Source organism: Acinetobacter rudis (assembly GCF_000829675.1).
Classification (GTDB): Bacteria; Pseudomonadota; Gammaproteobacteria; order Pseudomonadales; family Moraxellaceae; genus Acinetobacter; species Acinetobacter rudis.
The window spans coordinates 57,672-115,342 of sequence record NZ_BBRX01000017.1 but is presented as its reverse complement, the minus strand read 5'-3'; the positions used below and the strand labels follow the sequence as shown (position 1 = coordinate 115,342).

At 40.2% G+C, this 57,671-nt stretch carries 54 protein-coding genes and 4 tRNA genes (2 of these 58 cut by a window edge); 40 read left to right on the top strand and 18 right to left on the bottom strand.

Annotated elements, in window-relative coordinates; translation table 11 throughout:
- Nucleotides 1–2,066: the 3' portion of a type I restriction endonuclease subunit R gene (locus Aru01_RS03120; protein ID WP_016657755.1), read on the top strand. Its footprint begins 820 nt before the window's first position; the window shows 2,066 of its 2,886 coding nt (coding positions 821–2,886); its start codon lies off the left edge, out of view; it ends in the stop codon at nucleotides 2,064–2,066.
- A 435-nt stretch (nucleotides 2,067–2,501) separates the two neighbouring features.
- On the opposite strand, the gene Aru01_RS03115 is transcribed toward Aru01_RS03120, so the two are convergent.
- A tRNA-Thr gene (locus Aru01_RS03115) sits at nucleotides 2,502–2,577 on the bottom strand.
- Nucleotides 2,578–2,837: 260 nt separating this feature from the next.
- Nucleotides 2,838–3,068, bottom strand: coding sequence for a hypothetical protein (locus tag Aru01_RS03110; RefSeq protein ID WP_016657754.1), 231 nt, complete (start codon nucleotides 3,066–3,068; stop codon nucleotides 2,838–2,840).
- A gap of 833 nt (nucleotides 3,069–3,901) precedes the next feature.
- Here Aru01_RS03110 and hemA point away from each other — a divergent pair.
- From hemA to Aru01_RS03055, 12 genes are all read left to right on the top strand, one after another.
- The gene (gene hemA / locus Aru01_RS03105; RefSeq protein ID WP_016657753.1) at nucleotides 3,902–4,906 is read left to right on the top strand and encodes a 5-aminolevulinate synthase; all 1,005 of its coding nucleotides are present in this window, start codon (nucleotides 3,902–3,904) and stop codon (nucleotides 4,904–4,906) included.
- Nucleotides 4,863–5,123 carry an aminotransferase class I/II-fold pyridoxal phosphate-dependent enzyme gene (locus Aru01_RS18595; protein ID WP_016657752.1) on the top strand — a complete coding sequence of 87 codons (261 nt, stop codon included), beginning with the start codon at nucleotides 4,863–4,865 and terminating at the stop codon, nucleotides 5,121–5,123. The genes hemA and Aru01_RS18595 overlap by 44 nt, the downstream gene beginning before the upstream one ends.
- Nucleotides 5,124–5,158: 35 nt before the next feature.
- Nucleotides 5,159–5,659, top strand: a complete 501-nt coding sequence (locus Aru01_RS03100; protein WP_016657751.1) for a GNAT family N-acetyltransferase — start codon at nucleotides 5,159–5,161, stop codon at nucleotides 5,657–5,659.
- Nucleotides 5,656–6,741, top strand: a complete 1,086-nt coding sequence (locus Aru01_RS03095; RefSeq protein ID WP_016657750.1) for a Gfo/Idh/MocA family oxidoreductase — start codon at nucleotides 5,656–5,658, stop codon at nucleotides 6,739–6,741. The genes Aru01_RS03100 and Aru01_RS03095 overlap by 4 nt, the downstream gene beginning before the upstream one ends.
- A gap of 28 nt (nucleotides 6,742–6,769) precedes the next feature.
- Complete coding sequence (locus tag Aru01_RS03090; RefSeq protein WP_016657749.1) at nucleotides 6,770–7,918, top strand: MFS transporter; 1,149 nt, start codon at nucleotides 6,770–6,772, stop codon at nucleotides 7,916–7,918.
- 76 nt (nucleotides 7,919–7,994) lie between these two features.
- Nucleotides 7,995–8,570 carry a TetR/AcrR family transcriptional regulator gene (locus Aru01_RS03085; RefSeq protein ID WP_016657748.1) on the top strand — a complete coding sequence of 192 codons (576 nt, stop codon included), beginning with the start codon at nucleotides 7,995–7,997 and terminating at the stop codon, nucleotides 8,568–8,570.
- A gap of 11 nt (nucleotides 8,571–8,581) precedes the next feature.
- Nucleotides 8,582–10,396: an ABC transporter ATP-binding protein gene (locus Aru01_RS03080; RefSeq protein ID WP_016657747.1), complete on the top strand. Its 1,815-nt coding sequence runs from the start codon at nucleotides 8,582–8,584 to the stop codon at nucleotides 10,394–10,396.
- 286 nt (nucleotides 10,397–10,682) lie between these two features.
- The gene (locus Aru01_RS03075; protein WP_016657746.1) at nucleotides 10,683–11,714 is read left to right on the top strand and encodes an alpha/beta hydrolase family protein; all 1,032 of its coding nucleotides are present in this window, start codon (nucleotides 10,683–10,685) and stop codon (nucleotides 11,712–11,714) included.
- Nucleotides 11,715–11,752: 38 nt separating this feature from the next.
- Nucleotides 11,753–12,322: a sigma-70 family RNA polymerase sigma factor gene (locus Aru01_RS03070; RefSeq protein ID WP_016657745.1), complete on the top strand. Its 570-nt coding sequence runs from the start codon at nucleotides 11,753–11,755 to the stop codon at nucleotides 12,320–12,322.
- The gene (locus Aru01_RS03065; RefSeq protein WP_016657744.1) at nucleotides 12,323–13,336 is read left to right on the top strand and encodes a FecR family protein; all 1,014 of its coding nucleotides are present in this window, start codon (nucleotides 12,323–12,325) and stop codon (nucleotides 13,334–13,336) included. It begins immediately after the preceding gene.
- A gap of 145 nt (nucleotides 13,337–13,481) precedes the next feature.
- Entirely contained in the window at nucleotides 13,482–16,613 is a 3,132-nt protein-coding gene (locus Aru01_RS03060) for a TonB-dependent receptor (protein ID WP_016657743.1), read from the top strand.
- Nucleotides 16,614–16,854: 241 nt separating this feature from the next.
- The gene (locus tag Aru01_RS03055) at nucleotides 16,855–17,277 is read left to right on the top strand and encodes a VOC family protein (RefSeq protein WP_016657742.1); all 423 of its coding nucleotides are present in this window, start codon (nucleotides 16,855–16,857) and stop codon (nucleotides 17,275–17,277) included.
- 173 nt (nucleotides 17,278–17,450) lie between these two features.
- On the opposite strand, the gene Aru01_RS03050 is transcribed toward Aru01_RS03055, so the two are convergent.
- Nucleotides 17,451–17,540, bottom strand: a tRNA-Ser gene (locus tag Aru01_RS03050).
- 121 nt (nucleotides 17,541–17,661) lie between these two features.
- Between Aru01_RS03050 and Aru01_RS03045 the strand changes: the two genes are divergently transcribed.
- A complete protein-coding gene (locus Aru01_RS03045) occupies nucleotides 17,662–19,542 on the top strand; it encodes a potassium transporter Kup (RefSeq protein WP_016657741.1) in 1,881 nt (626 codons plus the stop codon).
- A gap of 66 nt (nucleotides 19,543–19,608) precedes the next feature.
- On the opposite strand, the gene Aru01_RS03040 is transcribed toward Aru01_RS03045, so the two are convergent.
- Nucleotides 19,609–20,061: a hypothetical protein gene (locus Aru01_RS03040; RefSeq protein ID WP_016657740.1), complete on the bottom strand. Its 453-nt coding sequence runs from the start codon at nucleotides 20,059–20,061 to the stop codon at nucleotides 19,609–19,611.
- 327 nt (nucleotides 20,062–20,388) lie between these two features.
- Here Aru01_RS03040 and Aru01_RS03035 point away from each other — a divergent pair, with 327 nt between their 5' ends.
- On the top strand, nucleotides 20,389–21,447 hold the full coding sequence (locus Aru01_RS03035; protein ID WP_016657739.1) for a DNA/RNA non-specific endonuclease: 1,059 nt from the start codon (nucleotides 20,389–20,391) through the stop codon (nucleotides 21,445–21,447).
- Between the two features lie 85 nt (nucleotides 21,448–21,532).
- Entirely contained in the window at nucleotides 21,533–21,778 is a 246-nt protein-coding gene (locus Aru01_RS03030) for a hypothetical protein (RefSeq protein WP_016657738.1), read from the top strand.
- On the opposite strand, the gene Aru01_RS03025 is transcribed toward Aru01_RS03030, so the two are convergent.
- Nucleotides 21,773–22,780, bottom strand: coding sequence for an AraC family transcriptional regulator (locus Aru01_RS03025; RefSeq protein WP_016657737.1), 1,008 nt, complete (start codon nucleotides 22,778–22,780; stop codon nucleotides 21,773–21,775). The genes Aru01_RS03030 and Aru01_RS03025 overlap by 6 nt on opposite strands.
- A gap of 242 nt (nucleotides 22,781–23,022) precedes the next feature.
- On the opposite strand from Aru01_RS03025, the gene Aru01_RS03020 reads away from it, so the two are divergent.
- Nucleotides 23,023–23,661, top strand: a complete 639-nt coding sequence (locus Aru01_RS03020; RefSeq protein WP_016657736.1) for a sterol desaturase family protein — start codon at nucleotides 23,023–23,025, stop codon at nucleotides 23,659–23,661.
- A gap of 101 nt (nucleotides 23,662–23,762) precedes the next feature.
- On the opposite strand, the gene hisF is transcribed toward Aru01_RS03020, so the two are convergent.
- A complete protein-coding gene (gene hisF / locus Aru01_RS03015) occupies nucleotides 23,763–24,521 on the bottom strand; it encodes an imidazole glycerol phosphate synthase subunit HisF (protein ID WP_016657735.1) in 759 nt (252 codons plus the stop codon).
- A 113-nt stretch (nucleotides 24,522–24,634) separates the two neighbouring features.
- Between hisF and Aru01_RS03010 the strand changes: the two genes are divergently transcribed.
- From Aru01_RS03010 to Aru01_RS02995, 4 genes are read left to right on the top strand one after another with little or no spacing between them, the layout of a single operon-like run.
- On the top strand, nucleotides 24,635–25,579 hold the full coding sequence (locus Aru01_RS03010) for a homoserine kinase (RefSeq protein WP_016657734.1): 945 nt from the start codon (nucleotides 24,635–24,637) through the stop codon (nucleotides 25,577–25,579).
- A 41-nt stretch (nucleotides 25,580–25,620) separates the two neighbouring features.
- Nucleotides 25,621–26,250, top strand: a complete 630-nt coding sequence (locus Aru01_RS03005; protein WP_016657733.1) for a DUF1294 domain-containing protein — start codon at nucleotides 25,621–25,623, stop codon at nucleotides 26,248–26,250.
- A 19-nt stretch (nucleotides 26,251–26,269) separates the two neighbouring features.
- Nucleotides 26,270–26,668 carry a DUF4870 family protein gene (locus Aru01_RS03000; protein WP_016657732.1) on the top strand — a complete coding sequence of 133 codons (399 nt, stop codon included), beginning with the start codon at nucleotides 26,270–26,272 and terminating at the stop codon, nucleotides 26,666–26,668.
- Nucleotides 26,669–26,684: 16 nt separating this feature from the next.
- Complete coding sequence (locus tag Aru01_RS02995) at nucleotides 26,685–26,990, top strand: antibiotic biosynthesis monooxygenase family protein (protein WP_016657731.1); 306 nt, start codon at nucleotides 26,685–26,687, stop codon at nucleotides 26,988–26,990.
- A gap of 20 nt (nucleotides 26,991–27,010) precedes the next feature.
- On the opposite strand, the gene Aru01_RS02990 is transcribed toward Aru01_RS02995, so the two are convergent.
- The 4 genes from Aru01_RS02990 to hisB form a co-directional block, all read right to left on the bottom strand.
- A complete protein-coding gene (locus Aru01_RS02990) occupies nucleotides 27,011–27,916 on the bottom strand; it encodes a DMT family transporter (RefSeq protein WP_370736876.1) in 906 nt (301 codons plus the stop codon).
- Between the two features lie 147 nt (nucleotides 27,917–28,063).
- Entirely contained in the window at nucleotides 28,064–28,795 is a 732-nt protein-coding gene (gene hisA / locus Aru01_RS02985; protein ID WP_016657729.1) for a 1-(5-phosphoribosyl)-5-[(5-phosphoribosylamino)methylideneamino]imidazole-4-carboxamide isomerase, read from the bottom strand.
- Between the two features lie 168 nt (nucleotides 28,796–28,963).
- Nucleotides 28,964–29,581 (bottom strand): imidazole glycerol phosphate synthase subunit HisH, encoded by a 618-nt coding sequence (gene hisH / locus Aru01_RS02980; RefSeq protein ID WP_016657728.1) that lies wholly within the window; start codon nucleotides 29,579–29,581, stop codon nucleotides 28,964–28,966.
- Nucleotides 29,581–30,174 (bottom strand): imidazoleglycerol-phosphate dehydratase HisB, encoded by a 594-nt coding sequence (gene hisB / locus Aru01_RS02975; protein WP_016657727.1) that lies wholly within the window; start codon nucleotides 30,172–30,174, stop codon nucleotides 29,581–29,583. The genes hisH and hisB overlap by 1 nt, the downstream gene beginning before the upstream one ends.
- Before the next feature lie 87 nt (nucleotides 30,175–30,261).
- On the opposite strand from hisB, the gene Aru01_RS02970 reads away from it, so the two are divergent.
- The 4 genes from Aru01_RS02970 (at nucleotide 30,262) to Aru01_RS02955 (ending at nucleotide 31,922) form a co-directional block, all read left to right on the top strand.
- Nucleotides 30,262–30,639, top strand: a complete 378-nt coding sequence (locus Aru01_RS02970; protein ID WP_016657726.1) for an acetyl-CoA sensor PanZ family protein — start codon at nucleotides 30,262–30,264, stop codon at nucleotides 30,637–30,639.
- A 111-nt stretch (nucleotides 30,640–30,750) separates the two neighbouring features.
- A tRNA-Phe gene (locus Aru01_RS02965) sits at nucleotides 30,751–30,826 on the top strand.
- A 137-nt stretch (nucleotides 30,827–30,963) separates the two neighbouring features.
- Nucleotides 30,964–31,039: transfer RNA gene (locus Aru01_RS02960), tRNA-Phe, on the top strand.
- 130 nt (nucleotides 31,040–31,169) lie between these two features.
- A complete protein-coding gene (locus Aru01_RS02955; RefSeq protein ID WP_016657725.1) occupies nucleotides 31,170–31,922 on the top strand; it encodes a class I SAM-dependent methyltransferase in 753 nt (250 codons plus the stop codon).
- 87 nt (nucleotides 31,923–32,009) lie between these two features.
- Here Aru01_RS02955 and scpC read toward each other — a convergent pair whose 3' ends face one another.
- From scpC to ompR, 3 genes are all read right to left on the bottom strand, one after another.
- Nucleotides 32,010–33,524 (bottom strand): succinyl-CoA:acetate CoA-transferase ScpC, encoded by a 1,515-nt coding sequence (scpC, locus tag Aru01_RS02950; RefSeq protein ID WP_016657724.1) that lies wholly within the window; start codon nucleotides 33,522–33,524, stop codon nucleotides 32,010–32,012.
- Nucleotides 33,525–33,742: 218 nt separating this feature from the next.
- On the bottom strand, nucleotides 33,743–35,203 hold the full coding sequence (locus Aru01_RS02945) for an ATP-binding protein (protein ID WP_016657723.1): 1,461 nt from the start codon (nucleotides 35,201–35,203) through the stop codon (nucleotides 33,743–33,745).
- A 36-nt stretch (nucleotides 35,204–35,239) separates the two neighbouring features.
- Nucleotides 35,240–36,004, bottom strand: coding sequence for an osmolarity response regulator transcription factor OmpR (gene ompR, locus Aru01_RS02940; RefSeq protein WP_016657722.1), 765 nt, complete (start codon nucleotides 36,002–36,004; stop codon nucleotides 35,240–35,242).
- A gap of 572 nt (nucleotides 36,005–36,576) precedes the next feature.
- Here ompR and Aru01_RS02935 point away from each other — a divergent pair.
- Nucleotides 36,577–38,937 (top strand): Tex family protein, encoded by a 2,361-nt coding sequence (locus tag Aru01_RS02935; RefSeq protein ID WP_016657721.1) that lies wholly within the window; start codon nucleotides 36,577–36,579, stop codon nucleotides 38,935–38,937.
- 357 nt (nucleotides 38,938–39,294) lie between these two features.
- On the opposite strand, the gene Aru01_RS02930 is transcribed toward Aru01_RS02935, so the two are convergent.
- The gene (locus Aru01_RS02930) at nucleotides 39,295–40,182 is read right to left on the bottom strand and encodes an SDR family NAD(P)-dependent oxidoreductase (RefSeq protein WP_016657720.1); all 888 of its coding nucleotides are present in this window, start codon (nucleotides 40,180–40,182) and stop codon (nucleotides 39,295–39,297) included.
- Nucleotides 40,183–40,470: 288 nt separating this feature from the next.
- Nucleotides 40,471–41,748 carry an O-acetylhomoserine aminocarboxypropyltransferase/cysteine synthase family protein gene (locus Aru01_RS02925; RefSeq protein ID WP_040331421.1) on the bottom strand — a complete coding sequence of 426 codons (1,278 nt, stop codon included), beginning with the start codon at nucleotides 41,746–41,748 and terminating at the stop codon, nucleotides 40,471–40,473.
- Nucleotides 41,749–42,057: 309 nt separating this feature from the next.
- Between Aru01_RS02925 and ettA the strand changes: the two genes are divergently transcribed.
- From ettA to Aru01_RS02855, 14 genes are all read left to right on the top strand, one after another.
- Nucleotides 42,058–43,719 carry an energy-dependent translational throttle protein EttA gene (gene ettA, locus Aru01_RS02920; RefSeq protein WP_016657718.1) on the top strand — a complete coding sequence of 554 codons (1,662 nt, stop codon included), beginning with the start codon at nucleotides 42,058–42,060 and terminating at the stop codon, nucleotides 43,717–43,719.
- 221 nt (nucleotides 43,720–43,940) lie between these two features.
- Nucleotides 43,941–44,465, top strand: coding sequence for a type IV pilus modification protein PilV (gene pilV, locus Aru01_RS02915; protein ID WP_016657717.1), 525 nt, complete (start codon nucleotides 43,941–43,943; stop codon nucleotides 44,463–44,465).
- The gene (locus tag Aru01_RS02910) at nucleotides 44,455–45,444 is read left to right on the top strand and encodes a PilW family protein (protein ID WP_016657716.1); all 990 of its coding nucleotides are present in this window, start codon (nucleotides 44,455–44,457) and stop codon (nucleotides 45,442–45,444) included. The genes pilV and Aru01_RS02910 overlap by 11 nt, the downstream gene beginning before the upstream one ends.
- Nucleotides 45,437–46,114, top strand: a complete 678-nt coding sequence (locus Aru01_RS02905) for a hypothetical protein (protein ID WP_016657715.1) — start codon at nucleotides 45,437–45,439, stop codon at nucleotides 46,112–46,114. Before Aru01_RS02910 ends, Aru01_RS02905 begins: the two co-directional genes overlap by 8 nt.
- A gap of 26 nt (nucleotides 46,115–46,140) precedes the next feature.
- Nucleotides 46,141–47,673, top strand: coding sequence for a pilus assembly protein (locus tag Aru01_RS02900; protein ID WP_016657714.1), 1,533 nt, complete (start codon nucleotides 46,141–46,143; stop codon nucleotides 47,671–47,673).
- Between the two features lie 238 nt (nucleotides 47,674–47,911).
- Entirely contained in the window at nucleotides 47,912–48,169 is a 258-nt protein-coding gene (rpsP, locus tag Aru01_RS02895; protein WP_016657713.1) for a 30S ribosomal protein S16, read from the top strand.
- Nucleotides 48,170–48,182: 13 nt separating this feature from the next.
- On the top strand, nucleotides 48,183–48,731 hold the full coding sequence (gene rimM, locus Aru01_RS02890; protein WP_016657712.1) for a ribosome maturation factor RimM: 549 nt from the start codon (nucleotides 48,183–48,185) through the stop codon (nucleotides 48,729–48,731).
- Nucleotides 48,732–48,773: 42 nt separating this feature from the next.
- Entirely contained in the window at nucleotides 48,774–49,514 is a 741-nt protein-coding gene (trmD, locus tag Aru01_RS02885) for a tRNA (guanosine(37)-N1)-methyltransferase TrmD (RefSeq protein WP_016657711.1), read from the top strand.
- A gap of 145 nt (nucleotides 49,515–49,659) precedes the next feature.
- A complete protein-coding gene (rplS, locus tag Aru01_RS02880; RefSeq protein ID WP_016657710.1) occupies nucleotides 49,660–50,031 on the top strand; it encodes a 50S ribosomal protein L19 in 372 nt (123 codons plus the stop codon).
- 178 nt (nucleotides 50,032–50,209) lie between these two features.
- Nucleotides 50,210–51,115 (top strand): tRNA pseudouridine(55) synthase TruB, encoded by a 906-nt coding sequence (truB, locus tag Aru01_RS02875; protein WP_016657709.1) that lies wholly within the window; start codon nucleotides 50,210–50,212, stop codon nucleotides 51,113–51,115.
- A gap of 66 nt (nucleotides 51,116–51,181) precedes the next feature.
- Nucleotides 51,182–51,949, top strand: a complete 768-nt coding sequence (locus Aru01_RS02870; protein WP_016657708.1) for a sulfite exporter TauE/SafE family protein — start codon at nucleotides 51,182–51,184, stop codon at nucleotides 51,947–51,949.
- A 90-nt stretch (nucleotides 51,950–52,039) separates the two neighbouring features.
- Nucleotides 52,040–52,360, top strand: coding sequence for a hypothetical protein (locus Aru01_RS02865; protein WP_016657707.1), 321 nt, complete (start codon nucleotides 52,040–52,042; stop codon nucleotides 52,358–52,360).
- 445 nt (nucleotides 52,361–52,805) lie between these two features.
- Nucleotides 52,806–53,720, top strand: a complete 915-nt coding sequence (locus Aru01_RS02860) for a LysR family transcriptional regulator (RefSeq protein ID WP_016657705.1) — start codon at nucleotides 52,806–52,808, stop codon at nucleotides 53,718–53,720.
- Nucleotides 53,721–53,751: 31 nt separating this feature from the next.
- Complete coding sequence (locus Aru01_RS02855; RefSeq protein WP_016657704.1) at nucleotides 53,752–54,303, top strand: DUF2867 domain-containing protein; 552 nt, start codon at nucleotides 53,752–53,754, stop codon at nucleotides 54,301–54,303.
- Nucleotides 54,304–54,383: 80 nt separating this feature from the next.
- On the opposite strand, the gene Aru01_RS02850 is transcribed toward Aru01_RS02855, so the two are convergent.
- The 3 genes from Aru01_RS02850 to serA all read right to left on the bottom strand — a co-directional run.
- Complete coding sequence (locus Aru01_RS02850) at nucleotides 54,384–55,289, bottom strand: EamA family transporter (protein ID WP_042111128.1); 906 nt, start codon at nucleotides 55,287–55,289, stop codon at nucleotides 54,384–54,386.
- Nucleotides 55,290–55,375: 86 nt separating this feature from the next.
- Nucleotides 55,376–56,290, bottom strand: coding sequence for an EamA family transporter (locus Aru01_RS02845; RefSeq protein WP_040331459.1), 915 nt, complete (start codon nucleotides 56,288–56,290; stop codon nucleotides 55,376–55,378).
- Between the two features lie 194 nt (nucleotides 56,291–56,484).
- Nucleotides 56,485–57,671, bottom strand: partial view of a phosphoglycerate dehydrogenase gene (serA, locus tag Aru01_RS02840; protein WP_016657701.1) — the 3' portion only. 46 nt of this gene lie beyond the right edge of the window; the window shows 1,187 of its 1,233 coding nt (coding positions 47–1,233); the start codon falls outside the window, past its right edge — the gene reads right to left on this strand; its stop codon occupies nucleotides 56,485–56,487.

Below are 57,671 nucleotides of genomic sequence, written 5' to 3'. Positions count from 1 at the left end.
CGCTGACTTCATTTAAAGCCAGTCAGTTGATTATGCGCTTGCCCGAAGTCGAAAAAGTCCTATTTGTAGTAGATCGGAGTGACCTCGATACGCAAACAGTACGTGAGTTCAATGCCTTCAAAGAAAATAGCGTTGATACCACCAAGAACACCAGTACCTTGGTTGATCAATTGGGGCAAACACATGATAAACTCATTGTTACCACTCTACAAAAACTCAATATTGCCATTAGTTCTAATCGCTATGCGGATCAGATTGCTTATCTCAAAGACAAAAAAGTCGTGATCATTTTTGATGAATGCCATCGTAGTCAATTTGGCGATACCCATCGGAATATCAAACGTTTCTTTGATCAGGCACAGATGTTTGGCTTCACTGGAACCCCTATTTTTGAAACCAACAGTCAGGTCAAAATTGATGCCAAAGCGGTAACGACCAATGCACTATTCGATGAGTGTCTACATAAGTATGTCATCACCGATGCAATTCGTGACGGTAATGTCTTACCCTTTCAGATTGCCTATTTGGGTAAATACACAAGTAATGGCATCGAAAAAAGTGACAGCTATGAAGATGATGTAGAGGGCATCGACACCAAAGAACTTTTTGACAATCCTGCTCGTCTAGAGATGATTACTCGTTATATTGTTGATAATCACCACATTAAAACTAAGAATAGAACCTTTACAGCAATGTTCTGTGTTAGCTCTGTAGAAGTCCTCACGCAGTACTATGAATTATTTAAGCAGGTACAACAAGAGAAACAACAACAGGCAGAAGAGCAGGGTCAAATTTATAATCCATTGAGCATTGCCACGATTTTTTCTTTTGCGGCGAATGAAGAGCGTACAGTCGAAGAATTCACGGGATTGATCGAAGAAGAGTCGGCAGATATTCCCACAAAGATCAGTCAGTCCAATCGGGATAAACTTGATCAATACATCACAGAGTACAATGCCAAGTTTGGGCAGAACTTCAATTCAGGTGAAGAGTTCTATCCCTACTATCGAGACATAGCCAATCGAGTGCGCAAAAAAGAAATTGATATTTTGCTGGTTGTGAATATGTTTTTGACAGGCTTCGACTCAAAACCGCTCAATACGCTGTATGTAGACAAAAACCTCAAATATCATGGGTTAATCCAAGCTTTTTCACGTACCAACCGTATTTTAAATGCTGATAAGCCATTCGGAAATATCGTGTGTTTCCGTAATCTCAAACAAGCAACAGATCAAGCACTCACATTATTTTCTAATCGTGCAGAAGCAGAAAAGATTGTGCTTATTCCTAGCTTTGAGAGTATTAAAGAAAAATATAATGCTGCGGTAGAGAATTTACTCTGTATTGTCCCTGATCCCGATCAAGTTTCAAATACACTTGTGACAGAACAAGAGCAATTGGCGTATGTCAAAGCCTTCCGTGAAGTCATGCGTATCAATGCACAATTGGAAAACTTTGTAGAGTACGATCAGGACGATACCTTACTCAACAAGGCAGACTTCCAAAAGCATACCTCACAGTACAAGTATCTTTATAATAATGTGCGTATTGTGCAGCCTAAGGATAAGGTCTCTGTACTGAATGATGTTAATTTTCAGTTGGAACTCATTCATAGAGATACTGTGAATGTTGGATACATCCTGAATCTGCTGCAAGCAGTGGTAAATAACAAGGATGAAGAGAAGAAACGACAATATCGCTCACAGGTTCAAGAGATTATCTCAACCAATCATAATTTATACGATAAACAAGTACTGATTCAAAAATTTCTGGATGAAAATATCCCACGTATGGCGAATGGGCAAAGCGTACATGATGCATTTGCAACATTTTGGGATGTGGAGAAAGAGAAAGCGCTGGGGGAGTTATGTCAGCAAGAAGCACTCAAGCCTGAGGTCTTTAAAGCCGTTTTAGGTCAGTACGAATACACAAAACGTTTACCAAGTCGGGAAGATGTCAAAGATCTTCCGATCACACGACCTAAGATTTCAGAGCGTAAAACGCTGATGAATACATTGGTACTCAAGACACGTGCTTTTATTGAGAAGTTTTATACTGGTCTGTAAGCCTAAACAGAAGGGCTGGTTGCATAAAGCGATAAGTTCTATGGCTGACTTTTAACGATCAGCACTAGATCGAATCTACAGAATCCATCATCTTCTAGCAGAACTCCCCACGACTTCCACGGATCGAGCCTGAATCTCCTGAGCGAATCAGCTAATCCAACAAATATGAAAAATCCCCCAAGCTTTCCATTTCGCACTCGTCAACACATCGATGGGATACTCAGTGCAGCATCGCTTGTGTAGCCCGATTGCAAAAGTGGAGTGCATGGAAATGATTCACGGGAGTAAAAAAGCTGAGTTTGGTTGGACCCTTGTTGTGTCTAGACCACAGGACTATTGAGCGAATGGACCACAAAATGGACCGAAAAAAGCAGACAAAGAAAAATCGCAGACAATAAAAAACCTCATAAATCTTAGACTTACGAGGTTTAATAATGGTGCCGACACACGGATTCGAACTGTGGACCTACTGATTACAAGTCAGTTGCTCTACCAACTGAGCTATGTCGGCGACGTGGCGTAATTCTATCGAAATTAGCTTAGATTGCAAGAAAAAATATTAAATTATTTGGATGAATTAGCCAGATATTGTGTGTTTGTTTGATTAATGTACAACACTGGGTAGGCTTGATTGTTTTTGATAGACATGATGCATGTTTTATAGTCAAAACAGCTCACTAATGTGAGCTGTGCGTGGGTAAAAAGTGGATTGCGGTCTAGCTAAAAGTGTATGAGCTAATTTAAAAAAGTTACTCTTATGATGTAATGCTACTAAGATTTCCCTCTTAAGATTTGGTCTAGAGCTTGAGCGCATTCTTCTAACGTAAGTGCCATATCGATTTGCATCTGTGGTTTTAATTCATTAGCGAGAGATCGCCATTCTTCTATTAAACGTGAGACTTTCTGAATCTTATGTTTGTTTATATCCTTCGCAATGGTTGGTGTATATCCGCCACGTTTAGCATTTTTGATCTGTTTTACATAATTCATGCTGTTATTCATTCCGACTCCCGAATAGCAGTGTTCTATGTTTTCATTACGCTTTTAGCTTTTTGGATACCGCATTTACAGTGTAGTGCTTACACATTTCATTTATATGATGTGTTTGCTCAGTTTGGCAAGTCCTTAACTGTATCAATTTAATTTTTATACATTAATAAGAAGAAATTGAGCATAGTACAGACTTGCGCAGTATTTTTTAAAAGCATACTGAATTTAAGCTTTGAAAAAAGTTATCAATACATGGATTATATTTTACGATGCTGTTTGTTTTGTACCGCTGAGGTCGTTGGTATTAAAAAAAACAGTGATGGAATGTTTTTGCACACGTTTTAGCTGTGCATGGAGTAACGAATAGTGAGTTTTAAATTCTTTTATATTTTAATATGATCGGTTAATTTTTATAGTGGTCAATATGTTATTCAAGGAATGAGGCTCAGAGATAGACCATGAATAATCTATAAAATGTTACGTTTCATGTTTTAAGAGTATGTGTAATGTGATTAATAAATAAAAGTAAAATTAAATATATTTTATGCAAATACCATGGTTTTAATTAAAAAACTTAAGCTTAGATTTAATATTTATTTAATCATAACTAAAGCTTTCTTATCATATTTTTATTTTAATTTATTGATAAATAATAAATATTTTTAAGTTGCTTTATCTTTTAAAAAATAATATTTATTAAATAGATGGCTACATTCAACACACAAATTTTTATTGCAACTTTGTTATTAATTAATAATTCATTTTAATTTAAGTTTATTAATCAATTGATTGATCAACTACTAAAAAAATACAAGTAAATACACATAGTCAGGTTGGTAATAAGAATGGATTATGAAGCTTTTTTAGCAGAAAAAATCTCTGAGTTGAAAGTAAACGGTCAATATCGCACATTTCAAACAATCAATAGAATTAAAGGAGCTTATCCTGAGGCCTACACGGAAGGCTTTAAAAAGAAAGTGGTCGTTTGGTGTAGTAATGATTATTTAAATATGTCTCAACATCCCGATGTAATTTATGCCATGCATGAGGCAATTGAAAATTATGGTGCTGGTTCTGGTGGTTCAAGAAATATTGGCGGTACGCATTCTTACTTTGAAAAACTAGAAAGTAGTATTGCAGACTGGCATGGAAAAGAGGCTGCGCTAGTATTTCCTACTGGATACAGTTCAAACGATGCCACGATTCAATGCTTATTAACACTGTTTAAAGATTGTATTGTATTTTCTGATGCATTAAATCATGCATCAATCATTAATGGGCTTCGTAGCCCAGCGATAGAAAAAAGAATTTTTAGACACAATGATATTGTCGATTTAGAAAGACTGCTTTCAAAAGAGCCATTTGAGCGCGCTAAAATGATTATTTTTGAATCGGTCTATTCAATGGATGGTGATATCGCACCAGTGAAGGAAATCGTTGAGATTGCAAAAAAATATAATGCACTTGTCTATCTTGATGAGGTGCATGCGATTGGAATGTATGGACCAAAAGGAGCAGGTATTTCTGCACAGCTTGGTATTGCTGATCAAATAGATATTATTCAGGGAACAATGGCAAAAGCGATCGGTATTATTGGAGGGTATATTGCTGGAAATTCGTTAATGATTGATGCTATTCGCTCTTTTGCTTCGGGTTTTATATTTACAACATCCTTACCACCAGTAATTACAGCCGCCTGTTATACCAGTATTCAACATTTAAAAAAATCGAGTGTTGAGCGTGAGAAGCTTCATCAAAAAACATTTCTTTTAAGAACAGTTTTGAGAAAAAAAAAGAATCAATGTCATGTCAGCAAGTACAACACATATTTTGCCTGTACTTATTGGTGATGCTAAAAAATGCAAAGCTGCGGCTCAATATCTTTTAAATCATAAAGCAATTTATCTTCAACCAATTAATTACCCAACTGTACCTATTGGAACAGAAAGATTTCGTGTAAATGTGACTCCCCATCATTCTGAAGCCCAAATTTATGCGTTAGCTGATGCACTTGAAGAGGTTTTTTATAAATTTGATGTGCCCTTCTTAAAAGAAGCAGCATTTTAGTTTGAAATCTTCATATGGACTTCATGGAGTAAGTGATGCCAGTGATTCAAAAATGTGTAACAGCTGAATACCAAGATATAGATGGCCTTATTGGCTTACGTGGTCTTTTATTGAGTGGAGGAGCTGCACATTATTCTTCAATATCTGCTGAAGAAGACGACATTTGGAAAGCATATTATCGTAAGTGGCTTATTAATCAATTTTATAATAGAAAATCTAATATTCAAATTAGCGTTATTCGAGATGAAAATAATAATGTTATTGGGTGTGCAACCGGAATCATTGATGAAAGGGCTCCTGTTATAGGGGCTTTAAATGGTTTACAAGGATGGGTTCAGTCTGTTGTAGTCGCTCCCGAGTGGCGGGGGCAAGGTCTTGCGATACTTTTGATGAAATCATTATTTCTATGGTTTGAAAGTCAAGGTATCGGAAAAATAGCATTACAAACTACACCGATAGCAAATGCGATGTATATAAAAATGGGCTTTGACAGAACGGGTGAAGATCTTTTAATAAAAAATGAGAATAACCTATGAATACAATCAAGATACTAATTATTGGGCTTGGCTATGCTGGAAATAGATATGTCAAAACATTTGATTCTTTAGAAAATGAATTTCCGGATATAGCATTTCGATATGCATATGTTTCACCTTCAAAGAAAAACACCTTACTAAATTACTTTTCTACAGTTGCTCAAGCACTTAAGTATTATTCTCCAGATATTGTGGTGGTGTCTGTATCAGATGGTAGACATGCTGAGGTGCTTTTAGAGCTCGATGGTTATGATGGTTTTATCATTTGCGAAAAACCTTTAGTAAATAGTATAGATGATTTGTCATATATTTATTCAGCTATGCAAAATACTGGTGGGTTTTGTATGGATATGGTCGAAAGGTACTCAAAGATAACAGACGATCTTAAAAAATTCATTCGAGAAAATCAGTTGAAATTAATACGGGCTAATTTTATTTGGGGAAAAGATCGAATACATGATCATAGAAGTACGTGTGGAGCATTGAGTGAAATTATTCACCCGCTAGATTTAATTGAATGGGTCTTAGGAGGCAAGGAACACCTGGTTTTAAGCGCAGTAATTGGTACAGACTCTGATTTTTCAATCTCTGGAAAACATGTTATTGACAGTTTGGCTATTACGGCACAGCTTGGAGAGTCATTCATTTCTGGATATAGCAGTTTCGTCAATATCATTCGCCAACGGACAATCGATTTTATTTTCTCCTCACAAGATCAAGAGCTTATATATGCTCGAATGACTTTTGATACCCCGGAATGGGATGTAGATCATTTGAAATTATGGAAACATACAAAAAAAGGTGATGAAATAATAAAAGATTTTACCACTTCCTTTGATGGCGCATCGCCAGCATTTAAGACAATTCAAAAACTGAGAACGCAGGTCCGTGAGATCCTTCTTTTCCTTATAGATGGTCTACAACCCCAACACGAATTTGTTGATGTAAATACCTCTATTCGATTACAAAGCATGCTGAATAACATAGCGCATAAGGCACAGTGTATTGGTGCTGCTAAATATACTGTGAAAAAGCACCGAGAGTACTTTAGCGAAAATGGCAGTTTAGAACAGTTGGGTTAACTAACTTATTTAATAGATTGACAATAAAATGAAAAAAATTATTTTTTTATCAGTAGGCATGTTTGCTTTAGGTCTTGATGCCTATGTGATCGCAGGAATACTACCAGCAATTGGACTAAGTTATGGCACGACTGAAGCTGAAAATGCCCAGACGGTTACAGCATTTACCCTCTGTTATGCAATTGCTGCCCCAGTTTTTGCAACGCTACTTGCGGGTAAGCCTATACGTAAAATTTTGAGTATCGCACTTGTTCTCTTTTCTCTAGCAAACATTGGCAGTGCATTAAGTCCTAATTTGCAGGCCTTACTGATTTTCCGTGCTTTTGCTGGTATTGGTGCGGGGCTATTTTCCCCTGTTGCGGCTGCCGCTGCGACAGCCTTGGTACCCCCTGAGTTTAAAGGTCGGGCATTGAGCATGATTTTGGGTGGGATGAGTACAGGAACAGTCGTAGGCGTACCGCTGGGATTGATGCTGTCTTCTTATTATGGTTGGCAGAGTGTTCTTTGGTTGGTGACACTTATTGGTGCTGCTGCATTGCTGGGTATAGTGGTAGGTTTTCCCAATATTACAGTTTCTACACCGCCATCATTAAAAATGCGTTTAAAAATGTTGAGTGATCATAAGGTTGCAGCGACTGTTTTTGTGACTTTTTTGGTTGCCTTAGCAAGTTTGGGCCTCTATACATTTGTGGCTCCTGTTTTAAAAGACCTCGCCAATATCATCAATGTTACATCTTATTTATGGGCATGGGGGATTGGAGGTATGCTTGCAAGTTTTAGCATAGGTTATCTTATTGATTGGTTGCAAAAGCCACAATTATTGTTGGCAGGTATTCTTTTACTGATGAGCATAACTTTATTGAGTTTACCCACAGTGCTCATACATGGACTGACTTTCGCATGGCTGCCTTTTGTATTATGGGGGGCAACAGGATGGTCGTCGTTGGCTCCACAACAACATAGCTTGTTAGAGTTACAGCCAGAACATGGTGCTACAGTCGTTGCCTTAAATAGTTCATGTAATTATTTAGGTGGTGCAGTGGGTACCATTTGTGGTGGGCTCTTAATTAGCCATGGTTTTAACGCTGGTAGCTTAGTTTATTTTGCTGCATTTATTACAACTTTGGCGCTACTGTGTCAGTTAATTATTTTATTCAAAGCAAGAAAAAAGATTTAAAAATTATTTTTTTATTCCATTTTGAGCGCTTGCTCAATATAATGCATTGAGCGAGCGCTCAATCAAAGGGGTAATTATGGTGGATGAAACTAAAAAAGGTGCAGAACGGATCTTACAAGCCACAATAGATGTTCTATTAACGAATGGTTTGCAAGCTGCAACAACACGACAGGTTACAGAGCAAGCTGGTGTTGGACGTGGCTTACTTAATCATTATTACAACTGGCAAGAACTGCGTGTACTTGCATGGGAAGTGATATTTGAAGAGGTGATCCATGATCAGTTTGCTCAGTTCACTGCAGCTGATCAGGCTATAGAATATTATTTGGCAAGTGCATTTACCACTGATGCGCCGATCTACTGGAAACTATGGTTGGAGGCAACCGATCTTGCAATTCATGACCAAGTTATGGCGCAAGCATTAGAAAAAGTACAGCAGCGGATGTTGACTCACCTTACAGAGTCTTTAGCGAAAGGGCATGCACAGGGACTGTGGCGACTACCTGATGCAAGTGCAACAGCACTGCGTTTGTCTGCATTATATGATGGCTTAGTTGGATTATTACTTTCAGGTGCAACACGTTTGACAGCGGAAGAAGCAGAGAAGCATCTAAGACAACAGTTCAGTTTGGAAACAGCGCAGCTAACTTAGGAGCTAGGTTTGTGGAAAATAAAATTGATGATTTAGAGGATGACTATGAAGCGCTTTCTGCACGCCATGTTTCATTAAAACGCATTGTCGCGCTATTTAAACCTTGGCGACATCGCTTTTTAGTGGTGGGGATATTGATTTTGATTGGAGCGGGTATTGGTATTATTGCCCCGTTCCTATTAAGAGAAATTATTGATCAAGCATTACCCCAACAAGATCTAACATTATTGATGTATTTGGTTGTTGGTTTGGTTGCGATTACTGTCGGCGTCGCGGTAATTAATGTATTGCAAACTATTTTGTCCACCAAAATTGGGCAAGCCATTATGCATGAGTTAAGGGTTCGTCTTTATAGTCATTTGCAAACATTGTCCTTGAGCTTTTTTATAAGGACTCGTACTGGTGAAATCCAGTCACGTATCGCGAATGATATTGGTGGTTTACAGTCAGTTGTGAGCAATACCATTACAGAAATGGCACGTAATATGACCATCGTTGTGACTACTGCGATCGCAATGCTATTGCTTGATTGGCGCTTGGCATTATTTTCTTTTGTGGTCTTACCTCCATCACTGTGGTTAAGTCATTATGTGGGACAAAAGCGAGAGCGATTAACCAATCAGCAGCAAAATGGTCATGCTGATATGTCTGCGATTGTACAAGAGACCTTGTCCGCACCAGGCATCATCTTGTCACGGACTTTGGCACGTGGAAAATTTTTAACTCATCGCTTTGAACAAGCCTCAAATAAGACCTTGCATCTAGAAGTACGTGCGCATACCGCTGGCGAATGGCAATGGTCTATGATTGAGATATTGTTAGGTGCCTTGCCTGCAATGACTTTATTATTAGGTGGACTATTAATTGGTCAAGGACTACCTGTCACAATCGGTACTTTGGTTGCCTTGATTGCGCTACAAGAGCAGTTGTTATGGCCTTTAGAAAATCTGCTTGAAAGTGGTGTCAAACTACGGACAACTCGTGCGCTTTTTGCACGTATTTTTAAATACTTAGATACAGTACCTGAAATTATTGAGCCAATAAAACGTCAAGAAATTAGCAGCAGTGGATCACGTGGTCATATTCGATTTGAAAATGTCAGCTATCACTATGATGCTGAAAATACGCCAAATTTGAGAGGCTTAAATCTAGATATTCCTATAGGTAGTCATATTGCCGTTGTTGGGCCTACTGGTGCTGGGAAAAGTACGTTTGGCTATCTGCTGGCACGTTTAGTTGACCCTACGGCAGGGCGAATTTGTATTGATGGTATCGACTTGCGAGAGATGCATTTTGAGCAATTGGCTGATGTGCTGGGTGTTGTTATGCAAGAACCATTTTTACTCAATACCACTATTGCTGAAAATTTACGTTTTGCTCAACCAGAAGCAACTGATGAAGAACTGATTGAAGCCGCTAAAACAGCTCAGATTCATGAACACATTGCATCGCTTCCAGAAGGCTATCAAACCGTTGTTGGAGAACGAGGTTATCGATTTTCTGGTGGAGAAAAGCAACGCTTAGCACTGGCACGGACTATTTTACGTAACCCTCCGATCTTACTTTTAGATGAAGCTACAAGTGCACTAGATAACGTGACTGAAAGTGCAATATCAGCAGCATTGGCACAGATTGCTCCTGACCGTACAGTTATTTCAATCGCACATCGTTTGTCGACTGTTCGACATGCTGATCGAATCTTGGTTCTTAAGGCAGGTCAATTGGTTGAGTCGGGAACGCATGATCAATTGGTAGCATTGGATGGCGTCTACGCAGAATTATTACGCCAAGGTCAAAAAGATCGATCACAGAAAGATTCAGTTTGAATCTCGTTCAATAGATGATCCATATAAATGAAATCTGAGGCATTGATAAAGATCATTTACGGGGGAGCTCGAAAGTGAACTTCAAATGCGCATACGATGATCGATAGATCAGCATTTTTATGTTGGGTTTTTAATTTATTAATCGGGATTTGAACAACTCTTTCTTATGTGATTTTGGGATATGCCAAAGCATGGGGGATACCACCATGATTTATGGCTAAGTTCGAGAAAATAGGTTTTAAATGCTTAATCACATCTTTGGGATTTATATTGGGGCAGCCAGTTCATGATGAAACGAAAGCTATTTGATGTATTGTTGGCCGCATTTTTAGCGACATTAGTTTTACTGGTTATACTTTTTTTAAGTAGCCGTATTAGCGATTTTGAGTTTAAAAATATTGAGCAGATCCCCTTAAGTTTTAAAAGTGAAGGCAATACTTTGTCTGGAACGCTTTTACTTCCTAAGGGAGGGCAACCTGAAGCTGTGGTGATTTTAATTCATGGTGATGGTCCTATGGATCGCTTCGCTAATCAAGGTTATAACCCACTGTTTAATATGTTATTAACTGAGAATGTAGCAATTTTTAGTTGGGATAAGGCTGGTATTGGTAAAAGTAGTGGAAACTGGTTGTTACAGTCGATGTCTGATCGTGCTGATGAGGCTATTGCTGCAAAAGAAATGATTACGCGACATTTGAAGCAGCCAAAGTATCCCATCGGTTTTCTCGGATATTCACAAGCAGGTTGGGTAATTCCGATTGCAGCGAGTCACGTAGATGCCGACTTTTCAGTGATTATTGGTGGGGCTGTAAATTGGCGTGACCAAGGTCAGTACTATCAAAAAATTCGTTATCAAAATCAAAATAAATCTGCTTCAGAAATCAAAGCATTATTGCATCAGGAAAGACAAGACAATGACCGTATTTTTGGTGAGCATTCACCTAAAAATAGTGGATTGATGCGGCACGATATGTCCGCAGACCGTTTTACTTTTGTAGGGAAAAACTATCTAAATGATTCAATGAAGGATTTAACAACTATGCGTGGCCCTGTATGGGTGGTATTGGGAAGCGATGATCTCAATGTTGATGCACGAACTGATGTAGATCGTTTTCGAACGGGGTTGGCAGGGAATCCTCAAGCAAAAGTATCATTGATAGAAAATGTCACGCATACGTTAATGAAAGCACCAACATTTAATTATCAATTAGAACAAGATTGGCCATGGTGGAAAAAGGTTTATTTTCTTTATCTGGGGCGTGATGCTTATTTAGTAGATAGCTATCGTCAAATTACACAGTGGATCAAAGAGCAGTAGTCAAAATTAGGGATCTAAAATAGCAACTTGACTTTCAAATGGTAATCATTATCATTTGTGTAAATATCAATAGAGTTGATTTTATTGTGAGTGAGAATTCTGCACTTATCGATCAATTGTACCGCGATCATCAGTCATGGCTGCATCAATGGTTGAGAAAGAAAATAGGGAGCAACGAGCATGCCGCTGATCTAGTGCAGGATACTTTTATTAAAATTTTGCAAACGCGTGATGAGCTTTTTGGTGTAAAAGAACCACGGGCTTATCTTGCTGTAATCGCAAGAAATTTAATGATTGATCAGGTGCGCCGTAAACGCATAGAGCAAGCTTACCTCAATGAATTAAGCCAAATGGAGTATATTTTAGATACTGTGCCTTCTCCAGAAGATCAGTTGCAAATTATTCAGGCCATAGATCAAATTTGTCAGGCATTATCTGCTGTATCTACGAAAGCGCAGCGTGCATTTGTCTTGCATTATTTTGAAGGTTTAACGCATAAAGAAATTGCTGAACAGATTGGTGTTTCCACTAAAATGATTCAAAAATATCTCGCAGCATGTTTAGTACAATGTTATCGGATGAAGCAACATCAGGATTTTTTAGAATAAATGATTGATGAGCAAAAAAATACAGAGCAATTAATAGAAGAAGCTGCGCACTGGATTGTACTACTGAGTGCTGATGATGAAGCGGAAAAAACAGCAGCAAGGGCTGAGTTTGAAGCTTGGAAAAGTGTCAGTCCACAGCGTAAAAAAATTGCACAGGAGATTGAACAATCACTTGAATCATTGCAAAAACTAACACAAACCCCGCAGCATCAGAAGATGACACAATCTGTGTTGAAAGCTGGTTTGCAAAGTTCGAGTCAGAAGAAAACTATGCGTTATGGCAGTTTTTTTGCTGTGACTTTGTGTTGTTTAGGGGGGATTTATAGTTATCTTTCTTATCACCCGATAGCGTATTTAGTTGCTGATCTTAAAAGCCAAGCAGGGGAATGGAAAACACAGGTTTTGGCAGATGGTTCAGAAATTAAATTGAGAGCTAAAAGTGCTGTTAATTTACATTTCACGGAAAATCAGCGTGTTGTAGAACTGGTACAAGGTGAAATATATGTAGATGTCGCCAAAGATAAAAATCGTCCTTTCATCGTTAAAACAGAACATGGCCAAATTGAGGCCTTGGGCACAGCTTTTAGTGTGAGTTATCAGTCTGATGCAACTGAACTGAAGATGTTACATTCTAAGGTAAGAGTCGATTCCTACCATCAAACAGTGAATTTAGCGACTAAGCACCCTGTTATTGTGAAGGAAGGGCAAGAGCTTAGGTTAGATCGACAAGGTATACATCCTATACATGGCTTTGATATCAATCGTGAACAACAAAAATGGAATCAACGACATCTGATTGTAGAAAATATGTCTTTAGATAACGTATTGGCAGAGCTTGATCGGAGTAGTCAGAGCAAGATTGTATTTAGTGGTCGAGGCCTTGATAAAATAAAGGTGAATGCAGTTTTACCATTAGACAATACTGAAAATGCCTTGCAATTACTGACCAGTGTTTTCCCAGAGTTGAATGTTTATCAGGTGACGCCTTATTTAACTATTGTTACTTTAAAGTAGATTAGATTTAGATGAACAAACTATTTTTACTCATTTGGTTCCACATTTTTCAGCGTTATTCGTCATAGAGAATAGAAACAAAAATTAGGATTCATTTATCTATCAATATTGAATGATTCTTATTTCTATTTAATCGGGGCGTACTATGAGCAAAGCTGTGTGTGAGAAAGAGCAACCAAGATATTCTTTTCGGGTTTCATCATTGGCTTTGGCCATTCATGTTGCTTGTGTTGGTGTGATAACAACGGCAATGACACAGCAAAGCTATGCACAGACTTTGCAAGCACGTTCATACAATATACCCGCAGGGTCACTTGCAACGGTATTAAATACTTTTGCGCAGCAATCAGATACCACGATAGCCATTGATGCGAACCAATTAAAAGGCATGTCAAGTTCAGGGTTGGCGGGGCAATATGATTTAGAGGATGGTTTCCAAACGATCTTGGTTGCAACAGCATTTAGAGCAGTCAAAGTCGGTAATGGTTATATCCTTAAACCAGCCGAACAGTCAGATCATACCGCTGCATTTAGTCAGTCTCAGCCTATTCATTCCCCAATCAATGAAAATATTATTCGACTGGAACCGATTACTTTATATGGCACAGTAAGTCGAGATGTCAAAGGGCAAAATGAAGTTTACGATGCCGATATATCCAGCGTCTATGCTGGTAAAGAGCAGATCGAACGCTATAAAGGTGCTCAGCCAGCAGATTTATTTAAAGGTATGGTCAGCGTATATAGTGGTGATGCGCGTAATAGTGGCGCACTTGATCCAAGTATTCGTGGGATCCAAGGCCCCGGGCGGGTGCCTGTCACAATCGATGGCACCGAGCAAGCCTTGACGGTATGGCGTGGTTATAATGGTGTCAATAACCGTAATTATATTGACCCTAACTTAATTGGTGGGCTGCAAGTAATTAAAGGTCCGTCATTAACACGTAATGTCAACTCTGGAGTAGGTGGTGCTGTTGTTATTAGTACCCTTGCTGTCGATGATGTATTAAAAGACGGTAAAAACTTTGGTGGTGAAATTAAAGTTGAGACCAGTAATAATGCGGTAAAAGCCAGAAAGCCTCAGTTACTCACAGGTCAAAGTATTTACGACAACCCAAACTATCCATCTATAGGGACGGACTTTTGGGGTAATCCTATGTTCGAGCCATACTATGATCCATCATTATTTAAAGAGGCACGACAGCATAAAGAAAATAATATTTTTTCAGGCGATGACGTTGCAACAAGGATTGCATTGGCTGGTCGTACAGATAAATTTGAATTATTAGCAGCTTATGCCTATCGAAATAAAGGCAACCACTTTGCAGGCAGTAGAGGTACTGAATACTATAATAACCCCTCACAAGAGCGATTTAATTATGTACCTTATCTCGCCAAGGTTTATCCTGGTGGTACAGAAGTTCCAAATACTTCACTGAGAACAGAATCATATCTAGTTAAAGCAGCATGGAAGCCAACAGATGATCAACGTTTAGAGTTTGGTTATCGCGATACTTCGGTGATTAATGGGGAAATATTACCTTCACGTATTGCTTGGGATTCATTAGTTCAGGATAAAACAGGGGTACCACAGTGGCCTTTAAGTGAAATTGCTTCAAAGGCATATAATCTCGAATATAAATATCAACCTGAGCGTAGTAATCTGATCGATTTTTATGGCAATGTCTGGCGTACAGATACTAAGAGTCATACCTATAGCTCAGGTGGTTTCCCAAATGACACTAACTCCAATCTGGGTGTTTTTATCAATAGTGCCGCTGCAAATTCGGATAATACTCGTGAGGGTCTTACGCTCAGTAATAAATTTAAACTGCATCCAACACTCGGTTTAACTGTTGGTGCAAGCTGGCAGAAGGAAAAACTAGAATCAGATGATATTTATAAAGACCCATATACCACAGGAACTTTTATGAGTTTCAAAATGGCGCCAAGGGCAGGTCGCCGTGAAGAGAAGGAGTTTAATTTTAATTTCGATTATAAACCTGTGTCATGGCTCAGTTTAAATGCAGGGGCTAGATATCAAAACTATTGGGCATTTGATGATTTTCTCAATGATCGAGTGCATGCTGGAGATACGCAGTATAGTCAATTTAAAAAAGCCACAGAGTTGACCATGGCCTACTTTACTAAAAGGCCCAATATGACGCCAGAGGCTGAAGCGAATCTACGAAACAATCTGAATGAATTAGCGATTGCTCAACAATGGAGTGAAGAGCGGAAGCAGCATGAAATTAATAAAGCTGTTTATAAGAAAAGAAACGAAATCGGATATAAAATGGATGACCGTGGCAAGCTAACGAAAGATAACAATCCATTTTTAAATGGCACATTGGTCGAAGGGCGTGATTATGGATATTATGCCCTGCAAGGGCCAGGAGGCTATGAAGATATTGATTTAGCTGAAACTGGTGTTCAGAAAAATAAAGATCATGGTTGGACGCCGACACTTTCAGCGACAGTGAACTTCAGTCCAAATAGCCGTATGTATATGCGTTATAGCGAAGCCTATAGAATGCCAAGTTTATTTGAAACGACCATTGGTTTTTCAGGAACACAAAGTGGTTTTAAACTAGAGCCAGAACATGCGCATAACTACGAGGTTGCTTATGTCCATGACCTCTCACAATTCTTTAATAGCAGTTATGCAGATATTAAATTGGCTTATTATTACAATGAAACTAAAAATGCGATTGAACGTAGCCCACGTTTAGTTTTCAGTAATGTCGATAGTCATACCACTTCAGGATTAGAGCTCCAAAGCCGATTTGATAATGGCCGTTTCTTTACTGACTTCAGCGCCAACTATAATTTAAAGAATGAAGTTTGTGATGAAACCTCAGCGATGCTTTTAGGTGCAGGCACGGGCTTCTCAATTGATTCATGTGTTGATGATGGTTTTGTCGGAGGCTATTTAGTGAGTATGGCAACACCTAAATACTCAGCAAACTTAACACTTGGTGGGCGTTTCCTCGATCAAAAACTCGAAGTTGGTACACGTGCCAATTATTATCATAAGTATGAGAACCCTGAGGTCAAAAACTATAGTGGTATAGAAATGACCTATTACTCAAACACACCTTTGTCATGGAACTCGATTACCACTGTAGATGCTTATGTGAACTATAAACTAAAAGAAGATACGCTATTTGAGTTAGTCGGAACCAACTTAACCGATGAGTTCTATATTGACCCATTAACACGTTCTGCAATTGCAGCACCAGGTCGAACAGTGAAATTAAGCGTGACGCATAAATTTTAATCATAGAGTGTAAGATATAACAAGCCTAGCACTGATGGAGCTAGGCTTTTTTGTGAACAATGACTGGGGTTTATTTTGGATCATGGCTTCCCTTATTTTCTTAGTTTAATATTTTCAAAAATTAGAATTAAAAATGGCCTTATTATTTAAAATTTACATTACTGACTTTAAGTTGTTATAAGTATCTTAAAGTAGAGAACCTCGCACTATTTAATACAAGTATAAATTTGGAGATCATGGTATGAGAAATGACATTGGTTTAACCCATGTTGCATTAGCTGCTAAGAATATTGATTCAAGTATTGATTTTTATCGTCGCTATGCAAATATGCACATCATGCATGAACGAATAGATAAAGAAATTGATAAGCGTGTCGTTTGGCTGTCTGATAAAACCCGCCCTTTTGTTTTAGTTTTGGTACAAAGTCAGAATCCGACACCGATACTCGGTCCTTTTGCACACCTTGGTGTGGGTTGCAAAGATAAGGCAGAAGTAGATCAATTATGTATGCAAGCGAAGCAGGAAGGCATCCTTGCAAAGGATGCCACGGACTCGGGTTACCCTGTCGGATACTGGGCATTCATTCACGATCCAGATGGACATGTGCTAGAAGTTTCTTATGGTCAAGAAATCGGATTGACGGTGCAAAATACTGAGATTTAATCGTAATCAATTGACCGAGCTATTTTTATGGCTCGGATTTTCATTATAGAAAAATAGTCCAATGATTCATTTAGAGAATGACCATTATGAGACTATGCAAAACCAATAAAAAAGACCTAAACCCTTTAGATTTAAGCCTTTAATACATCATGAGATCTCATGATAAATATCTTTGGCGGTGAGAGAGGGATTCGAACCCTCGATACGCGCAAACGTATACACACTTTCCAGGCGTGCTCCTTCAGCCACTCGGACACCTCACCACTGCGCGAGGGATGATAACGAAAAACAATGCAGATGCCAAGCTGAAACATTGATTTCAAGCAAAACTTTTAGCTCAGTGATATTATTGCGAAAAATTAGTGTTCTAATTGATGAATTCATATGCAAAGTTCTGCAAAAAAAGTGGCCATGCCTGCGATTACACTCGCAGCTTTAGGGGTGGTGTTTGGTGATATTGGTACCAGCCCACTTTATGCCTTACGTCAATGTTTTCTCACTGCACATATAGCAATTAGTGAAGCGACGGTGCTTGGCATATTGTCGTTGATCTTCTGGTGTATGATGCTGAGCATTAGCTTTAAATATGTCACGATTATCATGCGTGCGGATAACAATGGTGAAGGCGGTATTATGTCTTTATTGGCATTAAATCTGCGAACCACACGTATTGCTGAAAATAAGAAGATTTATTTAATTGCTTTAGGCTTTATTGGTGCCTCGTTATTTTTTGGCGATGGCATTATTACACCCGCAATTTCGGTACTTTCTGCGATTGAAGGTCTGAGTATTGCAACACCTGTATTTAATAAATGGTTGTTGCCTCTGGCAATTGGTATTTTAACAGGTCTATTTCTCGCACAGCGTCACGGTACGGGGACGATGGGTAAATTATTTGGCCCTGTCACTTTACTTTGGTTTGTCTCAATTGGTCTGATTGGGATTTATAGTATTGCTAAAACACCTTATGTGTTGAGCATGATGAATCCGTATTGGGCGATTAATTTTATCGTGCATCAGCCTTATGTCGCATTTTTGACGATGGGGGCGGTGATCTTGACCATGACAGGTGGTGAAGCACTCTATGCCGATATGGGGCATTTTGGTCGTATGCCGATTCGCTTGGCTTGGTTTATTATCGTTTTACCTAGTTTATTGTTGAACTATGCGGGTCAGGGTGCGCTGTTATTGCGTGATCCGTCTGCGATTGCTAACCCGTTTTATCTGCTGGTTCCCGAAGAAATCTTATATCCGATGATTATACTTGCGACAGCTGCTGCTGTGATTGCATCACAAGCGGTGATTACGGGTGTATTTTCTATGGCAAATCAGGCAATTCAATTACGTTATTTGCCACGTCTAAGCGTACGCCACACTTCGGATGTAGAACAAGGGCAAATCTATTTGCCCTTTATTAATTGGGTACTTTTTGTCTCTGTAGTGGTCTTGATCTTATTGTTCCAAAGTAGTGAAAAACTGGCCAGTGCTTACGGTGTTGCTGTGACCATGACCATGCTATGTGGCACGATTTTAATCTCAGTATTAAGTTATGGATACTGGCGTTGGCCGCTGTGGAAAGTGGCATTATTTGCTGTACCTCTTTTAACAATCGATTTTATATTTGTGGCTTCGACATCACTCAAAATCGCATCGGGTGGTTGGGTGCCGATCTTGATTGGGGCTGTGGCCTTTACGATCTTGATGACTTGGAAAGATGGTCGAGCGCTAGTGCTCAAACGGTTAGGCAAAGATGCTTTACCTATTGATTTATTTATAAAGAGTGTGAGCTTAAGCAGTGAAACAATTTTTGTACCAGGTGATGCAGTCTTCCTAACAGGTACGCCAAATATTGTTCCGCATGCCATGCTGCATAATATTAAGCACAATAAGGTTTTGCATGAACGCAATATTATGGTGACGGTAATTACTCGTGATGTGCCTTATGTCCCAAGAATTGAGCGTGTCTGTGTAGAAAAGTTAGATGACCATTTTTATCGAATCTTTGTTTACTATGGCTTTAAGGATGTGCCAAATATTCCAATGGCACTTGAATATGCCTATGAACAGTTAGGTTTCCAGTTAGATATGATGCACGTGAGTTTCTTTATTTCACGTGACCGTCTGATTCACACTGTGGGCGATGGTATGGCGCCGTGGCGAGAGAAGTTATTTATTTCGATGCAACGTAATACCAGTCCTGTGAGTGACTTTTACCAGATCCCACCTAACCGTGTCGTGGAAATGGGAAGCCAGATTGAGATTTAACTGTAGTGATTGATAAAAAGACCAAGGCTCAAGTCCTTGGTTTTTTTATGCAGATAAGCTGTGAAATTAAGGTTGGGGCGAGGAAAGATCGGGTTGCTCTAGATTGGGGGTGTTAAGAGGGTCTGTCTGAGTTGCTGGTTGGTTATTGGGCGTTGCTGGAGTATCGGGCGAAGGTAATGTACTGTTTTCTGGTGATGGGGAGGGTTTTACATCGGGTACTGGAATCGTGTTATTCGGTGTTGCTGGGTCAGTAGGTGGTGTAGACGATTGTTGTTGAGAGTTGAGTGGATCAAGTGGTTCTGCAACGGATGATTGATCTTGATGGTTACCTTGTACAATTTGAATCTGTCCAGAGTCGACTAAGTCTTGAATAGAGCCTGATTGACCATTCACACTGGTTTGAATATGGACCTTACTTAGACTTTCTAATGTATCACCTGCTTGTACAGGAGGTTCTGCATAAACTGCCACGCTAAATAAAGATAGGCTTAAAAAATAAGGTATGAATTTCAATTGCATAATATGTGCCTTTAGTATGAATAAAATGATCACGCTACGCATGTTCGTGATTTAGCTTGGCACAGCTTTGAGTAATACAGCACTTTCTTATACGCAAAGACAGCGTATCTACAGTGAATTGAAAAAGAAGAACGACAAGTTGTTACGCACAAAGCTGTATTAATCAGCTTATTTTGACTAAGCTTTGTCCGCTTAGTAATTGTGTTGATATACATCATAGTGGTGAGTTGCTAAGCTAATTTTTTGCCGTACACATTGAAATATCGAGTTTCTCCATAAATCTGTGTCGGTGTCTTAGATATTATTTTTTAGATCGAGAAGCATCAATTGAAGACTTCAGGCATTAAAATTTTGCTCGGGGGCATCGTTTCTATTGTAGTCGCGTTTGTCTTTGGCCAAGATAAAATTGCACAGTATATTCCAGCGGTTCAGAGTAAAAGTAGCACCTGTTTAGGTGAGTTTTATCAACAACAACCACCTTATTTAAATCGTGAAAGTTTGCAAAAGCATACTTATCCCTTATGTTTTGACGGTTTTAATGTCATGTACTCTGGCGTATCAAAAACGCCACTGTGGGTGGCTGAACATTTGTATCCAGCACGTTTAAGTCAAAAAATTAAACGTGAAGACAGCTTTCATGAAGAACTGAAGGTTAGTTCACAGCACAGAGCCCTGTTATCAGATTATCGTGGTTCTGGTTATGATCGTGGGCATATGGCACCTAATGGTGATATGAGTACCAAATCATCACAGGCAGATAGTTTTTCATTGGCCAATATGGTGCCTCAAGCACCTAAAAATAACCAACAAGTTTGGCGCGAACTAGAAGAAGCAACACGTGCGATTGTCACTAAACAAAAGCAAGATGTTTATGTGGTGACAGGGCCAGTCTTTGCAAGCAAAAAGCTTAAAACTATTGGCAAGGGGGTGTTGGTTCCTACGGCAGTATATAAAGCAATTTATATCCCTAACAATAAGAGTGGTTCGCATAAGGGGGCAATCGGTGTTTATTATGCGCCAAACAATAACTCGCTACAGGTTCAAGTGATTAGTGTATGTAAACTCGAAGAGTTGACGGGCATTAACATTTTTTCGACACTCAGCGAAGATGTGAAACGTAATGTCTATCAATTGCCGCTGAATGCTCGTCAAGTTAAAGTTAATCAATCTATTGATTATGCATTTTGGGATGGTGAAAGCCAATGTGCTCAGCCTGTAGCATCTGATGATCTACAAGCACTACAACGTAAGTTTCAACCCAAAGGATCAGGTACTAACTCAAGTTCAGCAACAACTGAGTCTTCAAGTGGCCAGCAGAGCAGTGAACAGCCTCCAGAGGTTATCCAAAGCTTATTACGCTATCTACTTAAATATTTAGCCGGTTAGGTGAATGCTAAAATTGGGTCTGTTATGATGTGACTGCATAGAATAGATCCAATAAACAAGTAAAAATAAAAGCAGGGGTATCAGCATGTTTAAACCATTTGCAACAGAAACAGATTCATCTGCCGTGCATGATTTGACGTTTGAAAACCAGTTTGATCATATTAATATTTATGGCAACTTACAGATCAGTAAGGACCAACAGGGCTTAGCTGTTGCACGAAAGCTTGCTGCATTTTTCAATGATATGGTGAAAGAGCTGGAACAGCAAACGGATTTGGCGGAGAAAATTGAAATAAAAGATGCAGATGAAGTAGAAAATCCATTTCTATAACATTCGCTTACGCCATATTTGTGGTGTTTCACCTGTCCACTGTTTAAAAGCCCGTTGAAATGAACTCTGTTCCGAATAGCTAAGTAACAGGGCGATTTCATGCAAACTTAAATGTGGATCTTGTAAATATTGCAAAGCCAATACATGGCGAATTTGCTGAACACGTTGCTGATAACTGCTATTTTGCGCTTGTAAATAGCGCTGTAACTGTCGTACAGACATGCACAGTTGATCCGCAACATGTTCAATCTGATAATTGTTTTTTTGTAGTCCGATGAGGATGCTCTGTTGCAGTCGTTCATCGAGTTGTGTGCTGTGCGGAAGTTGTTGTAAGAGTGCTTGAGCCTGTTGCATTAACAGTTTCTGCAAGGTTTGATCAGCATGCACAATATGCTGTTCTAACATGTGCTTTGATAAGCGTAATGCAGAGTGCGCTTGGTTAAATAATACAGGGCAGGAAAAAAACTGTTGATAAGCCTGAACTTGTTTAGGCTTGCTATGACTAAAATGAACCTGATGGAGTTTGAGGCTGTCTGAGCTAAATAGCTGCTTTAAAAATTGTGTCAAAATCGCGATGGCAATTTCATCGGTAAGTGGAGTCGCCAAGTGGGGAGGGAGTTCCCGCCAGCGAATTTGAATATAGTCCTCTTCGACCTCAACCAGCAGCGGGCTACCATCGTAGATTAGACGATGTAAATCATAGTATCTGTGTATTGCTTCAGCGATGTTCTCACAAGACATAGCGATATAAGCAATAATCCCTAAATGTTTGGCTTCAACACAACTTGCGATTTCAAGGCCTAATGTAGGACTGGGGATATGCGTAAAAATTTCATCGAGTAATTCGCGCCATAAGCCAAAGTCAAAGCGTTCAAGTTGTTGCACACTCAGTAGTTTGGCTGAAATTGGAATATTTTTACTTAGACTAAATACATAGAGTAACTGGCCTAAGCCACCATATACCGAGCCAGAATAGTCATTGATCTGTGGTCTTTGCGGCATGTGAATGTACGGTCTGTGCGCCTATTAAGTGATTAAAAATAGCTTTGCATATATAAACGTTATAGATTCAATTGTATGTAAAATTCTTATGAAAACAATAGCCAGCAACTAGGTGTTGTACTTTCGAGCTATACCTGATTGCGTTGTATCTGTCGTGATTTGTCAATGAAATAGTGATTTTGCGTCAATATATCCGGCAGTCAGAGCGCTATAGTGATGCAATGAATACAGGAGTTTAGGCTATGCTCAAAGGATTTGTTGTTGGATTGGTGGTTGCCAATGGCTTCGAATGGGTTGCACATAAATATTTATTACATGGTACACATAGCGCTGGAAAACCACGATATAGCCCTGTTCCACAGAGTATGAAGTCACATTGGGAACATCATCGTTATGTACGTAAACAACAATTTCATGATGAGGGTTATGTCGAAGGACTCAGTAACTGGCGGACGAAGAATGAAGTGGTTTCTTTGGCTGTCGTTGCCGGTGTTGCCAGTTTGATCTTTTACCCTGTGTCTAAGGGAATGGTGGCGGCAGCTGTGTATAGTGCGGGAAATTATTATTATATTCACCGCCGTTCACACCTTGACCCTGTTTGGGCTAAGAAAACCATTCCATGGCACTATGACCATCACATGAATAGTAATCAGGATGCCAATTGGTGTGTGACTAAACCTTGGTTTGACTATCTATTGGGTACACGGGTGATTTCATCTGAAGACCTACAAGAACAAAACCCTCTTGGGATTGCGTTGCCGCGGATGATTTCGAATTGGTTAAACCGACAGGCCGCACAGTACTTTCCAGCCAAATGGGTGGAGAAAGTAGAAGCTTTGCCTGAGCTAGAGCCCAAATTATTACATCGACAGGTTCAGTAGATGTTGTGCAGTCGTGATTTGTTGTTTGGTCGAAGTTGAATACTTAAAAAGGAGTCTAAAACTAGACTCCTTTTTACAATTTGTGGAAAGCTAGATGTGTCTTAAAGACGCATTTCGATCCCTTGTGCAGCAAGGTATTGTTTTGCTTCAGGAATAGTATGTTGGCCAAAGTGGAAAATACTGGCTGCCAATACAGCATCTGCTCCGCCTTTTAAGATACCATCTGCTAAGTGTTGTAGATTACCTACACCGCCAGATGCAATTGTTGGAATCGTTACTCGGTCATTGATTTGACGCATAAGGGCCAAGTCATAACCAGCTTTAGTACCATCAGCATCCATTGAGGTGACTAGGAGTTCGCCTGCACCGTATTCAGCCATTTTAACTGCCCATTCAATCGCATCAATCCCTGTTGGTTTTCGGCCACCGTGAGTAAAGATTTCCCATTTGTTTTCAGCAGTTTTCTTAGCATCAATCGCAACAACAATACATTGTGCACCAAAGCGTTGAGATGCTTCTTGGACAAATTCTGGTTGGAATACTGCAGCAGAGTTAATGCTGACTTTATCTGCACCTGCATTGAGCAATAAGCGAATATCATCAACTTTACGTACACCACCACCGACGGTCAGAGGTACAAATACGCTTTCAGCCATGCGCTCAACGGTGCGATAAGTTGTATCACGGCCACTTGAAGTCGCTGTAATGTCTAGAAAAGTAATTTCGTCTGCGCCTTGTTCATTATAACGACGCGCCACTTCAACAGGATCGCCTGCATCTCGGATATCTAAAAACTGTACACCTTTAACCACACGACCATTGTCCACATCCAGACAAGGGATAATTCTTTTGGCAAGCATAATTTTTTCCAACAATTACAGACGATTATTAAACTTTGCTACCAAGATGCTACACCTTGATAGTGTGAACGAGTATTCTATCAAACTTATGTTGATTTTTTTGCAGGAATTCTATGTCGGTCTACACCACTTTAAGTTTAGCGCAGGTTCAGAACTTTGCAGCGCCCTATGGGCTTGAGGTGATTGAATTAATTCCGATACAAGCGGGTATTCAAAATACCAATTATTTTTTAAGAAGTGCTGATCATCAACAATATGTATTGACTGTTTTTGAAGACATGGATGAAGTTCAAGCAGGTGAGATTGTACCTGTGCTAGATCGTCTACAGCAATATCAGATTCCTGTTGCGGTGCCACTTAAACATCAGCAACGTGCTATTCATCATATTGTTGGTAAAGCTGCACAGATTGCACCACGTTTACAGGGTAAGCATCCAGAGCAGGCCAGTCTACAACAGATCCAAGCGATTGCTCGTGCGCAGGCGGGTATGCATGTCGCTCTAATGGATTTTTCATTGCAACGTCAGTTTAGTCGTGATCATCAGTATTGGAAAAATGTTGCTTACACTTTGCAAAAAGATATGAATGATGAAGATGCTGCTTTATTACAATTGGTTTTAGATCTATTTCAACAAACTCGTGAACGCTATCCAGAGCGCCCGAAAGGATTTATCCACTCTGATTTATTTCGAGATAATACTTTGTTTCAAGGTGATGAATTAGTGGGTATTTTAGATTTTTATGAATTGAACTATGATGAGTTATTGTTTGATTTAGCCATTAGTATCAATGACTTCTGTACGGAGTATCCAGCTCCAGATTTGAATGCTGAAAAGTTTGATCATTATGTCAGTGCTTATAATCAAGTTCGTGCGCTCACTACAGATGAGCAGGCGTGTCTACATATATATTTGGCTGTAGTGGCTTGTCGTTTTTGGTTAATGCGATTATCCGTCGCTCAAAAAAACCATGCACAAGGACGTAGTGGTGACGATATTCTATTTAAAAATCCGTTAGAAATGCGAGCCATAGTGGTAGATCGATTACAGCGCATCTAAGGTTTGATCTTGCGTATACAGTAAGTAAAGAGGAAAAATATATGCGTGATCAAGGGCGTTTGGTCGAATGGCATGATGAAAAAGGCTATGGTTTTATTCAACCTAATGACACAAATAAAGCACGTGTATTTTTACACATCAAAGAGTTTTCTCGACCAGGCCCACGCCCGATCGTGGGTTGTGCCTTGGATTATCAAGTGGCTCTAGATGGGCAGGGGCGTTATCGGGCAACCCAAGTTGTTTACTTAAAAGCATCTCAAACACAAAAAAATGTTGTCAATAACGTCAAGGTATTCAAGACCAAGGATATCCAAGTCAAGTCACCAATGGTCATTGTGATCGTGATTTATATTGTGGTTTTAGGTGTCTTGGCGGCTATAGGGCGTTTACCTGCACTACTACCGATGTTTTTGATTCTGATGAATGTAGTTTGTTATTGGTTTTATAGTCAGGATAAAGAGGCTGCACAGTTGGGTAATCGACGTGTTCCGGAACAAACTTTACATGTTTTGTCGTTCTTAGGAGGCTGGCCTGCAGCTTGGCTAGCTCAACAAAGACTACGGCATAAGACACAAAAAGCTTCTTTTTTACGGATTTATCGTCTGACTATTATCTTTCATGTTTTGTTATTACTTTGGTTAATTTCACCATTCAATGCTATGTTAGTTTGATGGTTCAAAGGAGCTTAATATGCAACAGAATTTAAATGAACAAGCAGATCGAAGCTTAACTTTCGCCTTATATATTCTTTATATCCTTGCTATTTTTACAGCAGGTATTTTGGCGATTATTGCACTTATTATTAATTATGTTCGATTGGATCGGGTAAAGGGCACGATATTTGAAAGTCATTTTCGCTGGCAGATTCGTAGTTTTTGGTGGTATTTAATTTGGAACGTGATTGCATTTATTCCATTTTTATTTTTACTCTTCACTGGAGAGAATCCTGACGCTTTCTTTGGCGTGGCTTTAGGCGCAAGTAGTTTTTGTTTTGCCGTTATTGGTTTGTCATGGGTTTGGATTGTCTATCGTGCTATTCGAGGCATGATTAATTTGAGTGATGGCAAGGCCATGTATACTGAGCAGTAATTATAGGAGTAATTTGATGATTGTAGAGCGTGTGGAACTCAATATTTTAGCGCATCAGTCAGAGGCATTTGAACAAGCAATGCAGCAAGCAAAATTATTGATTGCTCAGATGCCTGGCTTTTTGGGGTTAGAACTGCTCAAACATCATCAGTTACCAGATCGTTATTTATTGCTGATCCAGTGGGAGCGTCTTGAGGATCATCAGCAAGGATTTAGAAAATCGGTGCAATATCAAGAATGGAAGGCATTATTGCACCACTTTTATAGTCCATTTCCTATTGTTGAATATTACACACCGTGTATTTCTATATCATCAAATTGATGGCTGAGTCTGAACTTGTGCTAAGAGGTTTTTTGCTGTTTTTTGAGTTTTTTGAGCAAAAATCTTGGCTTGATTTGACTAACTATCACCGCTAAAACCACAAGCATGCCTCCTGCTAGGGCACTAAAGGGTAGACGCTCTCCAGCAAGACGACCAATGATGCCTGCCCATACGGGTTCTGCTGCGTAGATGATGGCAGCTTGAGTTGGATCAACGAATCGCTGTGCCCAGTTCATTACCAGTTGGATAAAGGCACTTGCACCACCCAGTCCTGCTGCGATCAGCAGTAGTGGCCATGAAAATGCAGGGATCGCCAGTTCACCAATGAAGGGCATACTGACGAAACTCACAATCGAGGCAAAAGCAAGTTGTAATACAGTGACTCTTGCTAGATTGACATGCTTAGAGAAATAGCCAATAAAAATGATTTCTAGCGCAATGGAAATAGAGCCAATGATTGTAATCATTTGCCCAAAATTGAAATGCAGTTGATTTAACCCATTCCCCGTGAGTAAGAGCAAACCAATAAAAGCCATGACGACCCCAATCCACGTCATGATATGTGGTGCTTTACGAAAAATAATCCATAATAAGATTGGCACTAAAGGCACATAAAGTGCAGTAAGAAAAGCGGATTCACTGCTGCTAATACTTTGTAGGCCAACAGTTTGCATACCATAACCGCCAGCAATTGCCGCACCAATCATAAAGCCTGCTATCAAGTCTTTTCGTGTCATACCACGCAATTCACGCCAGTAAAGTAGACTGACAAAAAAAGCAGCAGCGGCAAAGCGACAGCCCACAAAAAACATCGGTGTACTGTAATTGAGGGCATATTGCACCACAATAAAAGTGCCTCCCCAAATTACGGTCATAAACAACAGAGAGAGCTGAGGGGCTTTGGATTGAATCCAATTCGGGGAGATATTTGACATGAAAAAGAAGATCATCACACAGGATAAAACGGCACACAGATTATATCGTGAAGCTGTAGGTACAGGGGGAATTCACCATATAAAAAAGAGATCATATAGATCTCTTTTTAAATGAATCGTGTTGAGCTGTTTAGCGTCTTAGAGAGATTGTTCATCCAAGATTAACTGAGCTTCACGTAGGTTCAAGGTACCTTCGTAAATCGCACGACCTGTAATCGCACCTAAAATGCCTGGTTGACCTTTGAGGTTGTGAACGTCATCGAGGTTAGTTACACCACCAGAAGCAATCACAGGTAAACCTGAATATTGAGCAAGATGAACAGTTTGTTCAACGTTTACACCTTGCATCATGCCATCACGTGCGATGTCGGTATAAACAATGCTTGATACACCAGCATCAGCAAAACGTTTTGCTAAATCAGTTGCTTTAACATCGGTAACGTTAGCCCAACCATCGGTTGCAACCATGCCATTCATGGCATCAATACCTACGATAATATGACCTGCAAAACGTTTACACGCTTCTTCAACGAATTCTGGCTCTTTTACTGCTTTAGTGCCAATGATGACAAAGCTTACGCCAGCTTCGAGATAGTGCTCAATTGTTTCAAAGGAGCGAATACCACCGCCAATTTGAATAGGTAATTCAGGTTGTGCTCTTGCAATGGCTTCAACTACAGGTTTATGGATTGGAGTACCAGCAAAGGCACCGTTTAAGTCCACAAGATGTAAGCGTCGTGCACCTTGATCTACCCAATGTTGTGCTGTTGCCACTGGATCGTCGGAAAATACGGTATCATCTTCCATACGACCTTGTTTTAAACGAACACATTTACCATCTTTAAGGTCAATTGCTGGGATGATCAGCATGCTTACGCTCCTTGCCTGTAACATTTAAACAAATTAATTCGCCGCCATCTTAGCAAAGTATTGATCATTCGCTAAGTACTCAATGCTGCTTTTTATTTATTCATTTAAAAAATATGAAGTTGTGACAAATCAAAGAGAAGCATCATCAAGTGATGCTTCAATCCTGACTTAGATATTCCACTCGACAAAGTTCTTGAGCAATTGTAAACCTGCTGTATGACTTTTTTCAGGGTGGAACTGAGTCGCAAATAAATTGTCTTGATGAATTGCAGCACAGAACGGTAGGCCGTAGTCACATTGTGCTGCCACTAAATCTGCATTTTCAGGTTGCACATAGTAGCTATGGACAAAGTAAAAGCGACTGTCTTGGGCAATATCGCGCCACATGGGGTGAGATGGATCACGTTGCTGTACTTGGTTCCAACCCATATGTGGAACTTTTAATTCTGCTGAATCTGGGAAGCGTTTGACTGTGCCTGGAAATATACCCAAAGCTTCACTACCACCATTTTCTTCTGAGTGTGTCATCAACGCTTGCATACCCACACAGATCGCCAGTACAGGTTTATTAAATACAGCATTTTTGATAACTTCATCAATCCCTGCTTGTTGCATACCATGGATACAATCACGCATTGCACCTACACCAGGAAAGACGATTTTGTCTGCTTGGGTGATTAACTTCGGATCGTTGGTAATATCAACACGAGCGCCGACATGCTCTAAAGCTTTGCCAGCAGAGTGTAGATTACCCATACCATAATCAAGAAGTGCAATACGGGTCATTAAAGTGTTCCTTTGGTTGAAGCAATGGTATTCGCAGCACGTGGATCAACTTCACAAGCCATACGTAAAGCACGTGCAAAGGCTTTAAATACACTTTCAATTTGGTGATGGCTGTTTTTACCTTTGAGGTTGTCGATATGAATAGTGATTAGGGCATGGTTTACAAAGCCTTGGAAGAACTCTGAAAACAGATCCACGTCAAAACGACCAATCATTGCACGTGTAAATGGAATGTCCATAAATAAGCCTGGGCGACCAGATAAATCTACCACAGCACGGCTGAGTGATTCATCTAATGGTGCATAGAAGTGGCCATAACGACGTAAGCCTTTTTTATCACCAAGTGCTTGAGCAAAAGCTTGACCGAGTGTGATACCACAGTCTTCTACAGTATGATGATCATCAATCTCAAGGTCACCATCACATTCAATATCAATATCAAACAGTCCATGACGTTTGATTTGATCGATCATATGGTCTAAAAAGGGAATACCAGTATTGAGGGTGCCTTGCCCTGTACCATCAAGATTCACGCGAACGCGAATTTTGGTTTCGTTGGTGTTGCGAACGACTTCACTGATACGTTGCGTCATGGACACATTCCTCAAAAAAAGTTTGAAATAAAAAATATTGGCTGTGACAATGTCATGGCATATTAGTTTGCTCTGGAGGGTTAATCAATGCCAATTACCGTACATCCATACACTACACTGGAAAATGATGAAATTCGTGATCAACTGGAACGTATTTACGATACCAGTCCAGAGTTTGCGGATGGACAAGATGCGATTGAACAACTTGAGCAAAATTTAGCTCAGTATACCCTAGTTTATGCTGCTGTATTTAATACAAAAATAATTGGCGCAATTTGGTCTAGTGGGCAGGGGAACAGCCGAGTATTGGAAAATATCGTGGTGCACCCAGCTAATCGTGGTCGTGGGGTTGCTGAACGTTTAGTTGCAGAGGCTTGCCGAATGGAACAAAGCAAAGGTGTGGAGAGTTTTGAGCCAGGTTGTGGTGCAATTCGCCGTTGTTTGATGCATTTGGGTAAACTATAAGTGATTAATTCGCCATTTTAAGCTTAATTTGTTTTAAAAATAAGCTATCGCACGATTTTTTTTAAATCTTGCTTGACGAAAAATGCGGATAATTGTTTAATACGCCCCATCGGCGTGATAGCTCAGTAGGTAGAGCAACGGATTGAAAATCCGTGTGTCCCCAGTTCGATCCTGGGTCTCGCCACCATATTTAAAAACGTATTTAAATGTTTTCAATCCCTGATCCCATCAGGGATTTTTTTTGCATAAAAAATATTCGATCAGTTTAAAAATAAATGATTTTTATTGACTAATTATCTTAGATACGGCTTAATACACGGCATCGGCGTGATAGCTCAGTAGGTAGAGCAACGGATTGAAAATCCGTGTGTCCCCAGTTCGATCCTGGGTCTCGCCACCATATTTGAAAAAGCCTATCTTAAATACAAGATAGGCCTTTTTTATTGTAAAAAAATATAAAAATTAGTTTTTATACTGGGTCTGATGGTATAAATAACGCCACTAAGTGAACGAATAACAATATAAAGTAGATGAAAGATTTATTTTCGACAGGAAGTCGGCTGTATCAACAAGCTCGACCAAGTTACCCTTCAACAGTATTAGAAGCAATTTTAGAACATGTTCCAGAGCGTCAATTGGCTTGGGATTGTGCTGCTGGTTCAGGACAATTTACTCAGGTGTTGGCACCATATTTTGAACATGTTGTTGCTACTGATTTAAGTGCTCAGCAGTTAGAGCAAGCACCGCGTTTGGAAAATGTCAGCTATCAAGTGCAGTTGGCAGAAAAAACCAGTTTCTTTATGCAGAGTTTTGACTTAATCACTGTGGCACAGGCAATTCATTGGTTTGATTTTAATGGGTTCTATCGAGAAGTGCAGCGTTGTTTGAAGCCTGACGGGCTATTGGCTGTGATTGGTTATGGGGTATTGCAACTTGCTGATGTAGAGCTAAATCAGCTGGTGCAGCGCTTATATAAGCAAACCCTCAGTGGATATTGGGATGTTGAGCGCCAATATGTCGATGCAGCTTACCAGACGATCCCATTTCCGTTTGAAGAGATCGAGATGCCTGCTTTATCTATGGACTATCAATGGAATGCAGGGCAGTTACTAAACTATCTGTCTACATGGTCTGCCTTTAAACACTATATGGTGAAGAATAAGCAGGATCCTTTGCAGGAAATTCGTGATTACATCGGGCAGCAAGCTTGCTTGTTTGATCTTAGTTTTCCAATATTCATGCGTGTTGGGCGAATCAATACTGCAATGGCACGAGCGATATAAGAGTGTATGGATCTTTTGAGTGAATATGAATGAAAAAAAAGACCCGCTAAATGATTAAGCGGGTCTTTTTATATTACTTACTGGAGCTTAAGCAATTTTGCTTTGAGCTTCAGCTGTAAGCATATGACCAGTTTCTTCAAAGTTAGCGTGCCAAGACAGCGCTTCACGTAGAATGTGCGGGGTATGACCACCAATAGCACAAGAGCGGTCGAAGTAGTCGTTTAACGCATCGCGATACATTGGGTGTGCACAGTTGTCGATAATTGCTTTAGCGCGTTCACGTGGTGCAAGACCACGTAAGTCTGCAAGACCTTGTTCAGTCACTAGAATATCAACGTCGTGTTCGCTGTGGTCAACGTGAGAAGCCATAGGAACAACAGAAGAGATGTCACCACCTTTCGCAATTGATTTGGTTACGAAAATAGCCAAGTGAGCGTTACGTGCAAAGTCACCTGAACCACCGATACCATTCATCATTTTAGTACCACAAACGTGGGTTGAGTTGACGTTACCGTAGATATCAAACTCAAGCGCAGTGTTGATACCAATGATACCAAGACGGCGAACGATTTCAGGGTGGTTTGAGATTTCTTGTGGGCGAAGAACAAGTTTATCTTTGTATGCTTCGATGTTACCGAATACGCGGTCACCACATTGCTGAGAAAGTGTGATTGATGAGCCTGAAGCAAATTTCATTTTGCCAGCTTCGATCAATTCAAAAGTACAGTCTTGAAGTACTTCTGAATACATCACTAAATCTTCAAAGTTTGAATCTTTAAGACCAGTCAATACAGCGTTAGCAATTGAACCAATACCCGCTTGAAGTGGACCTAGATCTTTAGGTAAACGGCCTTCAGCAACTTCTTTTTCAAAGAAAGCGATAAGGTGGTTAGCAATACCTTGAGTTTCGTCATCTGGTTCAGTCACTGTAGATGGCGAATCTGCTGTGTCGTTAAATACGATACCAACGATTTTAGATGGGTCGATTTGGATTGCAGTTGTACCAATACGTTCGTCGATTTTTGTTAAAGGGATCGGTTGACGTGTAGGGCGGTAGCTCGGGATATAAATATCGTGTAAGCCTTCAAAAGCTGGATCAAGTGAAGTGTTGATTTCAACAATTACTTTTTCAGCAAAAATTGCAAAGCTCGCAGAGTTACCAACAGATGTTGTCGGGATGATGCCGCCATCTTTAGTGATCGCAACGGCTTCGATGACTGCAACATCAGGGCGTTTAAGCTGTTGGTTACGCATTTGTTCAACAGTTTCAGACAAGTGTTGGTCGATAAACATCACTTCACCTTTGTTGATTGCACGACGTAGCGTGTTATCAACTTGGAAAGGAAGGCGACGTGCTAATACACCTGCTTCTGTGAGTTGTTTGTCGAGATCATTACCTAAGCTTGCGCCTGTAATCAGGGTGATTTTTAAAGGATTAGCTTGGGCTTGTTTTACCAAGGCTAAAGGAACAGCTTTAGCTTCACCTGCGCGGGTGAATCCACTCATACCAACAGTCATGCCATCTTCAATGAAAGTAGCAGCTTGTTCAGCGCTGATTACTTTATCGTGGAGTGAAGCTAAACGAATACGGTCCATTGCCATTTTTTTCTCTCAATTACATCTCGGGTATGGTAGGGATTTTACCCATGCCTCAAGTTAATGTGCATCGCTATTAGGCTAAGGTCTAATTTTTCAAATAAATACCACCATAAATTTATTTTATGGCTATTAACTGGTTGATATTTAATGATAAAAAATGCAGTTTTTAAAGCAGGGGTAGGGAAATAACTGCTCACTAAGTGAGCAGTTGCTGGTTTTTTCTAGAGGCGATCGCTTAAACTTTGCTTAATTTTGTCTAAAGTACTGCTGGGAGCAACAGAATCTAGAGCAGCAGGATGTAAAGGCAGTGTAATAATCGCTTCTAGTCCACCAGATTCGCGATTATGAATATAAAGCTCCCCTTGATGGATATCAACTATTCGTTTCACAATTGCCAAACCTAAGCCGCTTCCTTGTACAGTGCGTGCGGCATTACCACGTACAAAGGGTTGCATAAGGTCAGAAATCTGATCTTCAGGGATGCCTTCGCCATGGTCTGCAACACAAATTTTGATGTGCTGTTCATGGAGATAGGCACTGAGTTCAATAGGTTCTGCACCATAGCGCTTCGCATTGTTAATTAAGTTACCAATCAAACGCTTTAGTGAAAGTGAGCGTGCAGAAATGATTGGTAATTCTTGAGGTTCAAAACGTAAATCTAGTGGTTTAAATTGGATAACCAGTTCTTGTAATAGTGAGTTGATATTGGTTTCTTGCAGTTCTTCATCGGAGCCATCACGCATGTATGAAATAAACTGATTTAAAATAGCGTCCATATCTTCAACATCGTAGATAAGACCTGCTTTTAAGAAATCTTCGTCAGGCATCATTTCTGCGCTCAGACGAATCCGTGTCAAAGGAGTTCTCAAGTCATGAGAAATCCCAGCGAGCATAATCATACGATCTCGTTCAGTCTGGTCGAGTGTATAAATCATGCGGTTAAATGCTTGGTTAACTTCACGGATTTCTTGTGGACCATGATTGGTCTCTAAATAGGGCGCTGTGCCTACTTTACTGTACTGGTTTGCTGCATTTTGTAAGCGGCGTAATGGGCGGTTAAGTTGTCTGACTAAAGTGAGAATGATAATAAACGATAAGATTGGTACGCCAAGCAGCCAACCAAAAACCAGTTCTGAACTGTAGTTGGCATAAGTTTTAAGGGGCTCTCGAACCCAGTTACCTTTCATTTCTGGTGTTTGAATCCAGATACTTGGGCTTGGCTTAAATTGAAAATAGACGAGTACGTCTTTAATTGCGAGTTCTTGAGCTAATTTTTCTTCAAGATGACCTGTAATATAGTCAGCCAGTAGTTTGTCTTTTACATTGGGGAATTTTTTCGGATCGGTAACGTATTCAATTCCGATGCGTTTGTATAACCACTGATCAGCATCGAGTTCAGTTTTGTCGTGATAGATGCGTAATTTGGGGTTATTTATAATTTCAAGTTCTAAGGCGATATAGCGCGCATGTTGTTGTATTTCAGGTAAATAGAGCGTTCGCCAAAAAAACCATAAGGTCGTAAACCAGCTAATAAAGACCACAAAAATAACTAAAACCGTGGTCCGCATTGCTGCGGAGCGCGGTTTGATTTTATCAAGGAAACGCTCCCAGGTCGTACGCTTTTTCTCCGAATAAGCTTCGTAGTCTTTAAATTCGCGTAGATCTGAGGGTTCTAATTTCACAGCATTTCCTAGATGAGAGAGGGTGTCTTAAGGTGATTATTCAGCACCATCTGGAACAAACACATAACCTACGCCCCAAACTGTTTGGATGTAGCGAGCACGCGCAGGGTTTTCTTCAATAAGACGACGCAGACGTGAAACTTGAACGTCGATTGAACGCTCCATTGCGCCCCATTCACGACCACGTGCTAAGTTCATTAATTTATCACGTGTTAATGGCTCGCGTGGGTGTTGAACCAAGGCTTTGAGTACAGCAAATTCACCTGTGGTTAAGGTAACAACTTGACCCTCACGAGTTAGTGTACGAGTAGACAAGTCGAGTGACCAAGGGCCAAAAGAGACCACTTCAATATTTTGACTTGGCGCACCAGGGACTTCACGGACTTGGCGGCGTAATACAGCACGAATACGTGCTAATAACTCATTTGGGTTAAATGGCTTAGGCAGATAGTCATCTGCACCTGCTTCGAGTCCAGCAATACGATCAGCATCACTACCACGTGCGGTAAGCATAATGATTGGGGTGTCAATATTCGATTGACGTAAGCGGCGGCAAATGCTTAGACCATCTTCAACAGGAAGCATAAAGTCGAGTACGATCAATGAAAATAATTCACGTTGTAATAAACGATCCATTTGCGTTGCATCATGTGCCGTTTTGACTACAAAGCCTTTATCTTCAAGGAAACGTTGTAATAAAGTACGCAAACGGACATCGTCATCGACTACGAGAATGCGTTCGACGCGATCGGTGTCATTGTGTACAACATCCGTATTTTCAGCAGGTACAACCAAACTCATGATGCACTCCGTAAACATAGTTAATTATAGATATGGGTATAGCTCAGTATACTGCTTAACTTATTGTTAAGACTATGTATCAATTTGCTCAAAAACACAATTTATGTCGAGTATTAAAATACCAAAAAGCAACATCTTAAAGTCTTTGCATTCAATTGCACTGGTTGAATTGTGCAATTTGCTGATTTATTGTACTTTGTTGGTGCTTTGAGTGGTTATATTATATCAGGGTTTTAAAATATATTCGGGGCTATGCTTGATCTCAAAACGATTTGAAAGCGAATGTAAAATAAATATTCTTGAGAAAAACTTGTTAGGATCTGGCAAGTAGCTATTGAAAGCCAGCCAGTGAAAAATTAGTATATAGCCAACTCAAGTCATGATAAGCTCTGCGATTGTAAACAGGACTTCAAATACGCACAGAAAATAAGGAATAATTTTCTTAGAAAATGATTTAAAATCAAACATTTGTGGGTTAATAAAAGAAGAAAATGTAAAACAGTTGTGGATTTTATAGTCTTGGTCTTTATAATCACTAACTTTTAGTCCTTATCCCTGTGGAATTAAACACGATGACTGACTTAGTTCAGCAGTTGGCAAGTGAGCTTGCCGTACGTCCAAACCAAGTAGAGGCTGCCATCAAGCTGATTGATGAAGGTGCCAGCGTTCCATTTATCGCACGTTACCGTAAAGAAGTAACGCAAGGCTTAGACGACACGCAGTTGCGCCAACTTGATACGCGTTTAGCGTATTTACGTGATTTATTTGAAAGACGTGAAAAAGTTATTTTATCACTACAAGAACAAAATAAATTATCAGATGATTTACTGGCTCGCGTAAATGCTGTAGAGACCAAAAATGCATTAGAAGAAATCTATGCACCATATCGTCCGAAACGTACCAGCAAATCGTTTAAGGCTAAAGAAGCAGGTTTAGGTCCAATCGCGGACAAAATCTTAAATGAAAATATTGAACCACAAGTAGCGCTTGAAGGCTTTAGTCATGAAGACTACAGCGATGTTGAGAGCCAACTTGATGCGATCCAACACATCGTTATTGATGAATGGGCGCAAAATATTGCACTGACAACGGCACTGAAGACGATCTTCTCTAAAGATGCTGTCCTCAAAAGTTTAGTTGCAAGTGATGAAAAGAAAGAAGTGGGTAAGAAGTTTAGAGACTATTTCGACTTCTCGGAAAACTTGAACAAAGTACCATCACATCGTTTATTGGCAATGTTACGTGGTCGTCAAGAAAACGTTTTAGGTCTTAAAGTTGATGGTGAAGATGCAGAGCCTTTAGCTCATATCGAAGCTGAATATGCACTTGACCAAATCCAACCTCAAGCACGTCAAGATTTCTTGAAGAAAACTGCTCAGTTATTCTGGTTAGGTAAAGTTCGTCCAAGTATTGAACATTCTTTATTGACTGAAAAGCGTTTGACTGCAGAAGCTGAAGCTATGCAAGTATTTGCAGAAAACTTACGTCATTTGCTTTTATCTGCACCCGCTGGCGCTCGCTGCACATTAGGTGTAGATCCTGGTATTCGTACGGGTGTTAAGTTGGCTGTCGTAAACGCATCTGGTGATGTGGTTGCACACAGCACAATTTACCCATTTGCGCCTAAAGAAGATAAAGCGGGTTCAATTGCTGAACTTGCCCGTCTATGCCGCGAATTCAATGTTGATTTAATTGCGATTGGCAACGGTACTGCTAGCCGTGAAACAGAAGCAGTTATTGCTGAAATGATGGCTGAAAATACTGATCTTAACTTGACTCGTATCACTGTAAGTGAGGCAGGTGCGTCGGTTTACTCAGCTTCAGAGTTAGCAGCGGCTGAACTTCCAGAGTTGGATGTCGTGATTCGTGGTGCAGTTTCGATTGCGCGTCGTTTGCAAGATCCACTGGCTGAATTAGTGAAAATTGATCCAAAGTCGATTGGTGTAGGTCAATACCAACATGATGTTAACCAAACTGGTTTGGCTAAAACACTTGATGCTGTAGTTGAAGACTGTGTGAACGCTGTTGGTGTTGATGTAAATACAGCATCTGCTGCAATCTTGGGCTATATTGCTGGTTTAAACAAAGCAATTGCTCAGCAAATTGTTGAATACCGTAAAGAAAATGGTCGTTTTGACAACCGTCAAGCGTTGAAAAATGTACCACGTCTTGGCGAGCGTACTTTTGAACAGGCTGCGGGTTTCTTACGTATTTTAGAAGGTTCTGAGCCTTTAGATGCTTCTTCTGTGCATCCTGAGCGTTATGCGTTGGTTGAGCAAATTGTACAGACCAAGGCAACGACTGTGAAAGATATCATTGGTAATACAGAAATCATTCGTCAAGTCACAGCAGAAGATTTTGTCAATGATCAAGTTGGTTTGCCAACGATCCAAGACGTGTTAAGTGAATTAGAGAAACCTGGCCGTGACCCACGTCCAGAATTCCGTACTGCAAAGTTCCGTGAAGATATTACTGAAGTATCACAATTAACTGAAGGTTTACAACTTGAAGGTGTGATTACTAATGTGACTAATTTTGGTGCTTTTGTTGATGTAGGTGTACACCAAGACGGTTTGATTCATATTTCAGAATTGGCGAATGAGTTTGTTTCAGATCCACATAAAGTGGTTAAGCCAGGTCAGATTGTACAAGTACGTGTAATTCAAGTCGATGTTGAGCGTAAGCGTGTGAACTTGTCTATGCGTCCTGAAGGTTCAGCTTCTGCTGCTAAAGCTGCGCGTCAACAGCCACGTCGTGGTGAGCAAAATGAACAACGTACTGAGCGTAAGCCACAAGCTAAACGTCCGCAACAGTCGCGTCCACAAGGTGACCGTCCACAGCGTAATAAGCCACAAGCAGCGAAACCACAAGAAAATAAAATTGGTGGTTTAGGTGCATTGTTATTACAAGCTGGGATTAAAGGCTCGAAGTAAGCCTTAAATTTTAGAAAAAACCGCTTAGACGTATATCTAAGCGGTTTTTTTATTACTTTAGTATTTCATTAGTATTTGATTTTATTTAAATCAATAAATTTAAAATGTTGATTCAAGTCACAAATATTTTATATAAGTTGAAATGTCATTACTATATGATTTTAATTCATTCTATTTAAATGACGAATTAATATTAACGTTGCATAGATTTAATTTAGCCAACAGATTTGAACTTTTGCAGTTTTATTATTTTAATTTAAGATTTTAAAGCGTTAATGATTACATTTATTATTGTTGAGAATTCTATAAAAAATGGCCTATTGTGTAGGCCATTTTAGATGAAGAACTTAGTTTATTCTACCAGTGCTCACCTGGAAAAAGGCGAGCATAAGCACGTTGGATCCAGTTAAGTTTGGCTTGTTCGCCCACTGATGCTGAAGAGCTTGGGAATAAATTGAAACCAATAGACATCAATTTGTTGTTAATTCCTGGTGCGACAGAATAGGTCATTGAGGCAAGACGACCCAAGTGGGTTGCTACTTTTTTCGGTCGTTTCACAATCGCATAAGCAATCAGATCGGCAGCTTGCTCTGGTGAGAGTGTTGGTACGTATTTATATATCTTGGTTGGTGCAATCATTGGTGTGCGAACCAAAGGCATATAGATTGAAGTGATCGCAATTTTATGGCTATGTACTTCGGCGGATAAGCAGCGACTAAATGCATCTAGTGCAGCTTTGGAGGCGACATAAGCTGAGAAACGTGTCGCATTGGCAAGTACACCGATTGAACTAATATTAATAATATGTCCATCTCGACGATTGATCATTTGTGGCAAGATGTTGAGTACTAAACGGATCGCACCAAAGTAATTGAGTTGCATGGTACGTTCAAAATCATGGAAACGGTCAATGGATTCATGCACTGCGCGACGAATCGAACGTCCAGCATTGTTAATTAATATATCAATATGATCGACACTTGCTAAAACCTCTTTAGACACGCGGTCAATTTCGGCCATTTCATTGAGATCACAAGGAAAAATCGTTGCTTTGCCGCCTTCTGCTTGAATTTCTAGCTGGACTTGCTGCAAAGTCTCTACTGTACGTGCCAGTAATAATACATGGGCACCATTTGCGGCAAGCTTCTTAGCGATGGTTAAACCAATTCCGCTCGAGGCTCCGGTAATGAGTACAGTTTTACCGTTTACTTTGGCATTAAAAAGTTGCTCTAATTTTTGATTCATAAATTTTCCCTGATCTGCAAAACCATCTCTAAAATACTAATTGTTATATAAAAGGCAAAGCGAATATTAAGCAGCTTTGCCTTTTTCATAATAACTAATATTTTGATTATTTCTAGTGCTATATTCTTTGTTGCAATCGCGGCGAATGATTGTGAAATAAAGCACAGTTGAAATGCGGTTTAAAAAAGATCCATACATGTTTTAGCAAAGGTGGTTCGCATTTTAAACAAACAAAGGCCGAGATTATCGCTCGGCCTTTACTTATTTTACGCTGTTTTAGTATATCACTTAAACTTGTGCTAACGCTTGTTCTAGATCTGCAATGAGGTCATCAATATGTTCGATCCCGACAGAGAGACGAACCATGTCAATACTTACACCTGCAGACTTTAACTCTTCTTCATTGAGCTGGCGGTGAGTTGTTGTCGCTGGGTGGCAAGCGAGACTCTTGGCATCGCCAATATTGACTAAGCGAGTAAATAGTTGTAATGCATCGATAAAGCGGGTTCCGCCTTCACGTCCATCTTGTACACCAAAAGATAAAATCGCAGAAGGTTTACCTTTAAGATATTTTTGTGCGAGATGATGTTGTGGATGGTCTTTTAGGCCAGCATAGTTAACCCATTTTACTTTTGGATGCGCTTTTAAATACTCAGCAACGCGAATCGCATTTTCTGTATGACGTTCCATACGTAAATTGAGTGTTTCAAGACCTTGTAAAATAAGGAACACGCTAAGCGGACTGATTGCAGCACCTGTGTTACGTAATGGCACAACACGAGCGCGTGCAATATAGGCTGCATCGCCAAGTGCTTCGACGTAGTTGACACCGTGATAGCTTGGATCTGGTGTATTTAATACTTTAAAACGTTCAGGGTATTTACCCCAAGGGAATTTACCACTGTCTACAATTGCACCACCAATACTATTACCATGACCACCAATATATTTAGTCAAAGAATGCACAACAATATCAGCACCATGTTCAAATGGTTTAAGTAGTGCTGGTGAAGCGACAGTGTTGTCAACAACAACAGGTACGCCATATTGGTGTGCGATTTTAGCAATAGCTTCTAGGTCGATAATATTACCTAGTGGGTTACCGATTGACTCAACAAAAACCAATTTAGTTTTTTCATCAATCAGGTTATGTAAAGCTTCTGGATCTTGATAATCAAAGAAACGAACTTCAATACCTTGTTTCGGTAAAGTATGTGCAAATAGGTTATAGCTACCGCCATAAAGTGTTGAAACGGATGCGATATTGTCACCAGCTTCAGTAATAGTTTGAATCGCATAAGTAATAGCAGACATCCCTGATGCTACTGCCAATGCACCGATCCCACCTTCAAGTGCAGCAAGGCGCTGTTCAAGTACGGCAGTGGTCGGGTTCATAATGCGTGTATAGATATTGCCTTGTACTTTTAAGTCAAACAAATCTGCGCCATGTTGCGTATCATCAAAGGCATAAGAAGTGGTTTGATAAATTGGCACGGCAACAGCTTTGGTTGTACTTTCAGGGCTGTAACCAGCATGAATGGCTAGGGTCTCATCTTTATACGTCATGATTCCATCATCTTTGTGTGACATTATTTGTGCAGCAAGTGTAGCATTTATCTTTTGCAATGAAAGAGCTAATTCAACCCAATATTTATATTTAAAAATGATATGGATAGATTGAATTCTAAGGAATATTTTTCGATATTTAATCGAGATTTAAAATAAAAATATTCGATTTAACTAAGCGAGTTGGCAGTTTTTCAAGTTTGTGTTGATTGTAAAGACATGCCTTATTTTTTCAGCGCTTTCATCGTATAATGGCGGGGAATTTTTTCGCAAATGCGATATTTAGGTTATTTAACTGAGGAGTCCTACGTGGCCCAATATATTTACACGATGAACCGTGTGTCCAAAATGGTTCCGCCTAAGCGCGAAATCTTAAAGGACATCTCTTTATCATTTTTTCCTGGTGCAAAGATTGGTGTACTAGGTCTAAACGGTGCAGGTAAGTCTACATTGCTCCGTATTATGGCGGGTGTAGATAAAGATTTCTCGGGAGAAGCACGTGCTCAACCGGGGATCAAAATCGGTTATCTAGAGCAAGAACCACCACTAGATCCAAATAAAGACGTTCGTGGTAACGTTGAAGATGGTTTACGTGAACCACTTGATGCTTTAGCGCGTTTGGATGAGGTTTTTGCTGAATACGCTGCAGAAGATGCAGACTTTGATGCACTTGCGAAAGAACAAGAAAAGTTAGAAGCAATCATTCATTCATGGGATGCACACAATCTCAATAACCAGTTGGAAATTGCGGCTGCCGCATTGAACCTACCGGCTTGGGATGCTGACGTAACATTGCTTTCTGGGGGTGAACGCCGCCGTGTAGCTTTGTGTCGTTTGTTGTTGTCTAAACCAGACATGTTGTTACTAGACGAACCAACGAACCATTTGGATGCTGAATCAGTAAGCTGGTTGGAACGCTTCCTTAAAGACTTCGCTGGTACAATTGTTGCGATTACCCATGACCGTTATTTCTTAGATAACGTTGCTGAATGGATTCTTGAACTTGACCGTGGACATGGTATTCCTTACCAAGGTAACTACTCTTCATGGTTAGAGCAAAAAAATGCTCGTTTAGAACAGGAACAGAAGCAAGAAGAGTCTTTTGCTAAAGCCTTGAAAAAAGAATTAGAGTGGGTACGCTCGAATGCTAAAGGTCAGCAAAAGAAAAACAAAGCGCGTATGGAACGTTTTGAAGAGCTTAACTCTAAAGAATTCCAACAGCGTAATGAGACTTCAGAAATTTATATTCCACCTGGCCCGCGCTTAGGGAATAAAGTTGTTGAAGTTGAAAACATCAGTAAGTCTTTTGATGGTCGTCTGCTTTACGAAAACCTTTCTTTCACTGTTCCACCTACAGCAATCGTTGGGATCGTGGGTCCAAACGGTGCAGGTAAAACAACTTTATTCCGTATGATGACTGGTGAGCAATCACCTGATACGGGTACTGTTACTTTAGGTGAGTCTGTTAAAGTCGCTTATGTTGGTCAGATCCGTGATACTTTGGACAACAACAAGACAGTTTGGGAAGAAGTTTCAGGTGGTCTAGATATCTTGAAAGTGGGTGATTATGAAATCGCTTCACGTGCATATATCGGCCGTTTTAACTTTAAAGGTCAAGATCAGCAAAAACGCGTAGGCGAATTGTCTGGTGGTGAACGTAACCGTTTACAATTGGCGAAAATCTTGCAGCAAGGTGCAAACGTCATCTTGCTCGATGAACCATCAAACGACCTTGATATTGAAACTTTGCGTGCACTTGAAGATGCAATTTTAGTCTTCCCAGGCACAGTAATGGTTGTATCGCATGACCGTTGGTTCTTAGACCGTATTGCAACACATATCTTGTCATTTGAAAATGAACAGCCAGAGTTCTATACCGGTAACTATGCTGAGTATGAAGCTTATCGCCGTTCTAAGTTAGGTGATGACGTTGATGCAAAACGTAAGAAATACAGAAAGATTACTGGCTAATTGAGCTATCAAAATCTGAGTGCTTCAGGTAACTCAGGTGTGATTAAAAATCCCAGCTTAGGCTGGGATTTTTTATGCCTAAATTATGATGAATCTTGTGTTGAGGTGATGCATAGAAAACTAGCAATCTGCTTTTCGCTACATCTAGTCAGTATTTACTTGGTATGAGAAATAGAACCGCTATTATTTTTTGGACGATTTGAACGTAGACATTGCGCTGTATGGATATTATTTCAGATCCAAGCAATCACATTAATCAACACGGTTTGGGGCTAGTTGAAGTGCTTTTGGCCTTACTACTGCTTTCGATCAGTGTACTTGGATATGCCGCTTTGCAGGTGAGGGCTATGCATGCTGCTCAGGAGGCAAGTCATTATATTGATGCGGTTAATCTGGCGAAAGACATGGCTGAACGAATACGAGTTAATCCCCAAGGTTTTATGCAAAAAGTGAATTTTTCTACAATAAATTCAACTGTGACTTGTACTTTGGCAATACCGTGCTCTTCAGGGGCGATGGCGGAATTTGACTTTGTTCAAGTGAGCCATAAGGCACAAGAGCGGGCGATGCAAATTGCAATTTTACCTTGTCAAAGTTCAACGAAAAAACGGCAATGTATTTATGTGGCATGGCGACATAAGAAGGTCGATCAAGCCGAACCGCCAATGACTGAATGTATTCATGCTCGAAACGATTATCCCGATGCGCACTGTTTAGTTGTAGAAGCTTATCCCTATGTGGGCTAGTTCTGCTGGATTTAGCTTGTTGGAGCTGATCATTGCTTTAGTTCTAGGCTTAATTGTGATGTTAGCTGCGGTTACGATGCTGATAAGTGCGCAGCGAATGTTACATTCACAATATGCTTTAGACGAAGTGCAACAACATGCTTACTGGGGCTTGGCAATACTTACTCAGGATATAAGACAAAGTAATTTTAATATGCCTTCAGGCGGACAGATAAATAATCAAGTCAATGGTTCAGGCATCATTTTTAGTCAAGCTAATTTGCCTGAGAGTATTCAACAAAATATTAAAGACTTGGCAACACAACAAGCATATAGCGAAGCTGGAACTTTAGAAAAAAGTGATCAATTGTTAATTCAATACCGGCCATTTTTTCAGTTCAGACAGAGCAATCAGATCAAGCAAAATATCAAAAAAAGCTATATTGCTGGCGTTGATTGTGAAGGGCGGCAAATTGAGGAGAATGCTGCTGATGTTGAGAAAGCAAAGGTTATTGTCAATCGTTATTTCGTTGCCCCAGATCCACAGCAAATCCCCAATGAACCCACTGGGTATTCTTTGTTTTGTGAAAGTGGTTGGTATCGACCGGGTGATACAAATATCCATGGTTTAAACGGTGGTGGGCAGCAACTAGTTAAAAGAGTTGAGGCTTTTAAACTACGTCTAGGTGTACAAGCACCCGATGGTCGATTGGCTTATATGACAGTGAATCAGTACCAGACATTGATGGCTGCATTGGTCATAGATCAACAGCCTTTTTATCAGATTATATCGATAGAGCTTGGCTTTTTAATACGCGCCAGTATGCCCAGCACAATGAAGTCTCAAGCAGATGGACAAAAGCGCTATATGTTGTTAGATCAGATGGTGAGTTTAAGCTCACAGCAACAATATCCATATTATTTAAGACAAGTAGTGAGTCAGGTTGTGGCTTTAAGGAATACACAAAAACTACAGCCCAAGGCCGTGCTAAATGAATAGGCAGAGTGGTGCAACTTTAGTGGTCGTGATGGTTGTAAGTCTATTGATCGCCATCATCACTGTAATCGCGATCAACTCAAGTTACTTAGGGTTGCGACAAGCACGCCAAGGACATATTTATACTTTGCTTTGGCAAAACTCGGATGCGGTTTTATTTGCTTTGGAAGATGTGCAGCTGATTCATCAACCGAAGGCTTGGCATGGCGTATGGGAGTACTTTAGTGACGAGCAACATGTACAGCATGAATTAATATTTTGTTATGACGCATCAGCGAGTGTCATTGATGTGGAGCAGATGGGAGTAATTGATTCACACGGAAAGCTAAGTACTCATCGAGGATTTTGCCAAGCTGATCATGTTGAAAAGGAGTCATTTAGGGGGCTTTCACAGTTTTATATCGAACTGAATCGCAACAGGTTAACGCCATTTTTAGCGACACCTGAGGCGATGAGTTTAGGTCAAAGTGTTGCTCCACATCTCAATCAGCACTATGAAATTACAGTGATTTCCATTTTACCGCAGTTGGGGCTTCAGTCCTTGGCAAGCATTGCTGCTTGTTTACAGCGCTCGAAGTTACAGGCTCAAATTTGTTTATCTCAAATGAATGTGAGGTTCAATGTTCAGCAGGCAATTTATAGCTTATCAGGGAGACTACAAAGGATCGCTTGAAGAGAAGTGATGACAGTAGAAACGAGATGAATAAAAAAATAAAACTCGCCCTAGTGTCCTTGTTCGGCGTTTTGGCTGCCGTGGTGGTTGGTGTGGGGCGCGGGAATGTCGTCGAGGATGGTCTTAAAGCTCAGTGTGAGGCTACAAATCTGGCGCAACAGCATACATTCAGTGTTGAAGAAACAATCTGGCCTGTGGGGATGGGGACGAAGCTTGCTTATGCTGGAGAAGGTGAACAGGGGCGCGGTTACCATGCTTATATTGTTGGCGCTAAAAACAGAACAACATTATTTAGTATTGAGCCAGAACAACAGCAAGTAATTGTTGGAAATACAAGGAAAAGTTTTGCAGCACTACAGTACATGGGGCAGAGTTGGTCTAAACCTAGCTTAGCTTATGTGAGCTGGAAAGGTCAGCTTAAGTTGGTGCTGTTTGTGGGAGGTGGTTATGATGCAACTACACAGGTGAACTGCCGTGATACTCAGTTTCATCACCAAGGTTATCAATGTCCTCATTATGATCCTGATTTGGCTGTGGGGGCTGGTGTCTATATGTTTGATGCTCATAGTGGAGACTTGCTTTGGTGGGCGAGTGCAAGAGCAAGTAGTCCGTTAGGCGCAGTACAGGCGACATACCATACAGAATTAAAATATAGTGTGGTGTCACAGATTAATACGATTGATCGCGATGCTGATGGCTTGGTCGATGCATTATATTTTGGTGATTTAGGTGGGCAAGTTTTCCGCGTAGATTTCGACAATCAGGCTCAGCCCTTGGTGAGACGTGTTGTGCGGATTTTGGATGTGCATCAAGCACAGGGTGGAAGTCCTCGCTTTTATCAAATGCCGAGTATATCTCTTCATCATAAATCTAATCAGCAAGCGCTCTTTGTCCGTGTAGCACTACAGTCTAGCCGTTTTAATTTTACTGGATTAGATGTGCTTAAAGTGCAAGATGGCTTATTTGTGCTTAATGACCATGATATTAGCCGTACTGATTTGTATCACACAGACCAGCTCAATACATTGAATATTAGTCTAGATAAACTTGTGCGTTGGAAATCGACTGCTCAAAATACAGATAATCAGAAGGATCAAGATGCCTACGGTTGGTGGTATCCATATGCTCCTCAAACTCAATCTACTCAAAGCGTTGTTGGTTTAGGCGAAATTTTAGTAATGAACGATGTGCTATATGCACATGTGTATCAAACATCAGAGCAAAATCAAGTGGGTTCGCAGGTCAGCGCATCAAGGAAAGGGTGTCAGGATAGAACTACACCAGCTCAGATGTATTTATACCGCTTCTGTTTGACCCCTCAAACCTGCAATTACTCAAGGCCGAGTGAGGTGCCAAGTCAGTCTGTTTTACTTGGTAAGGGAAGGGGTGGAAAAGAGGTATCTGTGATCATTGAACAAAATATCTGGGCAGATGTTCTATTCAATCTATTCAATATACCATCAGGTTTTTGCCAAGTTACTCCTTCCAAGAACAGTCAGTGCCTTAAGTTTAGTCTGGTATTACAGCGGCTGAGTTGGTCAGAGGCGAAACTTGAGTGAATTTTGTACTTAGATTTTTAGGGCAATAAACAAAAGTCAGTATAAAAATGATACAAAGAAAATCAGTGGATCGGCATGAAGTAAATGATGGAAATGGGGATAAATTTAAAAGAATAAATTCAAAATTGCGGATAACTCAAATATTGAGCTTTCACTTATCTTTAAAATATCGTAAAATATCCGCCTTTTTAGGTTCAACCGAATCTGAAAAGTTTTTCCTTCATGTGAGAGTATTAACATGGTAGTAATTCGCCTAGCACGCGGTGGTGCTAAAAAACGTCCGTTCTATCAAGTTATTGTAACTGATAGCCGCAATGCGCGTGACGGTCGTTTCATCGAACGTATTGGTTTCTTCAACCCTACAGCTCAAGGTCAAGCAGAAAAACTTCGTTTAGACGCTGATCGTTTTGCACATTGGGTTGCTTTGGGCGCTCAGCCGTCTGAACGTGTTGCTTCTTTAGCTGCTCAAGCTAAAAAAGCTGCTGCAACTGCATAAGTGTAGGTAACCCATGACACCAGCACAGAATGTTCCGGAAGATCGTATTCAGATTGGACAGTTACGTTCAGCATATGGATTAAATGGGTGGCTCTGGGTCTATTCCAATACAGAACCTATGAGCAACGTGTTTGATTACCTTCCTTGGTTTGTTGAAACTAAAGCAGGTTGGCAAACAGTAGATGTTAAACGTTGGAAACCACATGGCAAAGGCTTGGTGGCTTCGCTAAAGGGCGTCTCTGATCGCACAATGGCGGATAGCTTAGTTGGCGCTAATATCTGGATTGCCAAATCACAGTTACCTCAACCTGGGGTCGATGAATATTATTGGTCTGATTTGAAAGGTTTAGTTGTACTGGGCCTCGATGAGCAAGAACAAGAAATTAATTTCGGGAAAATTCACGAATTATTCGAAACAGGTGCCAATGATGTAATGGTCGTTCATGCAACGGCAGAGAGCATTGATGGTGAGGAACGTATGATTCCATGGCACAAAGATGTGGTACAGCGAGTTGATCTCGAAGCTGGTCGTATCTACGTAAATTGGGGCGTAGATTATTAGTCCGAAAGGACCAACACAGCAGGAAAAATTGAGGAGTCTGCGGTGTATTTTGCAGTCATAACGCTTTTTCCTGAAATGTTTGAAGCGATTACAGCCTACGGCATTAGCGGACGCGCAGCAAAGCGTGAATTGATACAAGTTGATTGTATTAATCCTCGTGAGTTTGCTGAGGGCAACTACAAAAGAGTGGATGAACGTCCATTTGGTGGTGGTCCAGGTATGGTGATGATGGCAGAACCTCTGTCCAAAGCGATTCAGCATGCCAAACAGCTTGCAAAGCAAGCAGGATGTGTTCATGTCCCCGTGGTGTATATGTCACCACAAGGCAAGACCTTAAATGAACCCGCGGTACAACAATTTGTCAAATATGACGGTTTGATTGTGTTGTGTGGCCGTTATGAGGGTGTCGATGAGCGTTTGATCCAGAAATATGTCGATCAAGAATGGTCGATTGGTGATTATGTTTTATCGGGTGGTGAACTCCCTGCGATGGTGTTGTTAGACAGTATTATTCGGCGTTTACCGAATGCAATGTCTGATGAGCAATCAGCGGAGCAAGATTCTTTTGTGGATGGTCTTTTAGATTGCCCACAATATACCAAGCCAGACCATTTTGAAGGTTTGGATGTGCCTGAGGTTTTAAAGTCTGGGCATCATGCAAATATTGAAAAGTGGCGGTTTTTGCAACGCTATCAGCGTACACAACAGCGTCGACCTGAATTGGTTGAACAGGTGGAACTGACTAAGCAGCAAAAGAAATGGCTCAAAGATTTAGAATCTTAAGGTTTTAAATCTCTCTAGACAGGCCCTTTATTGTTTGAAAAGGTCAACAATAAAAGGGAAAGATAACCGGGTCGATATGCGTTTAGCCTCTATCCCCAGCAGTCATCAGACCTCTTCTGATCTGCACATATTGGAGATTCCCACAATGAGTGGTAAACATCCTTTAGTACAAGCTGTTGAAAATGCACAGTTAAAAACAGATATTCCTGCTTTTGCACCAGGTGATACAGTCATCGTTCAAGTAAAAGTAAAAGAAGGTGAGCGTGAACGTCTTCAGGCATTTGAAGGTGTTGTAATCGCTAAGAAAAACCGTGGCTTGAACTCTGCTTTCACTGTTCGCAAAATCTCTAGCGGTGTTGGTGTTGAACGTGTTTTCCAAACACATTCACCAATCGTTGCTAAAATCGAAGTGAAACGTCGTGGTGACGTTCGTCGTGCTAAACTTTACTACCTACGTGAATTGTCTGGTAAAGCTGCTCGTATTCGTGAAAAATTGCCAGCTCGTAAACAAGGTTAATCAACCGCGTTTATTTGCAGAAAAAAGTGCGCCAATTGGCGCATTTTTTTTTTGGTTAAAAATAATTTAAGTTGGCCAGATAACTTTCATTTAATGAACTGCTTTATTGTGCTTTGTTCTATAAATCTTTCATCTGAATTGTTAACATGAGCACACCTTGGATTAACTCAGCTTTTTTATGAATACAGCACGTCCCAAAATAAAGCGTCGTCACATTAGCGGTGTATTTCTTTTAAATAAGCCTTTGGGCTTAAGCTCTAATGCTGCCTTACAAAAAGTTCGCTATTTATTTCGTGCAGAGAAAGCCGGTCATACAGGAGCACTTGATCCTTTGGCGAGTGGCCTGTTACCAATTTGTCTAGGTGAGGCGACCAAGTTCTCTCATTTTTTACTTGATTCTAATAAACGCTATCACACCGTGATTCAGCTGGGTCGTTGTACCACGACTGGTGATGTTGAAGGTGAAGTGCTTGAAGAGAAATCAGTTCCAGAACTCAGTGCAGCTTTGATTGAACAGGTACTTGCTAAGTTCTTGGGAGAGACTGAGCAAATCCCCCCAATGTATTCAGCCTTAAAAAAACAAGGTCGTCCTTTATATGAGTTGGCACGTAAAGGGATTGAGGTAGAACGAGAAGCTCGTCCTATCCATGTACCTTTGATCGAGTTGATTGATTTCGATCAGAATAGTATTCGACTAGATATTTGTTGTAGTAAAGGCACTTATATTCGCGTACTGGGTGAAGATATTGCTAAGGCATTAGGCACAGTGGGCCATTTAACCTATCTTCACCGTGTTCAAACAGGTGACTTTGAGTTATTGCCTGAATACACCATTGAATATTTAGAGTCGTTAACTGAGGCTGAGCGAGAAGCTTTATTATTGCCATGCTATGCGCCAGTTGCACATTTACCGCAAATACAAGCGCCAGAAGGTCGTGCAGAGTACTTTAGTCGAGGTATGGAAAGTAATATTGATCATACGGCTGAAGCACAAGTTTTAGTGTTTGATGGTGAGCGTTGCTTAGGTTTAGCAGAAATTAGTGACCGAAAACGTTTAATCCCGAAACGTGTTCTTAATCTCTAAAGTGAATAATCAAGCTGATTAGTGATGAAGTAATGATCAGTCATCGCATGATAAGAGTAGATAAGTATGGAATTTGATTTAATCCTGACCTTGGTGTTCTTTGCCTTCTGCGCCGGCGCAATAGATGCAGCTGTAGGAGGTGGTGGATTAATTCAAATTCCAGCATTAATGGGGGCATTTCCCTCTACAGCACCTGCGACGATCTTTGGTACCAATAAACTCGCGTCAATTTGTGGCACTGCTTCAGCGGCCTTTTCATTTATGCGCCGTGTACGTATTCCTTGGCGATTGTTATTCGTCATCGCTATATTTGCAGGGTTGGGCTCTTATATAGGGGCAATGTGTGTCAGTTATATTGCCACGGATGTGCTCAAACCTTTAGTCCTTGTCATGCTGATCGTGATTGCGATCTACACATTTTTAAAAAAACAATTCGGCCAAGATCACGTTGAGCAAGTGATCACAACACAAGTGCTGGTTCTGGCTGCTGTGGGAAGTGTACTGATTGGCTTTTATGATGGTATTTTCGGCCCAGGTACGGGTAGCTTTTTTATTTTTTATTTTATTCGTTATTTAAAAGTGGATTTTTTACATGCTTCGGCACTGTCTAAAATTGCCAATTTTATGACTAATTTTGCTGCACTGAGTTTCTTTGTTCCAGCTGGTCATGTGTTATTTCAATATGGTTTGACCATGGCGGTTGCCAATGTCCTCGGGGCAATTGTCGGTGTTAAGGTTGCACTAAAATATGGTAGCGGATTTATTCGTATTCTATTTTTAATTCTGGTGAGCGTGTTGATTTGTCGTTTAGCTTACCAAATTTTTTGGATTTAAAAATAAATATACAGGTATGTTCCACATCTTGAATGGGGCGATGAAACTCAGGATAGCTGCGGGTGTTTTGATGATTTAGGCTGAAATAAAATGCAAAAGTTACTCTCTTCTTTACTGGCGATTCTAATGTTGTTTGGTTTAAGTACTACGACTTGGGCGAAGCAAGACATGTCTGTGGGGGAGCAGTGCTTTTCTGATTTTAAAAAGCAAAAGGGTTATGACCCAAACTTTATTGAATATTTAAAAAGTGCGGAAGTGATTGCTGAGCAAGTGCGTATTCATCGTTATGAGGAGAAAATAGGGACACAACTGATTCGTACAGTGATTCACGTTCCTATCGAAATTGAAGGCAAAAAAATTGCTACTGTGCTGTGTTTGGATGACCTTTATTACGACATCATTGCTGAGTAATGAAGCCGGTATTCCCTTGTTCAATCGTTATGCGCTGGAATGCCCAAACAGTTTGTGATTTGCCGCTAAGATGCTTTATGGTTCATGAAAATATTAGATCCATATTTGCAGTATAAGAAGCTCAATTAAATGAGGATGATATGACTTAAATCATCGACTCATTTGGCATTGCATCGCACAGATGATGCAATGAGAACAAGGGAGAGGAGTGTCTTTGTTAATCAATAAGCTGATCTATTCCTGAGTCTTTTTTGAGATTGCTCGTTCCCATATAGGTATCAAAAGATTGGGCAAGTAAGCAGATAATAGCCATCACAACGAATAGAGTAATTTTATATTTAATCGCCATCTTTATTTCAACTCAGAGAAAATCTGATAAAAAGATATAAGAATTTAATGATCTAATCTAATATAGAAATAATCCCCACCTATCTAATTATGAGATATGTTAACATTCAAACAATGCACTTATCTGGTTAAAATTGTTGAAGAAGGGAGTTTTATCTCAGCTTCAGAAAAACTATTTATTGCCCAATCTGCCTTGAGCCGTCAAATAAAGAATTTAGAAGATGAACTGGGTTTTATTATTTTTGATCGATCTGAGAAGAGAATTAAATTAACCGCTGCTGGGTCTTTTCTTTATAAAAATATAAAAAAAAATCTGGATTATTTTAATCATTCGATTGAGTTAGCAAAGGGAATCAGTCGAGGTGAAAATAGAACGTTAAAGCTTAGCCATTCGAGTAGTATTATTTTAGATCAAAAAAAACTGCAGCTTTTAGATCAACTTTGTGAAGAGTATGACATTAGTATCGAGTTGAATACGCTTTCTTCTGAGGCTCAAATTGAGGCGATACAGAGTGGTGAGATTGATATTGGGTTTATTCGTCCACCAATTTATCATACGTTAAACGAAGTGAATGCTGTGTGTTTATATGTCGCACCTTTATATGTCGCGGTATCAAGCTCTGATCCAAACTTTGATGATAAGAGCAGTGTGTATGTTGGTGATTTAAAGGATTTTAACTTTGTCTCTACCCCACATGCTGAACGAGGAGGTCTAAGTTATTTAGTCTCTAGTCTTTGTTTAAGTCATGGGTTTTCCCAAAAGAAATCGAGAATATCTTCAAGGAAGCTCTCGCAATTAGACTTAGTGGCACAAGGTTTAGGGATTTGTATCGTGCCTGAAGAGTTTTCTACAGTTTTACCGCAGAACGTCAAATTAATTGCTCTAGGTGACAACAATAGTCAGGCTGAAGTTCAGCTCATCTGGAAAAAAGATAATGACGTCATCATTGAACGCTGTGCTAAATCCATTCAGGATTTTTATCAATGTGTAGACTTATTGGGTATTACATAGCAAAGTAGAGTAACCCTGCGGAGTATGTAATATGTCATTGAATGTAAAATATTTACCAGTCTATAACTATTGCGAAGAACATCATTTAGATATGGTAGGCTCTGCTGCGGAGGTGATGAAGGAAATCTTAAACTATCAGGCTGATCGTGATTTGTTCTTCAGATATGCGATTGCACTGAGAGAGCTTCCTCATCGTTTATTGCATAAGTCAAAACAATCCCAAAAAACCTTTGGCCTTGATAACTTTACTTTACTCGAAAAAAATGGCGATCAAGAAGTTGTTTTTGGTCTGGTCGGTCAATTTTGGAAACTTGATTACGGGCAGGTTGTCATTGATAGTGCAGAGTCATTTCTGGCTTTTGATCAGCTTGGTGATGCAAAACTCATTTTATATTTTTCAATTGAACAATTAGATGACACGCGTTGCCGTGTTACAACTGAAACTCGCGTGTCCTGTTTAGGTGCAAAGGCATTATCTAAATTTAGACCATACTGGTATTTGATTCGCCCAGTGAGTGGTTTAATTCGGCATCGAATTTTAAAACAGCTTCAGAAAAGTATAGCCCAATCTAAAAATATATGAGCATTTTAGTTCACTGATCGATGAACTTGTGGATAACTTGGCGGTTTTCCACACAGACTATTGATCAGTGAAAATGGCATTTATTTTTGATTTAATGATCTATCATTTGGAGAGATGAGTTGTTCAGCTTTTTGTCGTGCAGAGCCAATAGTCACGCCAATCGACGCCATAATGATGCAGGCTAAAGCGACCATTTGTAATGTGCTAATGCGTTCATTGAGTAGGATAAATCCAGCTAAGGCAGCAAGTGCAGGCGATAGACTCGACAAGGTGCCGTAGCTGAGTTTGCTTAAGCGCTTAAGTGCCATTAGATCCAATGTGTATGGAATAGCGGTTGCCAAAAGCGCAATCAGCAGGGCATGTCCCCAATATTGGGTATTAAGTACGGCTTCTGCATTATAGGCCAAGCTAAAAGGCAATAGGCAAAGTGCTGAAATACAGATCGCGATGCTGAGCGCATGCATGCCGATATTTTGATGTGCAACACGTTGACCAAAGTAAATATAAAAAGCCCAACATACACCAGCACCTAAGGCATAAGCGGCACCGAGATAAGAGAAGTGCGCTTGTGCTGCATCTTGCCATGGCACTAAGAGGGCGATTCCAGCAATAGCTAAGCAGACCCAAAGCAGATCCATACGTTGCTTAATCGAAATCAAGGCCAGTGTAAGCGGTCCCATGAACTCTAACCCGACTGCAATACCTTGCGGTAACTTACCCAAAGATGCATAGAATAAGACGTTCATTAGGGCTACAGCGCCTGAATATAGTAGCAGGTCGCGCCAACGTAGATCGCCTAGACGTTTGATAATACGCCAAGAACGAAACATGACGAAAATCATGATGGAGGCAAAGCATAAGCGTAGTGTGACAACAGTGAGTGGGTCCAATACTGCGATCAATTGCTTAGCATATGAAGCACTGACCTGATAAGCCAGCATCGATAAAATCATGAAGCAAATGGCAGTGAGTTGAGTATTGGGCATGACAAAGGCGTTCACAATGGAATGGATGAATTTTAACATGATCCAGCTTATGTCTAATAGCATAACTGGATCTTTGTGAGGCAGAATTAAGATTTTGAAGCAGGCTGTTCGAGTGCTGCAGCTTGTTGTTCACGTTGTTGTCGAGCACGTTGAGTGGTGTAGGTACACCCCATGGAAGCCATCACAATGGTCAGTAGTGCTAACCACTGTGTCCAAAGTAAATACTCACCTAGAAAGATAAAACCTGATAGTGCTGCAATTGCAGGTTCGAGACTGGTCAGTGTACCGAAACTCAGTGGACTGAGATTACGTAAAGCCACCATCTCTAAGCTAAACGGTAGAGCACTTGCCAATACAGCCAGCGCAATAAAATAATAAAGTGCAGGAAGTTCGGCGACTTGTGCTAATGCTGGTGAGAACAATAAAAATGGCAACATGACGACCATACCAATACACATGCCTAAACAGACGGTATGGTTGCCTGATACGCCAGATGGTTTTTGTCCAGCAACAATATACAGTGCCCAGCACGCTCCTGCACCTAAAGCAAGTGCAATACCGATAAGGTCCAAGTCTTGTGCTGATTGATCGAAGGGAAATAAAAGGATAATACCCAATATGGCCATACCCACCCAAACAAAATCAAAACGTTGTTTTGCGTAATATAGTGCAACACCGAGCGGGCCAATAAATTCGAATGAAACTGCAATGCCAAGAGGTAAACGGCTAATCGCCGAATAGAATAAGATGTTCATTCCTGCTAAAGCACAGCCATAGCTTAAAACCGCTTTCCAGCGTACTTGACTAAAGTTAATTTTCCACGCTTTGAATATAACTGTCAGGATAATTGCGCTGAGTAAAATTCGCATAGCAGCGACGGTGAGCACAGGAAACTCATGAAATAGAACTTTAGCAAGCGAACCACTACTTTGTAATGAAATGATTGCTAAGAGCAGCAAGCCGATTGCTTGCAGCTGAGGAGCATTTTTAAGGAAGGACATAGTCTCACCAAATCGATGGGCTTGTGGCTTGAGATCACTTTGGAGATCTGATTGGGCCTCTTGTAAAGGCAAAAAAAACCACAGCTTGTATTTGATAAAATTAACACGATATCAAAATACAAGTGTGGTTTTTTAGCAATGAAAATGTGTCGCTAAATTGAGCTTAGCCCAGCATTTTCAATGTATAGAAACGCTTAGAATAAAACACGAACGCGGATTGTACCTTCAACTTCGTGTAACGTATCTAAAGCTTCTTTAGATGCAGTTGCATCTACATCCATCACTAAATAACCAACATCACCTTTAGTCATTAAAGATTGACCAGAGATGTTAATGCCGTGTTCAGCAAAGAGGTTGTTGATTTTAGATAACACACCCGGAACGTTTTGATGGATGTGCAATAAGCGGTGTTTGCCTTCAGTCAATGGTAATGCGATTTCTGGGAAGTTAACCGCAGATAAAGTCATACCTTTGTCAGAGTAAGCAACAAATTTTTCAGCAACTTCAAGACCAATATTGGCTTGAGCTTCCATGGTTGAACCACCCACGTGTGGAGTCAAGATCACGTTGTCCAAACCGCGAAGTGGTGAGATGAACTCTTCACCATTTGCTTTAGGTTCTTTCGGGAATACGTCAACTGCAGCACCAGCAACATGGCCAGATTTGATTGCATCAGCAAGGTCTTCGATGACAACACACGTACCACGTGCAGCATTAAGGAAGATTGAACCTTGTTTCATTTGTGCAAACTGATCTTTGCCAAAGAAATTACGAGTAGATGGTACATCTGGAACGTGTAGCGTGACGACATCAGCATTCGCTAATAATTCGTTAAGGCTACCCACTTGGCGTGCATTACCCATTGGCAATTTAGTGACTGCATCATAATAAATGACATGCATACCCAAGCTTTCAGCTAAAACAGAAAGTTGTGAACCAATTGAGCCGTAACCCACGATACCTAGCGTTTTACCACGAGTTTCAAATGAACCTGCTGCAGACTTGTTCCAACCACCACGGTGACAAGATGCAGATTTTTCAGGTACACCACGTAACAATAAGATTGTTTCAGCAAGAACCAATTCAGCTACAGAACGGGTATTAGAATATGGTGCGTTGAATACTGGAATACCGCGTTCCATTGCTGCTGTTAAATTAACTTGGTTAGTTCCGATACAGAAACAACCTACTGCGATTAATTTGTTGGCAGCTTCAAATACTTCTTCAGTCAATTGCGTGCGGGAACGGATTCCAACAAAGTGCGCATCAGCAATAGCTTCTTTAAGCGCATCGCCATCAAGTGCTGTTTTGCGATAATCAATGTTGGTATAACCTGCTGCATTTAAGGTGTCGATTGCATTTTGATGCACACCTTCAAGCA

Excerpts from the sequence above, each read along its gene's own strand:
- Aru01_RS03075 (WP_016657746.1), top strand. The coding sequence starts at position 10,683 with ATGATGAAACGAAAGCTATTTGATGTATTGTTGGCCGCATTTTTAGCG.
- Aru01_RS02970 (WP_016657726.1), top strand. The coding sequence starts at position 30,262 with ATGCCAATTACCGTACATCCATACACTACACTGGAAAATGATGAAATT.
- Aru01_RS02955 (WP_016657725.1), top strand. The coding sequence starts at position 31,170 with ATGAAAGATTTATTTTCGACAGGAAGTCGGCTGTATCAACAAGCTCGA.
- Aru01_RS02855 (WP_016657704.1), top strand. The coding sequence starts at position 53,752 with ATGTCATTGAATGTAAAATATTTACCAGTCTATAACTATTGCGAAGAA.
- Aru01_RS03090 (WP_016657749.1), top strand. The coding sequence starts at position 6,770 with ATGAAAAAAATTATTTTTTTATCAGTAGGCATGTTTGCTTTAGGTCTT.
- Aru01_RS03005 (WP_016657733.1), top strand. The coding sequence starts at position 25,621 with ATGCGTGATCAAGGGCGTTTGGTCGAATGGCATGATGAAAAAGGCTAT.
- Aru01_RS03085 (WP_016657748.1), top strand. The coding sequence starts at position 7,995 with ATGGTGGATGAAACTAAAAAAGGTGCAGAACGGATCTTACAAGCCACA.
- Aru01_RS03030 (WP_016657738.1), top strand. The coding sequence starts at position 21,533 with ATGTTTAAACCATTTGCAACAGAAACAGATTCATCTGCCGTGCATGAT.
- Aru01_RS03100 (WP_016657751.1), top strand. The coding sequence starts at position 5,159 with ATGCCAGTGATTCAAAAATGTGTAACAGCTGAATACCAAGATATAGAT.
- Aru01_RS03110 (WP_016657754.1), bottom strand. The coding sequence starts at position 3,068 with ATGAATAACAGCATGAATTATGTAAAACAGATCAAAAATGCTAAACGT.
- Aru01_RS18595 (WP_016657752.1), top strand. The coding sequence starts at position 4,863 with ATGTCAGCAAGTACAACACATATTTTGCCTGTACTTATTGGTGATGCT.
- Aru01_RS02850 (WP_042111128.1), bottom strand. The coding sequence starts at position 55,289 with ATGCCCAATACTCAACTCACTGCCATTTGCTTCATGATTTTATCGATG.
- Aru01_RS02930 (WP_016657720.1), bottom strand. The coding sequence starts at position 40,182 with ATGAATCAAAAATTAGAGCAACTTTTTAATGCCAAAGTAAACGGTAAA.
- pilV (WP_016657717.1), top strand. The coding sequence starts at position 43,941 with ATGGATATTATTTCAGATCCAAGCAATCACATTAATCAACACGGTTTG.
- Aru01_RS03010 (WP_016657734.1), top strand. The coding sequence starts at position 24,635 with ATGTCGGTCTACACCACTTTAAGTTTAGCGCAGGTTCAGAACTTTGCA.
- scpC (WP_016657724.1), bottom strand. The coding sequence starts at position 33,524 with ATGGCAATGGACCGTATTCGTTTAGCTTCACTCCACGATAAAGTAATC.
- Aru01_RS02925 (WP_040331421.1), bottom strand. The coding sequence starts at position 41,748 with ATGACGTATAAAGATGAGACCCTAGCCATTCATGCTGGTTACAGCCCT.
- Aru01_RS02935 (WP_016657721.1), top strand. The coding sequence starts at position 36,577 with ATGACTGACTTAGTTCAGCAGTTGGCAAGTGAGCTTGCCGTACGTCCA.
- Aru01_RS03055 (WP_016657742.1), top strand. The coding sequence starts at position 16,855 with ATGAGAAATGACATTGGTTTAACCCATGTTGCATTAGCTGCTAAGAAT.
- hisA (WP_016657729.1), bottom strand. The coding sequence starts at position 28,795 with ATGCTGATCATCCCAGCAATTGACCTTAAAGATGGTAAATGTGTTCGT.
- Aru01_RS03070 (WP_016657745.1), top strand. The coding sequence starts at position 11,753 with ATGGTAATCATTATCATTTGTGTAAATATCAATAGAGTTGATTTTATT.
- hisB (WP_016657727.1), bottom strand. The coding sequence starts at position 30,174 with ATGACGCAACGTATCAGTGAAGTCGTTCGCAACACCAACGAAACCAAA.
- Aru01_RS02865 (WP_016657707.1), top strand. The coding sequence starts at position 52,040 with ATGCAAAAGTTACTCTCTTCTTTACTGGCGATTCTAATGTTGTTTGGT.
- Aru01_RS02845 (WP_040331459.1), bottom strand. The coding sequence starts at position 56,290 with ATGTCCTTCCTTAAAAATGCTCCTCAGCTGCAAGCAATCGGCTTGCTG.
- hemA (WP_016657753.1), top strand. The coding sequence starts at position 3,902 with ATGGATTATGAAGCTTTTTTAGCAGAAAAAATCTCTGAGTTGAAAGTA.
- Aru01_RS02870 (WP_016657708.1), top strand. The coding sequence starts at position 51,182 with ATGGAATTTGATTTAATCCTGACCTTGGTGTTCTTTGCCTTCTGCGCC.
- Aru01_RS03065 (WP_016657744.1), top strand. The coding sequence starts at position 12,323 with ATGATTGATGAGCAAAAAAATACAGAGCAATTAATAGAAGAAGCTGCG.
- Aru01_RS02900 (WP_016657714.1), top strand. The coding sequence starts at position 46,141 with ATGAATAAAAAAATAAAACTCGCCCTAGTGTCCTTGTTCGGCGTTTTG.
- Aru01_RS02995 (WP_016657731.1), top strand. The coding sequence starts at position 26,685 with ATGATTGTAGAGCGTGTGGAACTCAATATTTTAGCGCATCAGTCAGAG.
- ompR (WP_016657722.1), bottom strand. The coding sequence starts at position 36,004 with ATGAGTTTGGTTGTACCTGCTGAAAATACGGATGTTGTACACAATGAC.
- rimM (WP_016657712.1), top strand. The coding sequence starts at position 48,183 with ATGACACCAGCACAGAATGTTCCGGAAGATCGTATTCAGATTGGACAG.
- Aru01_RS03020 (WP_016657736.1), top strand. The coding sequence starts at position 23,023 with ATGCTCAAAGGATTTGTTGTTGGATTGGTGGTTGCCAATGGCTTCGAA.
- Aru01_RS03045 (WP_016657741.1), top strand. The coding sequence starts at position 17,662 with ATGCAAAGTTCTGCAAAAAAAGTGGCCATGCCTGCGATTACACTCGCA.
- hisF (WP_016657735.1), bottom strand. The coding sequence starts at position 24,521 with ATGCTTGCCAAAAGAATTATCCCTTGTCTGGATGTGGACAATGGTCGT.
- Aru01_RS03040 (WP_016657740.1), bottom strand. The coding sequence starts at position 20,061 with ATGCAATTGAAATTCATACCTTATTTTTTAAGCCTATCTTTATTTAGC.
- Aru01_RS03095 (WP_016657750.1), top strand. The coding sequence starts at position 5,656 with ATGAATACAATCAAGATACTAATTATTGGGCTTGGCTATGCTGGAAAT.
- Aru01_RS03000 (WP_016657732.1), top strand. The coding sequence starts at position 26,270 with ATGCAACAGAATTTAAATGAACAAGCAGATCGAAGCTTAACTTTCGCC.
- hisH (WP_016657728.1), bottom strand. The coding sequence starts at position 29,581 with ATGACCCGTATTGCACTTCTTGATTATGGTATGGGTAATCTACACTCT.
- Aru01_RS03025 (WP_016657737.1), bottom strand. The coding sequence starts at position 22,780 with ATGCCGCAAAGACCACAGATCAATGACTATTCTGGCTCGGTATATGGT.
- Aru01_RS02905 (WP_016657715.1), top strand. The coding sequence starts at position 45,437 with ATGAATAGGCAGAGTGGTGCAACTTTAGTGGTCGTGATGGTTGTAAGT.
- rplS (WP_016657710.1), top strand. The coding sequence starts at position 49,660 with ATGAGTGGTAAACATCCTTTAGTACAAGCTGTTGAAAATGCACAGTTA.
- truB (WP_016657709.1), top strand. The coding sequence starts at position 50,210 with ATGAATACAGCACGTCCCAAAATAAAGCGTCGTCACATTAGCGGTGTA.
- Aru01_RS03060 (WP_016657743.1), top strand. The coding sequence starts at position 13,482 with ATGAGCAAAGCTGTGTGTGAGAAAGAGCAACCAAGATATTCTTTTCGG.
- Aru01_RS02860 (WP_016657705.1), top strand. The coding sequence starts at position 52,806 with ATGTTAACATTCAAACAATGCACTTATCTGGTTAAAATTGTTGAAGAA.
- rpsP (WP_016657713.1), top strand. The coding sequence starts at position 47,912 with ATGGTAGTAATTCGCCTAGCACGCGGTGGTGCTAAAAAACGTCCGTTC.
- Aru01_RS02910 (WP_016657716.1), top strand. The coding sequence starts at position 44,455 with ATGTGGGCTAGTTCTGCTGGATTTAGCTTGTTGGAGCTGATCATTGCT.